The organism is Desulfosarcina sp., assembly GCF_055467485.1.
In genome coordinates this window covers 1-57,671 of sequence record NZ_JBUOIV010000008.1, presented here as the reverse complement: position 1 = coordinate 57,671, position 57,671 = coordinate 1, and the positions used below count along the sequence as shown (strand labels likewise).

Below are 57,671 nucleotides of genomic sequence, written 5' to 3'. Positions count from 1 at the left end.
CATTTCTGACAGCCTGTGCCATGGAAGAGGGAGAGTGTGCCTGATTGACCGGTTTCCAACCCCAGCGACTGGAGTCTGGCTGCGTCCATTTCGATGGGCGCTTTGCAGGCGTTGCATATTTTTCGAACCAGCCGCTGGGAAAGAATGCCCCTGAGTGTCGCCTGGATGAGAAATGCGGGAATCCCCAGATCCATCAACCGGACGATTGATGACGGGGCGTCGTTGGTGTGCAGGGTCGATAAGACCAGATGGCCGGTAAGTGCCGCCTGAATGGCGTTTTCCGCCGTTTCCAGGTCCCGGAGTTCTCCGATCATGATAATGTCGGGGTCCTGCCTGAGTATGTTGCGCATGATCGACCCGAAAGTGATTCCCACCTGGGGCTTGACGGCTATCTGGTTGAAATCTTCATGCACCATTTCAATCGGGTCTTCGACAGTGGTGACATTGACTTTGGTTGTGCTGATCTTCCTGAGCGTGGAGTAGAGCGTGGTGGATTTTCCACTTCCCGTGGGGCCGCAGACCAGAACCAGGCCGTGGGGATGGGAAACGATCCGGTTGTACTTTTGCATATCCACCGATGAAAAGCCCAGGCTCTCGAGATCCTGGAACAATATATCCGGATCCATGACCCGCATGACCACCTTCTCGCCGAAGGCCACGGGCACGGTGGACACACGAATCTCGACCTCGACATCTTTCTTGCCGGTCTTGATGCGACCATCCTGGGGTCGACGCTTCTCGGCCATGTCCAACCCGGACAGATTCTTGATCCGGCTGATGATTGCCGAGTGGACATTTTTGGGCAGCCTGTGGACCGTGTGCAAAACCCCGTCAATGCGCATTCTGACAAGGCTGACGTCCCGTTTGGGTTCAATATGAATGTCACTGGCCTTTTGGTCGAACGCATACACGAACAGGTGGTTGACGGCATTGACAACATGATGGTCATGGGACGGCAACTCGTCTGCGGATTTAAGCTGAGTATACCGCTCAAGATTGCCCAGATCCACAGTGGGTCCGGAAAACTGATGCTCGGCTGCCGCAATGGATCGTTTAAAGCCGAAAAACTCTTCGATGAGCTTGATGATATCCGACCGCGGACTCACCACCGCATTAACCTGCATCTGGCAGGCACGGGTGATGTCCTCGAAAACGTCGAGGCTAAATGGGTTCGGTGTGGCCACGGTGAGTTTTCCCTGGCTGACCTCCACCGGCAACACCAGGTGGTTCTTGGCAAAGGAGATGGGAATGGTGCTGGTGACGACATTCAAGTCCAGCTTCAGGGGGTCGACCTTGACGAAGGGAATTCCCCAGCTTTCCGCCAGGGTCTGAAAAATGGCATCCTCGTCCAGAATTTTTGACGGGTCGTCCCTGCGCTTCAGGTTCAGTGTGACGATGGTATCGATAAAAATAAAGGGGTTTTCCCGTTTTTCGATGAAATCGGTTTTCTCCTGATTGGAGCGACGACGCTCGAACTGCTTGATCAGTTCAAAGCGTTGACCGTAAAGGTCTCGTGCCTGCGAAAATGATATCAAGCCTTTTTTTTCAAGCGCAGCAAGAATGCGTTTTTCCGACAGCTGATCACTCACGTGAATATCTCCATGCACTTATGCTGAATGCCAGTTGGCGGTGGTGATGCTGCGGATAACATTGTCGATCCACTCCATGGTTCGCATGACGGATCGCTGGTTTTCAGGAGTACCATTGAGTTCGGATAAGCGATAGCCATGTTCGCTGATTTGTTTGAGCAGGCCCACATCATCGCGCGTCCCCACCCGTCCAACGCCGCGGACAATGATTTTAAGGTGCTGCAAAAAAACCGGCAGGTAGGTTGTCGCTCTGAGGGTGCGATAGATTCCCGCGTTGGGATCGCCATATTCGTTCAATGCGGAGACCAAGATAAGGTGGGCGGTTTTACCCGATAAAAGGGAAAGAAAAATGAAGATCTCACGTTCAAGAAAAAGCAGGTGGCGCACGGATGGCGTCTGTTTTCCGGGCGTCGTGGCGTTTAAAAGCGCAACCAGTTTCTCATGGATGGTAACCACTTTGCTGGAGAAGCGATACTCCACCGAATCGATTCTAAACTGGGCGTAGTGAACCACGTCCCGTTCCAGCCCGTTGTAGACACTGAGGACCTCTTCAGGGGTCATTTCAATATCGACATCCAGCTCCTTGTTGTATGTTCTGAGCAGGATGTTGGCCAGCATGATCGCATTCCGATCCGAAGGCTCCACCCTTTCGGGGTGCCGACAGAAATCGGCCAGCAAAAAACGCAGGGCGTGTTTGGGGCGCTTGATGCGGCTGATCAGGTGCTGCAGGGCGTTGAGGAAAGACACCCGGTTGGCCCGTCCTTTCATGGATTTGAAATAACACCATAACAATTCGAAGGCGTGGTTCCCGTGCCGCGCCAGTTCATCGATCATCGGTTCGAATGTTTTTCGGATGAAGTTACCCTGCCCATCAAACAGCTTCTCGATTAAGTGGGCAATTTTTTGCGTATCATGCAGTGGGATCTTGAAGGCTTGTGAGACGGCTTGAAGGTTTTTTTCATCTCGGTGTTTGACCAGCCGATCGATCGCCATCAACTGCCGTTCCGTTTCGCGGCTCTCCTTCCCCAAGGACAATATCGTCAGCAGTTCTGCATTCACGGCGCCAATCATGGTCGATTTGCCATTGACATGAATCTGTAAGGCATCCCGTCGCACGGTCACGGCGTCCAGCGCCTCACCGTCAACCTTGTAAACCCCTGCCCGCAACATGTTCGCCAGCAGCGCCGCCATTTCCTGGAAGACAGCCTTGTTCTTGAGGGCATTCAGGATTAAGCTATAGGTGTGCAGCTGTTTTAAAAACGTTTCCGCCCCCATCCCGTCGTAGTCGTTCATGATGGCGACAGCCGCATTGTCGTGCAGGTTCTGATCATCGGCCAACTCCTGATCGATCAGCAGCATCGCCTTTTGCTTCAGGCTGCTCAGATTGGTGGCTTTGGCAGGATCGATATCAGCGGATAAGAATCTGAGGTCCATCCTTCTTTATCTCCATAAGGATTAAATTCGTCTGGGATGAATCATCTCCACACGCATTGGACGCAAGCCTGAAAAACGTGCTCAGCGTTCAAAAGGTAAAACGAACACGCTCAAAACAGCAACTTCTTTTTTGCCGATCGGTCTCGCCGCGGGTCATGCTCCTGCCAGCACGTTGTTATTATACGGGCAAGTATATCATAGCGCATGAACAATTACCATTTCCGGCTTGGGTCGGTTCTGGCAAGTATAACTTTTCTTTTAAGCAGTTACGGCCCCTGTAGTGACATTGCGACACGCAAAAGAACGGAGAAATTATCGCTGCGCGCCACACAATTGCCCACTGGGAAAAGCACTGTTCTACAGCGTCCGATGTCCATTGGCCATCCGGAAAGTGATAGGATTGCCCCCTCAACAAGTTATTACTCCGCTCATATTGCCTAAGGGCTTTGCCGTGCCAACAATACGAATTGGCGGGTGGGCATGTGTTTTTCAATGCCCATCCGGCATTGGAAACCTGTATAATGTTTTTTTTTTCGTAGATGAATCCCATTGGGTGCCCGGGTAAGACCCGGGTGAGTTGAGGAGGCACGATGCCAGATCAAAACTTGAAAAACTTGCTGGACCGAATTGGAGAAAGATACAAGCCGATGATTCTGAAAGGATCTCGCCATTACCTCGAAGTCAGCGTTGGCGAACAGGCACATGAGATGGGATATGCCGATTTGGAGCAAAAATACTGGCACACCTGTGTCATCGTACCGTTGAAAACGCCCCAGAAAGGAATGAAAGTCCGTATCGATGGACGCACGTTTGTCAACTACGCCGAGCATGCATCCGGCATCGCCCTTCCCGGACATTTAGCCAAGGAGGCCGGGAGATCGTTCACTCGCTTTATTCCCAACGACAGCATGATCTGCAATTTTACCTGACCGATCCCCTGGGTCCATGCGATTTCTGCTGACGGATCGGACTGCCAGCATGGTGCGCCCGCACCGAAAGAAGACCGGACAGTGGACGATGGACGGGCAGCCGGCGGAAATTGGTAAAGGATCTTGTCCACGATTTCACCGGTTGCCTCGGTGGCTTCTTGGGGTGTATTGTGGGTTCTCAGCCGAAAAACCCCCACCCCCCGCCACACCAAGGCACCTGTATCCGCTGAATGGAAATCGATGGTCAAACGGCACTCGTCATACTGCCGGATGCTCGTCTCGGTGCCAATGCCCCCATACCACGGTTGATAGTAGCTGCCCGCACCCACTGTCGAGTAGTAGGTGTCGATTTGTGTCTTCTGCTGGATGGTCAGGTGATAGGACAGATAAAGATCCGGCTTTCCCTTAGCCGGACTGATGTTTCGACTCGTCAGATGGTTGTCGACGGCATGACGAATCCGTTTATGCAGCAGCGGGTTGTCGATGCGGATGTCCCCGGTGGCGGTCTGAGCCGGGTCTCGCCACTGCCAGGTGCCGTAGCGTGACATATCCGCATGGGGGTCGTAATCCTGACTGACCTGAACGCTGGTGCAACCGGAAAAAACCAAAACACCGATAAATAAAACAGACAATGTCAGTGTTCTCATCACGTCCTCCGCAGCGCACATAGAAACCACCCTTTATTGCACAATCGCACACCCTCATGACCGGCCATCACGGTTGACTGCAGGCCGGCAAACGAATCCGCTCCGCCTTTAAACCGATGTCAACCTGAGGGACGGCGGTGACCACGACGCCCATGCGGCAACCATGCCCTCCCCCATGGAATAGCCCCTTTTCCTGACGATGGATGAATTGACAGCGTCAGATCGGGCGGGTATTATTTTTCCATCCCCTGCCCAAGAGAACGCGGAGTGGAACCATGAACGCCATCAAGATTACCCGGTTGCCACTGGGGCCTTTTATGGTCATCACCTACATTGTGATGTGCCGTGAAACCGGCCTGTCCATCATCATCGATCCAGCCGGTGAACCACAAACGATCATCGGCGCACTCGAGCGCGAAAACGCCACACCCCTGTCTATCTGCAACACTCACGGCCATCCGGACCATGTGCTGGCCAACGCCTCGCTGAAAGCCGCCCTTGGCATACCCGTCTGCATGCACGCCGACGACAGCGGCGTTTTCGCCGATTCACCGGAAATCCGGGACCTCGAGCGGCAAAGCGGATTAAGGGTGGATACCGTGGCGGACCGACTGCTCAGCGACAATGAGCGAATTGAACTGGGTGCGGTATCGATTCGGGTGCTTCACACGCCGGGTCATACACCGGGATCATGCTGTTTTTTGGTGGACGGGCATCTGTTTACCGGAGACACCCTCTTTGTAGGCGACGTCGGGCGCACCGATATGAAAGGTGGATCACTGAACCGGCTCATATGGAGCATCAAGACTAAACTGCTCGGGCTCGATGACGATACCCGCATCTGGCCAGGCCACGATTACGGCCATCGGCCGAGCAGTACCATGGGCCTTGAAAAAAAGGAAAACCCGTACATCACCGATTTTATCCTTGCCCCCTGATAATCGTTACCCGATCTTAACCGACAAGAGATGAGGTGGTTGCCATGAAATCCCTTCAAGTCAATTTCAACGTAGCGACCCAGGCGATCGAACCCATCGACAATGCATCCCCGGAACCCTGGGAGGAGGTTTGCGACAGGTTCGATAACGATGTAAGGCGAATCAAGACAGTGTCCGACCCAAAGGGATACAACGCCATTTATGCCTGCTATGATGAAAACAACCAGCCGGTTTACTATCTGGTCGAAGAAAGCGACCTGCTGACAAAATTGCGCCAACGAACATTTCTCGATAAACTCGGACGGACGCGGACGGCATGACCACTGGAAAATCAACCGGCCTGAGACGGCGAGGGCGTGCGGTTCGCGGGCAGGCAGGGCCGATGGGTTGATGCTGCCTGTGTGGGTGCTTTTTAGCGCTACACCGTCTCCGGCCCAACGGACAACTATCAGCGAAAAGGTTGCCGGCGCACCCCGCTCTTCGTCGCTATGGATGTGATAAACGGATAGATGCGATCTGGATGATCGTCCGGCGGCCGGCCGCCGGGCAGGGTCAGATGCCCGCTTTGGGGGGTTGTCCGGCGTCCTGATGTGTATGGACGGCTCAATCCGGTGATTGGGATCAGTTATCGTTGATCTTGCTGCGCAGCTTTCCCGAGCATTTAAAGGTGACCACCTTGCGCTCCCGCAAGGTCAGGTCGGAACCGGTGGCCGGGTTTCTGCCCCGCCGCTTCTTCTTTTCCTTCACGCAGAATTTGCCAAAACCGGATACGAGCAGATCGTCTCCATCTTCGAGGGTTCCCTTGACGATCTCGAGCAGAGACTCAACGGTTTCAATGGACTTTTTTTTTGTAAAGCCCAAGTCGTTCACCTTTGCGACGATGTCATTCTTGGTCAATGCCATAGCGCCTCCTGAGAGAAATGGTTGCCGGGTGTTAATGTGCCGGCGGCATCGGATCACCGATCAGGATCCGGTGACTCATAACCGCTGGATTCTTTTTTGTCTTCGGGAATGAACCGCGCCACCTTGTCCATAATCTTATCCACTTTGCTCATTATCTCATCAATTTCAACTTTCAGCGCTTCATCATCGGTTTCGGTCATGTGGAAGATCTCCCTGTTTTGAAAATAGTCAATGTATGGGCATGTTCCTGTTCGGTTCACGAACCACAAGCCGGCTTTTGCCACGCAATGCGTGCCGGGTTCAACGCGGGTAGTTGCCGTGCGCATACAGGTAGTCATAACAGTATGCCTGGTACTCGAGATCGCGCGTGGCACCCGCCTGTTGATCTGGATCGACAACTTTCTCCAGACGTGCCAGCCATCGCGTTTTCGCAAAATCGTAAAGGACGTCCCGGATCAGATCAGGATTGTCGCTGACCTCCGGGTTGGTTTTGACGAAGAGAATCACGGCATCGATTACCGCTTTGACATTACGTATATATTCACTGTCGTCCATGCGATACTCCGTGGAAACATCCAAAAACTTCCCCAGCAGAGCCTTGGCCATGCCTTCTACGGCATCGATACAATTCATCGGTTCTCGATTCTGTGCCCCTGGCACACGTCCGTGCATCTCAAGGAATGAATCAACATTAGATTGCCGCTTTGTTCAATAAAATCATACAGCTATTAAATTTATACACAAGGCCGGAAGATGTCAAGTTCATAAGGTACAATACGCATTGAAATAAGAATCAGCGGACAGGCGGTAAAATTGAACCCTTGCCGAGGCGAGCGGCGGGGAATGCGGTCGTGATCGCGGCTCGACGATCGCCCACCCGGTTCGGCATCCAGCATCGACGGATGGACACAGCTACCGATCAGCCAATACCGTGTCGATCTCCTCTAAAAAACGGCTGCGGGGATTGAACTGGCCTTTGCGAAAATTGGCCGATGTAATAAACAGACCGCGCTCTGCCCGTGTCACCGCCACGTACATGAGCCGACGCTCCTCCTCCAGGTCTTCGGCGCTGTCCATGGATCGCCAGTGGGGGAACAGCTGTTCTTCGCACCCGACCACGAAAACCGTGTGAAACTCCAGACCCTTGGCCCCGTGAACGGTGGAAAGGTTGACGCCGTCTGATTCCTCCTCATCATCCTTGTCCTCGCGGACCAGTGCGGCCTCTTCCAGGTAGTCCACGATGGTCTCTTTCTGGGAGGCGGCATGGATCAACTGATCGATGTTTTCCTGGCGGGCGGTGAAATCCATGGAGTTGGATCGGGTGTAGTTTTCCAGATGGTCCATGTATCCGGTGCGGGCAATCGTCAGGCGGATGGCTTCATCGGGCCGCAGATCCCGGATCTCGTCCAGCAGTGCCAGCAGATCATTCAGGGATTGGTAGAGTTTGGGGGTCAGCACGCGTTCGGATACGGCCATCCGGGCGGCATCCTTCAGGCTCATGTCTCCCCTGCGCATCTGGGAAATCTTTTTGACGGTCCCCGGCCCGATGCCCCGTTTGGGCGTGTTGAGAACCCGTTCGAAGGCGGTGTCATCCTTGTCGAACACGGCGGCCGTGATGTAACAGTTCAGGTCAAGGATCTCCACCCGGTCGAAAAATCCCTTCCCGCCCATCATGTGATAAGGAATGTGCGCCCGGCGAAACGCCTGTTCGAAAGGAAGTGAGCAGAATTTGGTGCGGTAGAGCACTGCCATTTTTTCATAGGGAATGCCCATCCGGACCATACTGCGAATCTTGTCGGCCACCCAGCGGGCCTCCTCCTGGTCGGTATAGAACTCATGGGTCTCGACCACGCCGCCTTCCTTGTCCGAATAGCAGGCCTTTTCCATACGGTTTTCATTATGGCCGATGACCCGGTTGCCCAGTTGTACGATTTCGTCGGCCGAGCGGTAATTCTGCTCCAGCCTGAAGATTCGTGCGCCCTTGTACTTTTTTTTGAAGGATAGGAAATGGCCGACGTTGCTCATCCGAAACGAGTAAATGGACTGCCAGTCGTCACCAACGGCAAAGAGGTTCCCGTCTTTGAGCAGCAAGGCGGTAATCTCCTCGTTCAGGTCGTTGGTGTCCTGGTATTCATCGCAAAGAATGTATTGGAATTGGGTCTGGTATCGCTGCCGAACATCAGCGTGGTCCCGAAGCAGGTTGCGGGTCAACAGCAGGATATTGTCAAAATCGACCGCATTGGCCGCTTTGAGGATCCCTTCGTAGCGCTCGTACACATCGGCCATGCGAATGTTGCCCTGCCGGGGATGGCTGTCAAAATAGGAACCGGGATGTCCGCTGTTCTTGGCGTTGGAAATCTGCCCGAGAACGGACATGGCGTGTTTTTTATCGTAATTGAGGCTTAACAGCACATCCTTGACGGTCTTTTGCTGATGGTAAGACGTAAAAACCTGGAGGGGCGAATGGAAGTCAAGCAGGTGGCTGTACTCCTTCAGAATCTGGAAACAGGCGGAATGGTAGGTGCGCACCCAGGGAAATCGCTGACTACCCATGCCGGTCATGCGAATCAGGCGCCCTTTCATCTCCTCGGCAGCCTTGTTGGTGAACGTGATGGCCAGAATCTGTTCGGGGGGCATACCCGATTCCACCAGGTGGGCAAATTTTGCGGTCAGGGTCCGGGTCTTTCCCGATCCGGCGCCGGCCACGACCAGGGCCGGGGAACCGCTATGTTCGACAGCGGCTTGCTGTTCGGGTGAAAGCTGCATGAAAGATATCTCCTGCCACGCCTGGGTTGTCGGGAAACCGGTTCCGTGGCGATGGTGAAAAAAGGCGAGGATCGCAGACGGCGGTTGCAAAAGCGGTGCAGGTTGGGCTAATAAGGCGCCCATCGGCGGACGCGTGCCCTGCCGGATGCCATCCCGTGCCGGATGTCAAAAAAAACGGGTTCCCGCAAAGCAGACTCGGGAACCCGGAACTGACTGTGGAGCCACCGCGCGGAGTCGAACCGCGGACCTACGCATTACGAGTGCGTTGCTCTACCGACTGAGCTACGGTGGCGTGTAACTGTCCGGCTGAAAAATAGAAGGATCACGTATAGCGTTTATGGATCAAAATCAAGAAAAAATTACATCGGAAATGCTGATCCGAACCATTGCCGAGCGAACAGGCCCCCTCGTGATTACCGGCATGGGCGGCTGCGCCGGCGCTCGACTGGCGGCTGGCGTCAGACAGGCGCTCAAGTCGCCCGTGCTGGTTGTGGCCGCATCAACCAAAGCCGCCGAGCAGCGGCAGGCGGAAATCGATTTCTTTTCCGCGGAAACGGGTTCGGCCACCGTCCTCTTTCCACCTTACAATATTTCCCCGTTCAAATTCATGTCCTACCACAACGAAACCGCTGCGCGCCGCATCCGGGCGTTGTATGGCATGATCGAGGGTCAGCAGGCGCAAATCGTAGCGACTACCGCCACGGCACTGCGCCAGCGTCTGATTCCCAAATCCGTGTTAGCCGAATTTGCGGAGTTGATCATCGCTGAAGAGGAGATCGAACCGGACCGCCTGGTGGCCAAACTCGCAGCCGGCGGATACACGCGCAGCGTGGTCGTGGAGGAACCGGGTGATTTTTGCGTCCGCGGGGGTATCATCGACATCTTTTCTCCCCTGTATGAAAACCCTATTCGCATCGAATTGTTCGGTGATTTTGCCGAAACCATCCGGTTTTTTTCCCCCGCCAGCCAGCGCAGTCTGGAACACGTACAGGAAGCGGTCATTCTACCTGCCAGAGAAGTGACTCTGGAAAGGGCCCGATTGGATGTAATCGTCGGCCGGTTTCGGGCACGCGCGCTGAAACAGGAACTGCCGCGCACCACGGTCCGCGACATCGTTCAGCGCGTCAAGGAGCAGGGGGTATTTCCCGGCATCGAAAACCTTACCCCGATGATTTACGACCGCATGGACACGCTCTTCGATTACCTGCCGGACAACACGGTCATCATCGCCGACAATCCGGCCGAACTGGCCCAGGCCGTTGCCAAAAGCGAAGCGCTTGCCCAGGTCAACTATGACAAAGCCTGCAGTGAAAAGCACCTGTGTGTGGAGCCGGCGGACCTGTTTCTAAACGGGGAAGAGATCACTGCCGAGCTGACCCGTCGCCGGGCCGTATCCCTGGCGCCGCTGGCGGTGACCGGCGACGGCGATCGTCTGACGGCAAGTGTCCATACCGAAGACAACAGCGACCTGTTGCTGGCCATGCAGCAGGCCAGGAAGACCGACCAGCCGGCCGCCCCGCTGTTGCACTGGATTGCGGTGCAGCAGGAGGCGGGACGCACCACGGTGCTGGTGTGTGAGAGCGACCGCCAGGTCGGCCGGCTATCCTCCATTCTAACCCCCCATGGCGTTGAAGCGGTCTGCAGCCAACCGTTTCCGCAAAGGCTCCGGCCAGGGGGGGTGTTCATCTGTCGGGGCAGCCTGTCCGGGGGATTTGTCTGGCCGGCGGATGCCCTTGCCTTAGCCACGGAGGCTGAGGTCTTCGGCCCCCGCACCAAGCGCCCCAGGCGCGGTCCAAAAACTGTGCGGACCGAATTGCTGGCCTTTTCCGACCTGAAGCAGGGGGATCTGGTGGTCCACGACGAGCACGGCATCGGTCGGTACGAAGGACTGGTTAAACTGAGCCTGGAAGGCACCGTCAATGACTTCTTGCTGGTCGTCTATCGGGATGAGGATCGCCTCTACCTGCCCGTGGACCGCATGGGCCTGATTCAGAAATACATGGGGGTGGAGGGCATGATGCCGGCCTTGGACAAAATGGGCGGCCGGTCCTGGGAGCGGGTCAAGGAGAAAGTGCGTCGGTCCGCGGAAAAAATCGCCGGGGAGTTGCTCACCATCTACGCCCAACGAAAGGTCAACCACGGGCACGGCTACGGTGCCGCCGACAGCCACTTTGCCGACTTCGAGGCAGACTTTCCCTACGAGGAAACCCCGGACCAGCTCAAGGCCATCGAAGAGGTTCTCGAAGACATGCGCAGCACCACCCCCATGGACCGGTTGGTTTGCGGGGACGTGGGTTACGGAAAAACCGAAGTAGCCCTGAGAGCCTCCTTCCTGGCCGTCAGTGAAGCCAAGCAGGTGGCGATGCTGGTTCCGACCACGGTGCTGGCCGAACAGCACTACGCCACCTTCGTCCAACGCTTTGACGCCTACCCGGTGAAGGTGGCCTGCCTGAGCCGTTTCCGTTCACGATCCGAGCAGCGCCGGATCGTGGAAGAGATAAAAAAAGGAACGGTTGACATCGTCATCGGCACCCATCGCCTGCTTCAAAAGGATGTCAACTTCGCCGATCTGGGACTGTTCATCCTCGACGAAGAGCAGCGGTTCGGCGTCCGGCACAAGGAAAGGCTCAAACGGCTGCGAACCACCGTAGACGTGCTGGCACTCACCGCCACCCCCATCCCTAGAACACTGCATCTCTCCATGATGGGCATCCGGGACATCAGCGTTATCTCCACACCGCCGGAGCAACGCCATGCGATCATCACCTACGTGTGCGAGTTCGACGACACCGTGGTCAGCGAGGCCATCCGCAGTGAACTGGCCCGGGGCGGACAGATCTTTTTCGTGCACAACAATGTCAAGGCCATCGACCGCATGGCCGCCTATCTCCAGGAAAAGGTACCCGAGGTTCGCCTGGCCGTTGCCCACGGGCAAATGACCGAAGAAGATCTGGAAGCGGTAATGATGCGTTTCATGAGCCGGGAGATCGACATGCTCGTGTGCACGACCATTATCGAGTCCGGCATCGATGTGGCTACGGCCAACACCATCCTGGTCAACCGGGCAGACCGGTTCGGGCTGGCCCAGATCTACCAGTTGCGGGGCCGGGTGGGCCGTTCCGACGAACAGGCTTACGCCTACCTGTTCATCCCCGAAGAGACCCGACTGGGAAAAGATGCCCAAAAGCGTCTCAAAGTACTCATGGAACACAGCGATCTGGGATCCGGGTTCCAGATTGCCATGAACGATCTTAAAATCCGGGGTGGCGGGGCGATTCTGGGCGCATCCCAATCCGGCCACATCGCCGCGGTGGGGTATGACATGTTCCTCAAGCTAATGGAAGAGGCCGTAGCCCAGGTGAAGGGCGAACCCATCACCGAAGGCCTGGAACCGGAGATCAATCTGCCCATGTCCGCCTATGTGGCCGAAGACTATGTGGTCGACATCGACCAACGGCTCTCCATCTACCGGCGCCTGGCCAGGATGAAGGACCTCAAGGAAATCGCCGCCATGAAGGCTGAACTGGTGGATCGATTCGGTGCGCTTCCCGAAGAGACGGAAAACCTGCTGCTGAAAATCATGCTGCGGGTATTGTCGGTGCGCGCCGGGATCAAGCGCCTGGACCTTTACGGCCAGCACCTGTGCCTGGCATTCAGCGAGGCGCATCAACGGCAGCCCCTGGGAATTGTCCAGATGATCACCAGCGGCAACCCACCCTACCAATTCACCCCGGACCACCAGTTCAAAGCCACCCTGGCCAAAGGGACCGCACGGGCCATGCTGGCCCAAACGAAAAACATCTTGATCGAAATAGCGCAACATGTTAATTCCTGAAGGCTTATGAGAACCATATTTAGAAAGTTTGCAATAAGTTATACTCAAGACGAAAAATCGGCTGGAGGGGACGCGTCGCCTACCCTAAGCCATGTGTGTCGCTTGGTCTGTTGTGCAGCGATGGTTGCATGGGCGGGGTGCTCAGGACCCGACCACCCAGCGCAGCAGGATGCCGTACTGATCCGCACTGACCGGCAGACCGTGACCATCGCCCAGTTCGAACGCGCCTTCGAGGCCGCCCGGATTGCTTACAGCGACGACCGGTCGACGGATCCGCAGGTGATAGAGAATGCGCGGCTGCGCCTGCTGAATCAAATGACCGAAGAGGTGATCATCGACCGCCGGGCTCACGAACTGGGCATCGTACTGGACGAATCCGAATTGGAAGCATCGATCCAGGCCATTAAAAAGGATTACCCGGAAGACGAATTTGAGCAGATGCTGCTGGAAAGCGCCATCCCCTATTCCTTGTGGAAGGATCGTCTGCGGGTGCGCCTGCTTATGGAAAAAGTGGTCGACCGGGAACTGGTTCAGCCGGTGGACATCACCGCAGCGGATATCGAAGCTTACTATAAGGCCCACGAAGAAGAATTTGCCGTCAAGGGTGACAGTGCGCCGGAAATGGATTTAAAGCATCACATCGTAGAACAGCTTCGGCTCGAAAAGGTGGAAGCGGCCTATCCGCAGTGGATGGAAGGCCTTCGGGCGCGTTACGATGTCGAGATCAACTGGGAACTGTGGGAACAGTCCCAACGCCCTGGCGGCGGATCCGCCGGCCAGGGAAAGGATTGGAAGCGTTGAAGCGAAAGTTGTCTCTGGGTATGCTGATCGGGATGGGGGTACTGGTTTTCACGGCCACGGCCACGGCTTCGGCGGCATCCGAAGTAGTGGACCGCATCGTTGCGGTGGTCAATGAAGACATCGTCTTGCTGTCTGAACTCCAGGAACGCATGGAGCCCTATGCCCAACGCATTCGTCAGCAGGGATTCGACCTGGACAAGGAGCGGCAGATGCTGTTCAACGTCCGCGAGGAGATGCTCAACCGTTTGGTGGATGAAAAACTCACCGATCAGGAGATCAAACGCAACGATATCCAGGTGGACGAAGCGGAAATCGACAGCACCATCGAACGCATCAAAGCGGCCAATACGTTTACCGATGAGGACCTGCGCCGTTTTCTGGAACAGGATCAAATGACCATGGAGCAGTATAGGGAAAAAATCAGGGAGCAGGTCCTGCGCTCGCGGCTGGTCAATTATCAGGTCAAATCCAAGATCGTCATTACCGAAGAAGAAATCCGGGCTTACTACGACAGTCACCCTGAGCTTTACGGCGGAAAGATTCATTACCATTTGAGAAACATCCTGATGCGGGTTCCGGATTTTGCCACCGATGCCGAAAAACAGGCCGTAAATGAACAGATGCAACAGGTCCGGTCACGGATCGATGCCGGGGAATCATTTGCCGATCTGGCCCGATCCTACAGCCAGAGTCCGGCCGCTGCAGACGGCGGAGATATCGGTGAGTTTACCAAAGAGACCCTTTCTCCAAAAATCCAGGCGGCGCTCGATGGATTGGGCCCGGGCCAGGCAACAGGCGTTCTGGATACGGATCAGGGATTTCAGCTCTTTTTCGTGGAGGCGATCAAGCGGAGCGAAGGAAAACCTCTGGACAGCGTAAGGGAAGATATCCATCAGAAGCTGTTTGCCGAGGTGGTGGATAAAAAATTCCTCTCATGGCTGGAGGATCTGCGCAGCCAGTCACACATCAAAATCATCAATTAGGATTGGAATCTGCTGATTACGGTTCAGGATCCTTGGATATAGCGGTTCTCCTATAGGCTTTAAGATAATTGACTTGGCAAGACTAGAGGAAGGGAGCCGTACGATGACACTACGACGACCGGTAACGCAGTCCCGATTAATTATCTTAAGGCCTAATTATGGATTCGGAAAAGAACCAGGATACATTCGGCGGCTATCTGAAAGGCTTTCGGGTGCAACAGGACCTGGCGATTCAAACGGTCTCCGAAAAAACAAAAATCGCCGCCCACTGTCTCAAGGCCATTGAGGAAAATGCCCATGACCGGCTCCCCCCCAAGGCCTACGTCAAGAGCTTCATTCGGACCTTCGCCGATGCCGTGGGGGCCAACGCGGACGTCGCTGTCGAGCTCTACCTGTCGGATCTGAAAAAACAGGAAAACGCCAAGCAGCATAACCGGAGACGTCGGGAAAAACTGTGGGCCGTCCGTCGGACGATGATGGCCGCGGGTGTAATCGTCGGCATTTTGTTTCTGCTGCGGTACACCGATTTTTTCATGGCCCCGGCGCCGCCGCCAAACACAACGGTGCCGGAACGCACATCCCTGTCCGAGCCATCTGTTTCCAGCGCCGAGACCGCCGGGAACCGACCGTCGCCTGCAAAGACCCAGGGCAAGCTCAAACTCAAGGTCGTTGCCGTGGAGCAAACCTGGTTGAAGGTGATTGTCGACGGTCAGAATGCCCGATCCTATGACCTGAAACCCGGGGACCGCCTGGAGTTGGAAGGAACCCACAGCTTCAACCTGATGATTGGCAACGCCACCGGACTGCAAATCAATTTGAATGAGCGCCCGGTAAAGATCTTCGGGAGCAGCGGTCAGGTGGTAAGCCTGAAGATTCCGTAGTCTATAGTTGTTCAGTTTCAACGCACCGACCATGCTGAATGGTTAGCACTTAAATCTTAGCACCTAAAGCTTAACACGTTAATCAAATGCAGCAGGATAGACAAAAAATCCTGACGATCAGCGTCAAGCGGCTGTTGCGGCGGGGCGCCAGCAGCCGGCTTCACAAGATCGTCAACAAAACCCACGGCGCGGATATTTCCATCCTGTTCAGGAGCCTGTCGCTCCAGGATCAACGGCTGCTTTTCGACATGATCGACGATGTGGAGCAAAAGGGGATTGTCTTCAGCGAGTTAGATGAAGACCTTTTTGTTGAACTCATCGACGGCATGGATCCGGATGAAGTCGTGGCCATTTTGGAGGACATGCCCAACGATGACGTCGCCGACCTGCTGAATCAACTCCCTGATGAAACCGCCAGCACCCTGCTCAAGCGCATGAAGAAAGAGGGGTCCGATGAGGTCGAAGACCTCATGCGATTCGAAGACGATACCGCCGGCGGTATCATGAACCCCGACTTTATCGCCTTGAACCAGGAAATTACCGCCAAAGAGGCCATCGAACGTATCCAGAAAGAGTTTGCCGATGTCGAGATGCCCTTTTATCTCTATGCGGTGGATGAATACGGCAACCTGGTGGGCGTCTGCTCTCTGCGGCAGCTGGTGGTGGTCAAACCCCAGACCCCCTTGAAATCCTTCATGACCACCGATGTCCTTTCCGTGCAGACCCACATGGACCAGGAGGAAGTGGCCAAGCTGGTCGCCCGCTACGACATCCTGGCCGTTCCGGTGGTGGACGAGAGCAACCGACTGGTGGGCATCGTTACCGTGGACGATGTCATCGATATCTTCCGCGAAGAGGCGACCGAAGATATCCTGAAAATGGCCGGTGTGGGTGAGGAGTACGTTGAAACCCAAAGCATCCTCAAAAGTACCCGCATCCGCCTGCCCTGGCTATTTGCCAGCTGTCTGGGCGGTATATTCGCCTTTTACGTCATCGGCCAGTTCGAGGACAGTCTGAACAGGATCGCCTACCTGGCCGCCTTCATTCCGGTTATCATGGGCATGGGTGGCAATATCGGCACCCAGTCCTCCACCATCGTGGTGCGCGGACTGGCTACCGGGCGGCTCAATATCCGGGACATCGGGTCGGTGGTGGGCAAGGAACTGAGCGTAGGTTTGATCCTGGGCCTCGTCTACGGCCTGCTCATCGGGTCGGTTGCCCAATTGCAGTACAGCACCCTCATGCTGGCGCTGGCAGTCTGCCTGGCAGTGGTCTGCTCGATGTCCGTTGCCGCTCTGGTCGGGTCGTGCGTCCCCATGCTGCTGGCCCGGATCAATATCGACCCGGCCGTCGCCACCGGCCCGTTCGTGACCACCTCCGTCGATATTATCAGCGTTTACTTTTACTTTACCATCGCCACCGAATTTCTCGGCGTATGAGATCATGGCCAGCCTGAATACACCTGCCATCCTGCTCCGTCGGATCGAATTCGGCGATTTCGATCTCATCGTCACCCTGTTCACCCCGGCCCAGGGAAAAATCAGCGCCATCGCCAAATCCGCAAAAAAAAGCGTCAAGCGATTTTCCGGGGTGCTGGAACCCTTTTCACGGATCAACGTGGTGTTGGCCCAAGGCAGGGCCAAAGGCATGCCGGTGCTCCAGGAGGCGTCTCTCGAAGATCCCTTTTTCAAGATCCGCGAGGATATCGTTAAAACCGTCTATGCCAGCTACTGGTCGGAATTGATCTATCTATGGATGGCCGAGAAAGAACCTTTAGAGCCCCTTTACCGGCTAATGGCGCATGTGCTGGCCGAACTCAACCGGGGAGAAACGCCCGTTGAGGTGCTCAGCATCCTGTTTCAGATGCGCTTTCTGTCACTGGCTGGATTTCGCCCCAATTTCGATCACTGCCATACCTGCAAAACCTGCCTGGACCAGATCCGGCATGCATCGGTGGTCTCGGATCCCTCCAAGGGGGGAATTGCCTGCCCGACCTGCGGGATCCCCACCAACGGCCGGCTGAAAATCTCCAAGGGCACCTTGAAACAGCTCATGTGGACCGACACCGGCAACCTGGAGCGGGCCGCCAGGGTCCGGTTTGCGCCCACGGCCATCTCCGAAGGACTGAAATTTTTGGAAGCCTTCGTTCCCTTTCACATCGGCAAGCCCCCGAAAAGCCTCAAGGTTCTCAGAAGTATCAGAAACACCATGAATCGCAGGAACAGTGGCAGGACACCGATAAAAATCGATTTGACAGACCATTAAGGATCGGCATAATTTGATGGGCTCGTAAGCGGTCGCATTTGCAACGGGTTCGTTAAAACGCAAACCGGCTATCAGAACAACGGAATGCCATGGAACTTGGAAACATCAGCAACCTGCTGAAAGAAAATCCTATTTTCGCCTCGGCCCCCTGCCGCATCGACTTCGGAGGGACCCTGGACATCAGCAGTTTTCACTACCCGCTGAGCCATCTGAGGCCGACGACGGTCAATCTGGCACTGGATCGGCGCACCACCGTCAGCCTGAAGCCCAACACCGACGATCGCATCCGGATCGCTTCGGCGGGCTTCGACGATGCGGCATTCGATCCGGGAGTGGCCCCCTACGACCACCCGCTGGGGCTCATGTTCGCCATAGCCGACTATTTCGCCGTAAAAGGAGTCCGCATCGACATTCAATCCACGTCACCGCCCCGAAGCGGACTGGGGGGCTCTTCGGTAGCGGCGGTTGCCCTGATCGCCGCCTTTTCCAAGGTCCTCTCCGGCATGGGCCGCGGTCAGATCCCTCGGGAGAAAGCGGCGCTGCTGGCCCATGCCATCGAACAGGGAGTGGCCGGCGTGCCCTGCGGCCGGCAGGATCAATTGGCCGCCGCATTCGGCGGCATCAATGCCTGGGCCTGGACGGCCGACCCGCAACAAACGCCTTTTGTCCGCACGCCTCTTATGGAAGGTCGGTCTCTGGATCGCCTGAACCGCCGCCTGCTGGTGGCCTATCTGGGCGTGATCCACAGCTCCCGGGATGTCAACGGCACCTGGATTCGCCAATTCATTAACGGCCAGCACCGTGGATACTGGAAAGAGATCGTCGAACTCACCCAGGCCTTCGCCACTGCCCTGGGCAGTTTGGATATGCCGGCGGCGGCCGATGCCATGAACCGTGAAACGGCGCTTCGCAAAGACATGACCCCTGAGGTGCTCGACGATATGGGCGACCGCCTGGTAGCCGCGGCCGTCCGGTGCGGGTGTGGTGCCCGCTTCACCGGTGCCGGCGGTGGAGGGTGCATGTGGGCCCTCGGCGAAAAAGACGATATCGCCTCTCTGAAACCCCAATGGGAAGCCCTGCTCGCCAGGCGCCCGACCGCCGGGGTCCTCGAGTGTCGAGTCGACCCCGACGGCGTTCGTTAGATCGGGCTTCCATGAAAAACGACGGCCTTGCCTGTGCAGCGGCCGCCGACGCGACCCAACTCAGGTAACGCAATCGATGGGAGACCGCATGAAAAAAAAAGTGTTTGTACTGATGCTGGCGATACTCGTCGGCGCTTCGTTTACGGCAAGCGCGCTGGCCGACACCCTTTTCTGGGTGCAGTACGAAGTGCCTCCCTACGCAGCCGAACATTTTCCTGCCGGCGGATTCTGGTGTCGGCTGGTCAAGGAGGCGCTTGCCCTCCACGGGCACGATGTCACGATCAAATGGGTTCCCTTGAAGCGCGCATTCGCGATGGTCAGAACAGGCGCTGCGGATTTGTCCCTGGGGTGGCTGAAAACGCCGGAACGCGAAAAAGCGGTCCGTTTCAGTAGCCTGCCGGTTGCCGATTCACCGGTCACCTTATTCCATCGTCGGGACAAGTCCTTTGACTGGGAAACCCTCGACGATCTCAAAGGGCTTCGCATCGGAGACCGGCTGGGCAATGTCAACGGTGGGAAAGCCTACCTCGCGGCTGAAAAAGCGGGTGAAATTACCGTCGAACGCGTTACCGCGGACGAGCAGAACGTGAAAAAGCTGCTTATGGGACGGATCGACGTGATTGTTGGTGCCGAGTCAATGATCAAAGGCGTTCTGCGGGATCGGTTTTCACCACAGGAGCAGGCCAAAATCGCCATGCATCCGAAACCGCTGCATGGGGTGTACGGTTATGCCGTATTCAAACGGCAGCTTGCGCCAGACCTCATCGAGGCATTCAATGACGGCATGCGGCAGCTGCGCGAAACGGGTCGCTTCGAGCAATTGTCCCGTGAAACCATGCAGCCATAGTCACCCCCGCCTTCCCACGCCCAGCGCCTGCGGGCAGTCGTTCGGGCAAACCGATGGGTACCAGGCCAGGATGAAGCTGCCCCGGCGGGAGGCCAACGCGCCTCTTGTTAAACCCCATCGATAATGGTACGTAAGGCGCTTATCGGAAAGGCGTCAGATCTGATAATCCCAGTCGATTATAAACTTTTTCAACCCTTTGACGTTGAATACGAACAGTTGAGGAAACGCGCATGAATTTTCAGGATGTCATTCTCACGTTGGATCGGTTTTGGGGCCGCAAGGGTTGCGTGGTGGTTCAACCCTACGATCTGGAAGTGGGCGCCGGAACCTTTCACCACCACACCACCTTGAAAGCATTGGGACCCGAGCCGTGGAATGTGGCTTACGTCCAGCCATCCCGGCGGCCCACCGACGGACGCTACGGCGACAACCCCAACCGCCTTCAGCATTACTACCAGTATCAGGTGCTGCTCAAACCCTCCCCCACCAACGCCCAGCAGCTCTACCTGCAGAGCATGAAGGCGCTGGGCGTGGACCCGCTGGAACACGATATCCGATTCGTTGAAGACGACTGGGAGTCGCCCACCCTGGGCGCCTCCGGCCTGGGCTGGGAGGTGTGGCTGGATGGCATGGAGTGCACCCAGTTCACCTATTTTCAGCAGGCCTGCAGCATGGAGCTGTCGCCCATTTCAGTGGAGCTGACCTATGGCCTGGAACGTATCGCCATGTACCTGCAGGGCATTGACAACGTCTACGACCTGATGTGGAACGACACGGTTACCTACGGCCAGGTCCATCATCAGCAGGAGGTGGAACAATCCACCTACAACTTCGAAAAGGCCGACGTGAACATGCTGCTGGACCTGTTCAATCGTTATGAAGCCGAAGCCGGGCGCATTATTGAGGAGGGTCTGGTGCTTCCGGCCTATGAATTCACCCTCAAGTGCAGCCACACCTTCAATCTGCTGGACGCCCGCGGCGCCATCAGCGTCACCGAACGGACCGGCTACATCGGCCGGATCCGAAATCTGGCGCGGGCCTGCGGCATGGGCTACCTGAAGCAACGTGAAGCCATGGGATTTCCGCTCTTGAAAAAAACGGCATGATTGCCGGACAGTCAACCGGATGGAACAAACATTGAACGTGAACGCGTGATCGAGGTGACTATGGATACCCTACTACTCGAAATCGGCGCTGAAGAGATTCCGGCGGGATACATCCAGCCGGCATTGGATGCCCTGGCCCATAACCTGCTGAAACGGCTGGACGGGGCCCGCATCGGTCACGGGCAGGCCCTTACCTGCGGCACGCCCAGGCGACTGACGGTGACCGTGGATCAAGTGGCCCCCAAACAGGAAACCATTACCGAAGACCTCATGGGGCCGCCTGAAAAAATCGCTTTTGACGATCATGGCCAACCCAGCGTGGCGGCGGTAAAATTCGCAGAAAAAGCCGGCGTCGCGGTCAAGCGCCTGAAAGTGGTCCAGACGGACAAAGGCCGTTACCTGAGTGCCCGTAAAACCAACCGCGGGCAGCCGACCGTCAAACTTTTAAAAACCATCCTGCCCGAAGTGATCCTTGCCACCCCTTTTCCCAAGAGCATGCGCTGGGCGGATCTGTCGATTCAGTTCGCCCGGCCCATCCAGAGCATCGTGGCGCTTTATGGCCCCAAGGTGGTTTCCTTCACCCTGGGCGGCCGGATCAAAAGCGGCCGCCAGGCACTGGGCCACATCTTCATGAACCCGGGGAAAGTGACAATCCCCTCCCCGGAGGCCTACGTGCAGACGATGGCCTCGGTCAACGTGGTGGTCAATATCGCCGAACGCCGGCAGATGACCTCAGCGGCCGTGATGGCCGCGGCGGCTGACATGGGTGGACGGGTATTGCCGGATGAAGAATTGCTGGACATCGTCACCAACCTGGTGGAAACCCCCATCGCCACGGCCGGTCGGTTTGACGATATCTTCCTCGAGGTCCCCAAGGAGATTCTCATCACGGCCATGCGCGAGCACCAGAAATACTTCGCCGTGATCGACGCGACGAACAGGCTGATGCCCGGCTTCATCGCCGTCAACAATACCCGCACCCGCAATATGGACCTGGTGGCCACCGGCCACGAGCGCGTCCTGCGGGCCCGGCTTTCCGATGCCCGCTATTTCTACGCCGCCGACAGCAAGGTGCCCATGGAAGTCTGGGTCGAGAAATTAAAGGGCGTGCTCTTCCAGGCCAAACTGGGCAGTATGTTCGACAAGGTGATGCGTGTGAAACGCATCGCCGGCTGGCTGGCTGATGCCGTCAACCCGGCCGAAAAAGAGAAGGTGACCCGCGCGGCTTACCTGTGCAAGGCGGACCTGGTCAGTCAGGTGGTCGGGGAATTTGCCAAACTCCAGGGGGTTATGGGGCGGATTTACGCCCAGGCGGCCGGTGAGGAGCCGGACGTGGCCTCCGCCATCGAGGAGCACTATCGCCCCACCCACAGCGGCGGGCAGCTGCCTGAAACCGAAACCGGCGCCCTGCTATCCATCGCCGAAAAGATCGATTCCATCTGCGGGTGCTTCGCCGTCGGCCTGATTCCCACCGGTGCGGCAGATCCCTACGCCCTGCGGCGCCAGGGCATCGGCATCCTGCAGATTATGCGCAGCCGGAAAATCAGCGTGTCGCTTGCCGAACTGGTGGGAAAGGCAGTCTCCCTGTTCACCGACAAGAGCACCGAACCGGCGGATCAAACCGCGCAGGCCGTGTTGACTTTCCTGAAAAACCGTCTGGCCCGTCTGCTGGCCGACGAAGGCCGATCCAAAGACATCATCGCCGCGGTAACCAGCGTCTCGTCGGACCGCATACCCGATGTGGAACGACGGGTGGGTGCCCTGGAAAGGCTCAAGGGGCAACCGGGCTTCGAGCCCCTGGCCGCGGCGTTCAAACGCGTGGAGAACATCCTTAAAAAAGCCACGGAGACCGGTGCCGCAACGGTCGACCCGGACCTGTTCGCACACGCCGCGGAGGGTGACCTGCACACCGCCTGCCAGACGGTAACGGACCAGGTGGCCCGACTCATGGGCCAGGGTGACCTGGACAGCGTCCTGGACGCCATTGCCACCCTGCGTGGTCCGGTGGACACCTTTTTCGACAAGGTCATGGTCATGGCCGATGAAGATGCCGTTCGCCGCAATCGACTGGCCCTGCTGGCATCCATATCGGCCGTTTTCGGACAGATTGCCGATTTCTCACAGATATCTACCTGACCCGGCAAAGCCGCGTCAATTGAGGAATTTCGAATAGGGGATTGAGGAATTAAAAACAGGGTCCCATCGATTTAACGCCTCAATCCCGGCATTCCCCTATTTCTCAATCCCTAAATTATTTATGCAGGAGGAACCGATGCCCTTTGATCCAAACAAAGACAAGGTGCTGAAAAAATGGAAATGCCCGGAAACCGGGCTGCTGGTCACCATCAACCGCTACGACCAGGGGGAGGCCAAGGTGCAGATCGGCCCACGGATCCTCAAGAAACAGGACGGCAGTGACCGGGCTCCGGTGAAGGCCGGCCGTTTGACCACCGAAGACATCCTCTGGCTGTATGACATCATGGATGAAATCAAGGATGAACTGACCGACCTGCAGCGACCGACCTGATCCGCTGCCCCGCCATGACAACCGCCATCGGGCGGCCCGAGAGGGTCCTGGAGGCCGCCGCCCGATCCACCGCCTGCATTGAAATGCCGATGCCTGACCGCCGCGCCATTGTCAATCCCGTGAAAGGGAAGAAGCCGCCCGACACCGGCCCCGTGGCCATCATTGCGGCCACAGAGACCGACCTGCGTCTGTTGGCGCGGCTGGCAGACACCCCGGTGGCGGAACAACGCAAGCTCTATATGAGCAACCTGCAGGTTTATGCGGACGAGCGGCGGCGATTCACCGTGGCCGGGCCGATGGTCGGAGCCCCCTATGCCGCCATGATCGTTGAAGCGTTGGGTGTCTGGGGGGTTGAATCGATCCTGTTTGTCGGTTGGTGTGGTGCGGTATCCCCCCGCGTAAAAGCCGGCGACATCATCGTGCCGGACAGCGCCATGGTCGATGAAGGCACGTCCGGCCACTACTGCGATCCCTCATGCCGGGTGGCCTTGCCCGCCCGCCTCCTGGTACAGCAGGTCCGCTTGGCCCTGCAGCACCATGGGGCCAGGTTTCACGACGGTGCCGTCTGGACCACCGATGCCATCTTTCGCGAAACCGTCGAGAAGGTGAAACACTATCAGGCCAAAGGCGCCCTGGCCGTCGAAATGGAGCAGTCCGCCATTTTCACGGTGGCCGGGTTTCGCGAAATGGAGGCCGCAGGGATCCTGGTGGTTTCCGATGAACTCTCCGACTATCAGTGGCGTCCGGGCTTCAACACCCCGGCATTCAAGATTGCCCGTGAGACGGCCTGCCGGGCGGCGCTGAGCCTGGCCCATGCATTAGGCGCCGTTGGTCAAACTGCACCGTAGGCCTCACCCAATATCGGGTGTGGGTTGCCGTGGATCAACGGTTTCCGGGATTGAAACACCCGCTCGTCCATGCCGTTTATCGCCGCTTGAAGCCGCTGCTGCAGCAATGGCTATCATTATAAACGCAAAAACGCGGACTCCTTAGCGCCGGACCGAAGAATATGAGCCAAGATACCGTAAACGAACTGCTCGATCTGCTGAAGGTATACAATACGGCCTATCGTCAAGGCACCCCCATGGTCAGCGATGCCGAATATGACACGCTGGTAGAGAGGCTGCGCGAACTCGCACCGGAGCATCCCTTTTTGCAGGCCGTGGAACCGGAACAGTTCACCGGCCGCCGGGAAGTCCGCCATCCCACCCCCATGCTCTCCATCGAAAAAGCCTACACCACGGAGCAACTGGAGCGCTTCGTGGCCCGGGTGCAGAAAGAGGCCGAAGGCCTTGGCATCGATTCGGTGACATTCAGGCTGACGCCCAAATTGGACGGGTTGGCCGGCAGGGACGACGGCAGCGTGTTTGCCACCCGGGGAAATGGAGAAGTCGGTTACGAAATCTCCAGCGCCCTGGCCAAAGGGGTAATTCCCATCGGCGGCCGCGGCCGGGGGGTGGGAGAAATTGTAGTGGTGAAAAGCTATTTCGACGAGCACATGGCCGATTTTTTCGAACACCCGCGCAATATGGTAGTGGGTATCGTCTCTTCGGACAATCTCAACGAAAACGCCACGACGGCGCTAAACGACGGCATGGTCCACTTTGTTCCCTACAGTCAGACCACATCGACCATCGTCGATGGACAGCGGTTGGTGGAAGGCACCCGCCAACTGGTCCAGGACCTGCTGCAGGATGTGGACTATCCAACCGACGGCGTGGTGGCCGAGGTGACGGACGACCGGCTAAAGGAACGCATGGGCGCCACGGCCCACCACTACCGCTGGCAGATCGCCATCAAAACCAAGGGAGAGACGGCCCGGACGACGGTGACCGGCATCCAGTGGCAGGTGGGCCGCACCGGCAAGGTGACGCCGGTGCTGGAGGTGGACCCGGTGTCGCTGTCAGGGGCCACCATCCGCCGCGTGAGCGCCCACCACGCCGGCAACATCCGCAACTCCGGTATCGGCATCGGCACCCGCATCGAGGTCATACGCAGCGGCGAGGTCATCCCCAAACTGGAAGCCGTTCTGGAAGTCAAGGGAGAGGTCGAAAGACCCAACACGTGTCCGGCCTGCAGCGGTCCGCTGGTGTGGCAAAACGATTTTCTCATGTGCACCAACAACGCCTGTCGAGCCCAGATCGAGCAGCGCATCAGCCACTGGTTCCGGATTCTGGGCAATGCCGACTGGTTGGGCATCAAGACCATCCGCAAGCTTGTCGAAAACGGCCATGACAGCCTGGAGGCGGTCTACCGGCTTTCGGAGGCAGATTTCACATCTATGGGGTTCGGACCGGTGCAGTCAAAAAATCTGGCCGACGCCATCACCATCAGCCGTACCAAACCGGTTGAGGACTGGCGCTTCCTGGCCGCTTTCGGCATCGCGGACCTGGGCACCGGGGACAGCCGTAAACTGCTGGCCCATGTGCCGCTGGAAAATGTCGTCACCTTGGATCCCCAGGCCATCGCCCAGATCAAGGGATTCGGCGACAAGACCAGTCAAAGTATCGTGATCAGCATCGGTACCATGGAAGGCACCATCCGCCACATGCTCGACCTGGGCTTCAATCTTATGCGCACGCCCCTTGCAACGGAGCAGGAGTCCATCGACAGCCCTGTTGCTGGTAAAGGCATTGTATTTACTGGTAAAATGATCCACGGCACCCGGGAAGCGATGCAGGCACAGGCCCGGTCCCTGGGCGCCACGGTGCAGACAGCTGTCAGCGGCAAGACCGATTATCTGGTTTGCGGTGAGAACGTCGGTGCCGCGAAGGTCAACAAGGCCAATCGCCTGGGTGTGACGGTCCTCACCGAAATCCAGTACCAGGCCTTGATCACAGGCAAGTGAACCGTACCAGGAGAAGACGGTCGCCATGACCCGTCATCGCCAGCGATCCGCCATCATCCTTGCCGCCGGCTACGCCCGGCGTATGCGGCGATTCAAGCCCGTGTTGACCTTGGGCGGGCGAACGATGCTGGAACGCGTCGTATCCCTTTACCGCCGTGTTGACGTAACAGACATCCGGGTGGTGACCGGCTTTCGTCCGGAAACCATTCGGTCAGCCCTGGACGCCCTGCCGGTGGCCGTGGTCCACAACCCGTCACATGATGAAGGCATGTTCTCTTCCGTGCAGGCCGGCATAGACTCACTTCCTTCAGACGTTTCATCCTTTTTCGTTCATCCGGCGGATATTCCCCTGGTTCGCCCCCACACCCTAACCGTGCTGATGGATGCGTTCGATCGGCGCCCGTCACCCGTAGCTTATCCGGTATTCGGTGACCGACGGGGGCACCCGCCGCTGATCGACGGGGCGATGAAAGATACCATTTTGTCCCATGGCGGCGACGGCGGGCTCAGCGCCCTGCTTCGCCGCTTCGACGCAGCGGCCCTGGACGTCCAGGTGGCCGATGAAGGTGTGCTGCTGGATGCGGATACACCGGAAGATTTCCGGCGGCTTGAAACCCGCCAAGCGACGTGCGGCAGGCTCACCGAAGACGAATGCCGTATGCTCATGGAAAAGGTTTGCCGGCTGCCCGCACCGCTGATCCGCCACTGCCAGCGCGTGGCGGACGTGGCCGCGGCACTGGCCAGGGCCGTCAATGACAGCGGCGGGACCCTTGACGTTTGCCTGGTTCAATCAGCCGCACGCGTCCATGATGTGGCACGGGGAGAGAAAAACCATGCCGCTGCCGGGGCCCGCCTGCTGAATGAAATGGGGTTTCCCGCCATGGCCGCCCTCGTCGCCACGCACATGCAAATCGACCTAACCGAGAATTCCTCACTTGACGAGGCGCAAATCGTTCATCTGGCAGACAAACTGGTGGCCGGTGCCACGGTAGTGAGCCTGAAACGGCGGTTCGACGCGAAGATTGAAAAATATGGCCACGATCCGGCGGTCGCAGTGAAAATTCTCCAACGCCGGCGGGCTGCGCTCTCGATCCAGAACAAAGTGGAGCAGATGTCGGGCAGGACGGTTGGTCAGCTGTTGACCACGGCCGGACTCACCCATGGGCGGCAACCATGAAAAATTTCCTCGACACCGGGTTGATCTCAAGTCTTGATAAAATGATTCTGCTGCTTCGCCACGGTGAACCCCTTGGCGAAGCCGATGAAAAGCGCTTCATCGGCCAGACGGACCTTCCGCTGAATCACATGGGGCGGCGCCAGGCACAATACTGGCGTAAATGCCTGTCCGACATGTCGATCGAGCGAATCATTTCCAGCGATCTGTCCCGCTGCATGGAAACCGCACGCATCCTTTGCACCGATCGTTCCATAATCGCCGAGCCGATGGCCGGCCTAAGAGAAATCAACCTGGGTGACTGGGAAGGGATGACATTCCGACAGGTCAGGGAGAACTGGCCCGGTGCCTTTCGGCAGCGCGGGATGGACATCGCCCGGTTCCGGCCGCCGGGGGACGGCGAAAGCTTCCTGGACCTGCAACAGCGCGTGATCCCGGTATTTGAAAAGGCGGCCGATCAAGCCGGCGGCAACCTGTTGGTAGTGGCCCATGCCGGCGTCAACCGGATGATTCTCTGCCACCTGTTGGGTATGCCGCCGCAAAACCTCTTTCGCATCGCCCAGGACTACGGAGCCATGAATCTGATTGGCCGGCGGGCAGGCGGATATCGCATTCAAACCCTGAATCTGCGTCCGGCCTGATGCAAGGTCGGGGAAAAGCCACCTGACGGATGGCGGCCGTTGTCCGGCCCGCTCGCCCGATCGACGCCGGTCTCGACTATCCGGCTTCAGATGTCCGCCGACCGTTTGACCGCTCCCCGTTGCTGCCTTACATTGAATCGCACACGCTTTTAGGCAGTGACCACCGTCTTGACCCGTCAGGTGGCCTGCTGGCGGCACCTTCACTCCGGACACTGAGGACCGATGAAATCCTTCAATCTGATCCAGCCCTACTTGATCGCCAACCGAAGCAGCATCCTGTTCGGCCTGCTGTGCCTGATCGTGGTGGACCTGCTCCAGCTTTTCATTCCCCGCGTCATCAAACGGGTAATCGACGACCTGACCCTCTTGCAGGTGGATCCCCGCGGCCTGCTGAATCATGCCTTGACCATTCTGGCCCTGGGACTTTTCATCGGCTTTTTCCGATTCTTCTGGCGACGCTGCCTCCTGGGAACCGCCCGCAAGACCGAAGAAGCGCTGCGCAACCGGCTTTTCGCCCATATTCAGACCCTGTCGCCGGCCTATTTCGACCGGACGCGCACCGGCGACCTCATGGCCCACGCCACCAACGACATCCAGCAGGTGCGCATGGCATCCGGTATGGGATTGGTGGCCTTGAATGATGCCCTGTTCCTGGGATCGGCTGCCATCGGCTTCATGATCTATATCAACCTGGAATTGACCCTGTACGTGCTGATCCCCATGCCCCTGATCGTTATTGGCACCCGTTTTTTCAGCCGGCGCATGCATCGACGCTACAAGCGGGTGCAGGGCGCTTTCAGTGAACTCACCGAGGCGGTCCGGGAACGCTTTGCCGGTATCCGCGTGATCATGGCCTATAACGCCCAAGCCGTCGAAACCAGACAGATCACCCGGATCTCCGACGCTTATGTGCGCGAGAATATCGACCTGGTAAAAGTCACCGGTGCGTTTTTCCCGCTGATGATGCTGCTCACCAACCTGAGCCTGGCCATCGTCCTGTTTCAGGGCGGACGCCAGACCATATTCGCCAGGATCACCCCCGGTGAGTTTGTGGCTTTCATCAGTTACCTGGGTTTGCTCACCTGGCCCATGATGGCCCTTGGCTGGGTAACCAACCTCATCCAGCGCGGCCGGGCCTCCCTGGACCGGTTGGACGGTATATTCAGCACCCGGTCCGAACTGGCCGAAGCGCAGGATGCCGTTGCCGTCTCCACGTTTGAGCGGAACCTGACATTCGAAAAGGTCTGCTTTGCCTACGACCCGGAGCGCGGCAACGTTCTCGACCGGATCGACATACACATTGAAAAGGGCCAGACATTGGGTGTCGTGGGACCGCCGGGCGCCGGGAAAACCACGATGATACTTTTATTGATGCGCCTTTACGATGCGGGTGCGGGCAGCATTCGCATCGATGGAACCGACATCCGCCAGATGAAGATCGAATCGCTGCGTTCGCTGGTGTCCATTTCTCCCCAGGAACCCTTTCTGTTCGCGGGCACGGTCCGGGAGAACATCACCTTCGGCGGCAGGGAGGTAACGGACGCGGCCCTGCAACGGGCAACGCACCTGGCGGCGCTGGACGACACTATCGACGAATTACCCCATGGATTCGACACGGTAGTCGGGGAAAAGGGGGTGATTCTATCCGGCGGACAGAAACAGCGTGTGGCCCTGGCCCGGGCCCTACTCAAGGACGCGCCCATCCTGGTTCTCGACGACCCGGTAAGCCAGGTGGATACACGCACGGCGGCCCGCATCGTGGATACGCTGCAGGCCATGTCGGGTGAGAAAACCCTGATCATCATCTCCCACCGACTGTCGGCGGTGCGCCACGCGGACCAAATCGTGGTGATGGAAAAGGGTCGGGTCGTCACGACCGGCAGCCACGCGCAATTGATGGCCGCCGGCGGATACTATGCCCGGGCCCATGGACTCCAGGAGCTCGAAGATGCGATTTGACTACGGCTACGACGAAGAGCAGCGGCTGGGCAAACCCTATGATTTAAAGCTGCTTCGCCGTGTGCTTCCCTATGCGGCCCCTCACCGGGCCAAGCTGGCGCTCTCCGTAGTCTTGGTGGTGGCCATTACCCTGTTGGAGTTGTCTGTTCCCTACATCACCAAGGAAATCATCGACCGCCATATTGTCCCCCGCGACCGGATTGCAGGCGATACGGGAGGACCGCAAAATGGCGATGGACGCTGGCTGTCCGTTGACCTCAACGATCCGATCGTTGCCCAGGTGGTTGACCGGCAAAAAAACCTTTTTGAGATCCGCGGCGATCAGGCGATCATCCTGCTGACGGATATGAACCGCCTCGACCGTTCCAGCTTGAGCCGGTTGCGCCATGCCGACCTCTCCGGTCTGCTGCGTATCGCCGCCCTGTTCATCGGGGTCGTGATGGCCATATTCGTCTTTACCTTTGCCCAGAACCTGATCATGGAAATGGCCGGCCACCGGATCATGCACGACCTGCGCGTTGGACTCTATCGTCATATCCAGGATATGCCCCTGCGCTTTTTCACCCGCAATCCCATAGCCCGATTAGTGACCCGGGTAACCAACGACGTCCAGAACATGCACGACATGTTCACCTCCTTTATCTCGATGGTGTTCAAGGATATGTTTTTGCTGGCGGGCATCGCCATCGTCCTTCTGGCCATGGACTGGGGACTGGCGCTGATGACCTTCGCCGTCCTGCCGCTGGTTGCGGCAACGGCCTTCGGATTCTCCCGGAGGGTACGCGACGTGTTCAGGGATCTGCGCATCAAGGTGGCCCAGATCAACACCCGCTTCTCCGAAACCATCGCCGGCATCAAGGTGATTCAGACGTTTCGACGGGAGCGGGAGAACTTCGACACCTTTGCCCGGTTAAATCACGATAACTACCTGGCAGGCATGCGCCAGATCAATATCTTCGCCGTGTTCATGCCCATCATCGAAATGCTGGGTGTCACCGCCATCGCCATCGTAGTCTACTTCGGGGGTGCCCATGTACTGGATCAGACCGTGAGCATCGGCGTACTGGCTGCCTTTATCGCCTACATGAAGATGTTCTTCCGCCCCATCCGGGACCTGGCGGAAAAGTACAATCTCCTGCAAAATGCCATGGCTTCCGCCGAACGGATTTTTCTGCTCATGGACACACGGGCCGACAGCGTGTCCGGGCAAGGCGGCGTTCATATCCCGGGAGCGCTGGAGCAGATCCGTTTCTCGTCCGTATCCCTGGCCTACAACACAGGCGAACCCGTGCTTAAAAACATCGATCTGACCATCGATGCCGGGGAAACCATTGCCATCGTCGGCGCCACCGGTTCAGGCAAAACGTCGTTGGTGAATCTGCTGGTCCGCTTTTACGAGCCTTCCGCCGGATCGGTGAGCTTCAACGGTATCGACAGTAAACGGATACCTCCGTCGGTGCTCAGGAAACGGATCGCACTGGTCATGCAGGACCCCTTCCTGTTCACCGGCACATTGAAAGCGAATATTTTCTTTGCCGCCAACGGCCTTTCCCCTCAGCAGCAGGAGAATATCCTTGACGCCTCCCGTTGCCGGGACCTGGTCGACCGATTTCCGGACGGTCTGGAGACCCGCATCTCGGAAGGAGGCGCTTCCCTGTCCAGCGGCGAGCGACAGTTGATCTCGGTCGCCCGTGCCTTCTCGGCGGATCCGGAGATGATCATCCTGGATGAAGCCACCTCCTATGTGGACTCCCAGACGGAAGTTCGCCTGCAGGATGCCATCGCCAACCTGATGCGGGGCCGCACCTGCGTGGTGGTGGCCCACCGCCTCACCACCGCCCGAACGGCCGACCGGATTGTAGCGCTCAACAACGGCGTGATGGTGGAAACCGGCAGCCACGAATCCCTGATGGCCGCGAAAGGCTTTTATTACCGGCTCTATCATCTGCAAGGCAACGGCGCCTGAAGGACGGCCAACGCTTGTTGCAGCCGGTTTCGACATTACGTATTCGTTATATTATTCAGCGCCTTACAATTCTATCCGGCACGCTTTCCATCAACCATATAAGTCTTGCCAAAATCGGACAGCCGTGTTAGATTAGGCGCGTTTTTCTGGTTCCCGGAAAAACTTCGATCATTCTAATCTTACATCAATTCGATCGCGTTTTATTCATGTGACCTAACGGTGCAGCGGCACCTGGTGCTGGGCCATCAGGGCCCCCCATTGTTAATCATTAACTAAAGGAGGATTGGATAGATGGCATACGATGCGGTTAATATGGCGGACTGGCAGATTTCGGAAGCAGCGGAAGAAAATATGCCCACGCCGGAACAATGGCAGGAGAAGCTGGGGCTCCAGAAAGATGAAATGCTTCCCATGGGGCGTCTGGCCAAAATTGATTTCCTCAAAGTGATCGACCGACTCAAAGACAACCCCGACGGCAAATACATCGAAGTCACCGCCATCACCCCGACCCCGTTGGGTGAAGGCAAAAGCACCACCTCATGCGGCCTGATGGAAGGTCTGGGTAAACGGGGTGTCAACGTGGGCGGCGCCCTGCGCCAACCCTCGGGCGGCCCCACCATGAACGTTAAAGGCACGGCGGCCGGCGGCGGCAACTCCCTGCTGATCCCCATGACCGAATTCTCCCTGGGGCTCACCGGCGACATCAACGACATCATGAACGCCCACAACCTGGCCATGGTGGCGCTGACCGCCCGCATGCAGCATGAACGCAACTACAACGACGAGCAGCTGGCCCGCCTCACCGGCATGCGCCGCCTGGACATCGACCCCACCCGCGTGGAAATGGGCTGGATCATCGACTTCTGCGCCCAGGCCCTGCGCAACATCATCATCGGCATCGGTGGCCGCACCGACGGATTCACCATGCAGAGCAAATTCGGCATCGCCGTGGGCTCCGAACTGATGGCCATCCTGGCCGTGGCCACCGATCTGGCCGACCTGAAAGAACGCATCAACAACATCACCGTGGCTTTCGACAAGAGTGGCAAACCGGTCACCTGCCGCGACCTGGAAGTGGGCAACGCCATGGCGGCCTTCATGCGCAACACCGTCAACCCGACCTTGATGTGCACCGCCGAGTACAACCCCTGCTTTGTGCACGCCGGCCCCTTCGCCAACATCGCCGTTGGCCAGAGCTCCATCATCGCCGACCGCGTCGGATTGAAGCTGTTCGACTACCACGTCACCGAGTCCGGTTTTGCCGCCGACATCGGTTTCGAAAAGTTCTGGAACGTGAAGTGCCGTTTCTCAGGGTTGAAACCCCACGTCTCAGTGCTGACCTCCACCATCCGTGCACTGAAGATGCATGGCGGAGGACCCAAAGTGGTCGCAGGAAAAGCCATGGACGAAGCCTACACCAAGGAAAACCTCGAACTTGTCGAGAAGGGCTGCGAGAACATGGTCCACATGATCGGCGTGATCCGCAAGGCCGGCATCAACCCGGTGGTGTGCATCAACCGCTTCTACACCGATACCGACGCCGAGTGCGCCATCGTTCGCAAGGCTGCCGAAGCCGCCGGCGCCCGCTGCGCCGAGTCCAAGCACTGGGAAAAGGGCGGCGACGGCGCCCTGGAATTCGCCGATGCAGTCATCGAGGCCTGCAATGACACGAATGACTTCAAATTCCTCTACCCGTTGGAGATGAAACTGCGTGATCGCGTGTCAACGATCGCCAAGGAAGTCTACGGAGCCGACGGGGTGGATTGGTCCCCTGAAGCAAACGCCAAGGCGGAGATGCTGGAAAGCGATCCCAAGTACGCAGACTTTGCCACCATGATGGTCAAGTCCCATCTCTCCCTGAGCCACGACCCGGTCAAAAAGGGCGTGCCCAAGAACTGGCGGCTGCCCATTCGCGACGTGCTCATCTACTCCGGCGCCAAGTTCCTGTGCCCCTGCGCAGGCACCATCAGCCTGATGCCGGGAACCAGTTCCAACCCGGCTTTCCGTCGCATCGACGTGGATCCGGCAACAGGAAAGGTTACCGGTCTGTTCTAGATCGATCCTACCCGAATAATACACATCGGCCCGGGCGTTTCGCCCGGGCCTTTTTATTGTAAATCATTGACAAAAATCGGAAATCGCCCCTACAATGTGGACGAATAAAAAAACCGCTGCTCCCACGGGGAACCGATGGAAAAAATCACCGAAGACACCATACGCCAGACGATCACGTCCACGCTCATCGAAACCTTCGACACCATGATGTCCATGACCCTGGAAACGGTCGAGGACAACGCGGCCACCGGTCTCGACGACAGCCGGATGGTGGGGACGATCCATTTCGGCGGAGAAGTGGTTGGCGTGATGAGTTTCAATCTATCCGAGGCGTTTGCCCGATCGGTGACTTGCGCCATGATGGGCATCGAGGCCGATGAAATAAAAAGTAATGAGGAGATCAACGATGTGATCGGCGAATTGGCCAACATCGTGGCCGGAAACCTGAAAACGGAATTCCTCGATGCCGGACTCACCTGCGTCATATCAACACCCTCCATCACATCCGGAAGTGATTTCGTAATCGACCCGGTAGATATCGCCCCACCGATAAGTTTCACCTTCCGGGAAAAAGATGAGTATGTGCGGGTAGATCTATGCGCCAAGGAGGATATCGGCGCCAAAGAAGATATTATGAGCGATCTGTCCAGTGAAGTCGTCATGGAGCGGATCGCCGGTGTGGACATCAAATCGGCCATCGTCAACTCAGTCATCGACGTCTTTTACACGATGCTCGATATGGAGGTGGAGGCCATTCAGCAGGTTCCCGAGTCTTTCTCCGAAGAGATGCGAACCGTAGGATCGGTCACCTTCGCAGGAGAAGTGGACGGTGTTTTCAATATCCAGGTCAATGACGATTTCGGCAAGGAGATGACAGCGGCCATGCTGGGCATGGACGTCGAGGAAGTCGAAAGCCAGGAAGAGGTCTACGATGTCATCCGCGAGGTGAGCAACATTATCGGTGGCAACCTCAAATCCAATTTTGTGGATGCCGGTCTTTCCTGCGTATTATCCACCCCCTCGATCACCAATGGCCGGGACTTCAAAGTGAGCCCCACCCACGTTATCCAGCCGGCTAGATTTCTCTTTTCTCACAAAGACAGCATCATCATCGTTGAAGCCGGCGTCAAGCAGGAAAAAGCAGCTGCTGTTGAAAATGCGGATGAGGCCGAAGAAGCTGGCGGACACGCGGAAGGCGCCCTATCGGTGATGACGGCTGCCACGGAAAGCGAAGTCGATCAGTTCAAAAACATAGGGCTTGTAATGGACATTCCCCTGCAGGTCACCGTGGAACTGGGACGCTCGCGAAAACGGATCAATGACGTCCTTAAAATGGGGCCGGGTTCGGTTGTCGAACTGGAACAGATGGAAGGAGAGCCTGTTGATATTTTGATTAACCAGACACTGATCGCCAAAGGTTTCGTGGTGGTCGAAAAAGAGAAATACGGAATTCGTATCAGCGAAATCGTTAGTCGAAAGGAGCGAATGAAAAGTATGCGCTGAACCGCAACATAGAATGCTTCGCCGCTTCCTGCAATGATTCGTATCCCGCTTTGGCGTTGAACGGGTAGGAGGCTAATTCATCTTATTGTGGGACATCGCCTCTTCGTACATCACCAGATCCATCAGCCCCATTTCCTCAGCAGGTATCCTCTCTGCCAGGTGTTCCAGCGTGCGGCCCCGTCTGATTTCGAAATCGGGCAATAACGCCACCCCATCAGGCGACAGATCAACGGGGGAATAGGTATCCTCAGGGTTTTCCCCTCGTCTGAGCATATTGATGGCCGCATCCCAATTTTTGAGTTGAAATGCCGTCTTGACGATCTTCTGGAGTTCTTTCACGTTGCCCGGCCACTGGTGTTTTTCCAAAATGGACAGGTGCAGATCCGAAAGATGGGGAAAACCATCCTGGCCTTCATTCAGGGCGCATCGTTTCATGAAATAGTCAACCAACGGTGCAATGCGCTCCCGGCAGTGGCGAAGCGGCGGGATGTGAATAGACAGGCCGCTGAGCAGTTCATAAAGGGCCGGGTTGAATGTTCCGGCCGCTGCGCAGGCTTCCAGCGGTTGGATGGAGGTGGAAAAAGTCAGCAATCCGCCTTTGGGTCCATCCGACGAAAAAGGGGAAGACCGAAGCTTGCGATTGATCAGGGTCAACAGACGTCCCTGCAATTCCAAATCCATCCCATCAACGGTATGCAGATACAGCAAGCCGCGATGAAACAGCCGGAACAGATTGAAACCGCTGGCGTTCTGGCGGGAGGTGGCCTGACTGAGGCAGGGCGATCCATCGGATTCGTGAGGCACGGAAAGCATCGGACAGTTTACTTTGATGAAGGGGGATCCGCGGTGGGGGGAGCGGGCATACAGCAACCTGACGATGGCCTCTTTACCCACCCCTCTTTCGCCGGATAAATGCAGCCCAGAGCTGGCGTTACCGATGATTTCGATAATCTTTTGAAAAACGCCTGCATTATCGGTATTCAAAAAAGGAGGTGTCACCGTTGGATCTCTTTCAGGCCATGAATGGCGGGCTCGAATGGTAAAACAATGGATTTTCCCAGCCAGCGGGCCGTTATTGTCGCCTGCCAGGCACCCGAATGGACAGGTCTTGTGATCAGTTGCGATTGACTCTTCGATGGTGCCACCGCGAACGTATATGACGGGATTCCGATCATAAATCAACACTCGTTTTATGTGTATAAAATACGTTCCTATTTACGTACTTTAAATGAGCTTCAATGGCACCGGCGGACCGCCAGCACTTTACCGTGCCTGCAAAACGTTCCCCTGGTAAAAAGTCACCAAGAGAAAGGACCAGCGGGTAGCAAGCCTTCGAACCGATGACCCCGACAAGGTTCCATGTGGAACACGAAACGACTGTTTTCTTGACAGATGGTCTTAAACGTGTTTTTGACAGTGTCCTAAGAACAGGCGGTTTCGTGGGCACCGGCAACTGAATGACGCCAATAGGACCGACCGGGACCGAGTAAAAATGGCTGGAAATTGAGACGGATAATGGCTACGATACAACATGCGCAATGGTTGCCCGCAGAGGACATCGGATGATTGGCCTGTAAAGCGGCACTGGCCCAATACTCACGCTTGATCGTTCATATTTATTTCGCTGCTCCACACACAACTCACGTTCCGGCACGATGCCCTGTCGTGCATCGTGCCAACGCAAAAGAAAAGGAGAGATGAATGAAAATCCTGGTCGGTTACGACGGGTCCAATTCTGCCAAGGATGCCTTGGCGCTGGCAAAAAAACACGCCGTTGCATTTGATGCGAAAGTGGTCGTCGTATCGTCCTTGACCGGCGGAAGCGTCACTCATGCCGTAGAAGTTGAACATGCCACCGAAGACCTGGAATTGGCCAAAAAAATGTTTGACGAGGACGGAATCCAGTGCGAAACCAAGCTTCTCGTGCGGGGAATGACCCCGGGAGAAGATATTGTAGACTACGCCAAGGAAAAGGCAATTGATGAAATCATCATCGGAATCAAACGACGCTCCAAGGTAGGCAAGCTGCTCTTCGGGTCCAACGCACAATATATCATCATTAAAGCCCCCTGCCCCGTCGTCACCGTAAAATAAACGGGAACGGGGCGGAGTTTATCCTTCCGCCCCGTTCCAATGGTCAGCACCCATCTGTTTTATCGAGGACACCCCGTGATCATCGCCGGTCTCACCGGAGGCATTGCCAGCGGCAAATCGACGGTTGCCAAATTTCTTTCCGATGCCGGTGCCAAGATTATCGACGCCGATGCCATCGCCAGAGAAGTCGTCGAACCGGGCACACCGGGCTGCGAAGCGATTGCGGCCTCATTCGGCAGGTCGGTTCTTCTGCCGGACGGAAACATTGACCGCAAGCGGCTGGGTGAGATTATCTTCAATGATCCGGAAAAAAGAACACGCCTGGACGCTATCGTTCATCCACTGGTGGTTCAACGGTCAGCGGAAATGATCGCCCAAATCGCCGCCGAGGCCCCCGACGCGGTGGTGATCATGGACATACCGCTGCTTATGGAGACGGGCATGGGTAAGGACCTTGCAGAAGTGATCGTCGTTTATGTGCCCGAAAGCGTTCAGTTGGAGCGGCTGATGAATCGGGACGGTATCGATGAGCAGGCAGCCATGGCCCGGATCCGCTCCCAGATGCCCATCGAGGAAAAACGCAAGCGGGCCACGCTGGTTATCGACAACAGCAATTGCATGTCCGACAGCCGCAGACAGGCACTGGCGATTTTTAACCGCCTTGAGCAACAGTCAAAAAACGTTACGGATTGAAGTCGCATAGCCGACGCAGCCTTGTCTTGAATCGTTCTGGCCAATGGCTTGTCGCCGTGCCCGATAGGGTCCGGTTTATAACCGTCCGTTTTCGTTTGACACATTTTCTGTGCTGCCTTATATTAGACATCGTTTGAAGGCTTGGCTCAGATTGACACCTGAACACGACCCCGCCTGAGGCGAAACGACGCGTTTGAAACCGCCCGATGGTCGTTCCATCTTGCCATATTGATGAATCGTCGTTTCGGCAAATTGGAAACCATGCTTTAAACATGGAAAATATATTGGTCCTATCGACTGGTACGCGGGCTAACCCGGAGACTGTCTGGCATCTATGCGACGACAATTAAAGAGCCGGAAACGGCTTTGTGAGCAGCAGCTGCACACATTGAGTGAAATTTGCCGTGCCCTTGGGGAAAAGGACCGCTACACGCAGACCCACGGCTACCGGGTTTCCCTGTATGCCATGCGGCTTGCCCGGCGATTGGGGTTTTCTCCGGAAGAAATACGGAACGTGGGTATCGGCGGTCTGTTTCATGACGCGGGCAAGCTGGCCCTGAGCGATCGCATCTTCACCAATCGTGAAACCCACCTACCCTTCGAGCTTCGACAGGAGGTGCGTTGCCACCCGTTGATCGGTGCCGCCCTGCTCAAGGATATCGACTTTTTGAAGCCGGCAGTGGATTTCGTTCTGTTTCACCACGAGCAGGAGGACGGGAACGGCTATCCCTTCGGCCTCAGGGCCGGGGAAATTCCGCCAGGCGCCAAAATTGTCAGTATTGCCGACTGCTTTGATGCGGTAACCACGGACCGTCCCTATCAGAAGGGGCAATCGGTGGCTTCGGCCTACGAAATCCTTCGTGAAGGATGCCGTCGCTTTTTCTGTGAAGAGTATGTAGAGACATTCATCGAGGAGATCGAGGAGAACGGAATCATTCAGGACACCCACCTCGATCCGCTGCTTGCCGATCGACTGGTTCGGTCGGTGGCCGGATGCAACGCCAGATAATCCAAAACCCAAAACATCACTATACTTAGCCAATCGTCAACGGGCCGGATTCGGCCTGTTTTTTTTGGCAAACTGAATAAAGACGAACCGCAATGGATCGACATTTCTTAGAAGAACTCAGAAAGCGACGAACGTTCGGCATCATCAGCCACCCGGACGCCGGCAAGACCACACTGACGGAAAAACTGCTCATGTTCGGCGGTGCAATCCAGATGGCTGGTGCAGTGAAGGCCAAGCGGGCGGGACGGTATGCCACCAGCGACTGGATGGCTATCGAAAAAGAGCGCGGTATTTCAGTGACGACCTCGGTCATGAAATTCAATTACAGTGGCTTTGAAGTCAATCTTCTGGACACACCCGGCCACCAGGATTTTTCCGAAGACACCTACCGGGTGCTCACCGCCGTGGACAGCGCGCTCATGGTGATCGACAGCGCCAAAGGTGTGGAAACGCAGACCGAAAAGCTCATGGAGGTGTGCCGTATGCGCAACACCCCCATTATGACATTCATCAACAAACTGGATCGTGACGGGTTGTCTCCCCTGGACATCCTTTCGGATATTGAAGAAAAACTCCAGATCGAATGTGCACCCCTGTCTTGGCCCATTGGAATGGGAAAGCGGTTTCGAGGGGTCTACAACTTGTATCACCGGCAGCTTCACCTGTTCAGCCCCGGCGGTCAGACCCGTCACCAAGAAGGGATCCTGATTACGGACCTGGACGATCCCCGGCTGGATGAGATGCTGGACAGCCAGGCTGAAGAATTGCGCGCGGATGTGGAACTGCTGGAGGGTGCCGCCAACCCCTTCGAACTTGACCAGTACCTCAAGGGCAGCCAGACGCCGGTTTTCTTCGGCAGCGCCATCAACAACTTCGGGGTGCGGGAACTATTAGATGCCTTTGTGGAGATGGCGCCTTCCCCCAGGGCTCGGGCGACTACGACCCGCCAGGTCCTGCCCGAAGAGAACGCTTTTTCCGGCTTCGCATTTAAAATCCAGGCCAACATGGACCCTGCCCATCGTGACCGTATCGCTTTTGTGCGCATCTGTTCAGGCAAGTTCACCCGCGGCATGAAGGTGTTCCAGAGCCGTATCGGCAAGCAGGTCACCTTGTCCAACGCCACCATCTTCATGGCCCAGGATCGCGCCCATGTTGACGAAGCCTATCCCGGTGACATCATTGGCATCCACAACCACGGCACCATCAGCATCGGGGACACCTTTTACGAAAAGGAACCGCTCTGTTTCACCGGCATTCCCAATTTCGCACCGGACCACTTCCGCCGGGTCCGGCTAAAAAACCCCCTGAAGGCCAAACAACTCCTCAAGGGGCTCACGCAGCTGGCCGAAGAGGGAGCGGTCCAGTTCTTCCGTCCGTTGATGGGAAACAACTATATCCTTGGCGCCGTGGGCATTCTTCAATTCGACGTGACCATGGCACGCTTAAAAGCCGAGTACACGGTCGATGCCGACTATGAACCGGTGACCTTTGCCGCCGCCCGGTGGGTAACCAGCGAGGACAAAAAGAAACTGGACGCCTTCGAAAAGGAAAAGTATGCGAGCCTGGCCCTTGATTCCCAAGGTAAGCTGACATACCTCGCCGCCAGCTTGTGGCGCCTGGAAAATGCCATGGAGGAGTGGCCGACGATCCGTTTTCATAAAACCCGCGAACTGGCCATTTGACATCAGCGCCCAACTGACCGGGCAGGACAACCTCACGGTCTCGATGATAAACAGCTGCCCAAGACTAACGGGTCCCGCCGCTGCCGGGAATCGTGTCGGATCCATCGATGGCGAGCAGGTATGACCTCAGGTTGGAGCGCTTCTTCTTGATGCCCAGTTTCCGGCGAATAGTATAGCGGACGGCCTCGATGGTTCGCGTGGACAGCCCCAGGATTCGTGCAACATCCTTGGTGGTCTTTCCCTGTTTAACCAGGTTGGCCACCTGGATCTCAGCGGGGGTGAAATTCAGGTAGTGCCTGGACATGCGCCGGGACAGGGGCGAGATGATTTCGTTGAGATTGGACTCCACCAGGTTGAGATAGACCCGCTGATGATCGTCCATCCGGCTGGCCTTGAGCTTTTCCAGGTATGGTAGAATCAGGCTCTTGGCATTGTTCAGCATCTTCTCTTCCACTTCCGTGCGATCTGCTTCCCGCTTTTGCAGGAGCACCTCCAGCGCCGTATTGACTTCGGACAGGCTTTCGGTTCTCTCCTTCAGCTCCTTTTCTCGGTTTTTCAGCGCCGCAGTGGCTTTCATCTCCTTGGTGATGTCCAGAACGATCCCGTTGAAAAACAAATGATTGTCAGTTTCGTCGGGTACCGCGACGGAAATGATGTGCAACCATCGCCACCCGCTGCCCGAAAGGTCACGGATCCGAACCGTTTCGTCCAGCCTGTGGGTATCGAGCATTTTCACACCGGCGGCCAGCAGGCGTTCCCGGTCATCCGGGCGCAGCATCTCGAGCCAGGATTGAAAATCGGTCACCTGGCTCAGGTCAACGATCTCTGCAATGGACGGGCTTACAAAAATACGCCAGGGCCGGTATGGGGTTTCCGGTCGGTGTCGCAGGCGGAAAAGGACGAAGTTGGAGGCGCTTTCCATGAAGGAACGCAGATGGCGCTCGTTTTCTCTAAGCGCCGCTTCCGCCTTGACCTGCGCGTCGATATCCCGCAGCACGGTAACCCGAACTTCCCGGCCGCGGATGTGGATCATCTTCCCCTGGATCATCACGTGAAACCGGGTGCCATCCTTTTTGACGGCCACGGCATGGTATGGCTTTTCGTAACCGGAAAGCATGTTCTCTCTGACCCGCAATCGATATTCCGGTGCGATGACGTCGGTACCGAAAATGCCGATCAACTCCTCGCGGGGGGTATCGAACATGACGGTTGCGGTGCGATTGGTGTCAATGCAGACCCCTTTGCTGGAAATGAACACTGCTTCAAAAGTGGCATCGGACAGCGCCCGGTATCGCTGCCGGCTCTCTTCCAATTCGCTTTCCGTGTGGATCAGACTGCTGATGTCCTGGATCTGGACAATAAAATATCGGGCAGCGCCAGCCTTGTCGGCGACCACGGCGAGATTCAGTAGTCCCCGGAGCGCTTTTCCAGTCTGCTGTCGGCATTTGATGATAAGCTGGGTGGGGCCTGGTTTGCCGGCCACCAAATCCCGGGATAATTCCGACAACCGGCGCCAATGATCCGGCGCCATGATGTTTTCAAGGCCTTGGTCCAGAAGCATCTCTTCCGGGCAGCCAAGCATGGTGCACAATGCTGAATTGACCTTGAGGAACCGGCCATCGAGTTGAGTGACCGCCATTGCCGCTCCCGCCTGGTTAAAAAGGGCACGAATCAGCGCATCTTTGTCCTCAAAAGGATCGTCCGGAAAAGGTTCCGGCGGCCCATGCCGGGAAGGTTTTTTCATTGCCCCCTTAATCCGCGGGTCTGTATTAGAAATAGTCGTCGTGGGTGAACGTGAAGGATTCGCGGCGTCTGGGAGCCGGCCCGAGCGTTGCGGGATACCCCAACGGTATCAGGGTGACCCGTTCATATTCGTCCGGCACACCGATCACCTCCCGGGCGCGATCATGGTCGAACAAGCCGACGATAACCGCTGCCAACCCCAGACGGTGGGCCATGAGGCAAAGGTTTTGCGTGGCCAGGCCCAGGTCGTACATCATCCAGTCACCAAACGGTGGCCTCAACATCCTTGTAAAAGCCCGAGGTTCGATTCCTGGCGTACAGTGCCAGCAGCACCGGCGCCTGAACAATGGCCTTGAACGCCGGGTTGCCTTTCGACGGCAGGGTGGCCTGGATCTTCGCCTTGGAAACAGATAGTCGCCCGGGGCGGTGCTACGCAGCACCGTAAGGATAAGATCGATTATCAATTCGCTCGCTCACTCCGCCCGGGAATGCGCTTGTTATCGCGGTTCCACCGATCTTTCACCTGCTCCGGCAATCCGATCAACCGATATTGAATTGGCCCGACTCGATATAGGGCACGTCCTCGACATCGATGGCCCGGACAATGGCTTGATTCAGCCGCTTTTTCATCTCGGCCACCACCGGACGTCTTTTATTGATGGTCATGGCGAAGGTCATGGTTTCCTCCATGAGGGTCTCGATGGGACACGCCTTGCGAACAATATGATGGTCCACACATTGATCGGCGGTCAGCCGGATACCGGTGTACTCCATGTACTCAACCATGTACATGGGCATGGCCTTTTTCAACAGTTCGTTCATGCCCGGCAGGAAAGGAATGCCCAGGTCCACTTCGGGAAAGCAGAAAAAACCACGGTCCGATCGCATGAAACGGAAATCAAAGGCGCAACACATAATGGCGCCGCCGGCAAAGGCGTGACCGGAGATGCCGGCCACGGTCACCAGGGGATACGTGACGATGCGTTTGAACATGCGGTTGAGCAGGTAAAAGTAGTCTTTGGCCAGGGCAATGTCGTTTTTTTGAATAACCGGCACCAGCCACTCCAGATCGATCCCGTTGGAGAAAATCTTCTCATGGGCGGAAGTCACCACCAGGGTGGTGGCATCGGTGGCTCGCTCGATCTCGTCGAGAACGCCCAAATAGGCATGGACAAAATCCGGATTAAACCGGTTCTCCCCAGCGTTGAGGGTAATAGTGGCCACATGTTCATTTACATCGTACTTCACCAGTGTCATGGTCAGCTCCTGAAAGTCGTCGATCCTTGGTCGTGGATGGGGTCGAATACTGGCAATCGCACTTCCCGCCTGGCGGCGCTTAGGACTACATCCTGCGATCGGGTTTCACCGCCTTATAGCAAGACAGCGGTGGGGCTGCAAGTAAAAGAATGCAGCTGGTGAACACGCTGAAAAACGATTGCCTGTTGGCTCGCCGACGCGGTTCGCCGGTTGCCCGGAAAGCCGATGCGCAGCACCCCCGGCCACAGATTGGCCGGGGGCACCAACAAAAAAGGCGACCTGAAGCAGGTCGCCTTTCAATACTATTATGGTTCGGGTCGATCAGGAGCAGCAGGAGCCTTTGGTACCGCAACTGGTGCAACCGGCGCCGAAGTCTATCCCGCAGTCCAGTTTGAAACCGTACTGATGGAAATCGACCTTGATGGGCTGGGCTTTTTCAAGAAATTCCGTGTTGACGATGAATTGAAAACCGTCGATGTCAAACGCCTTGTCCGTGTCGGCAAGCTCATCCAGAGCCATGGCCAGTCCTGGGCCTCCTCAGCCGCCTTCGTTGAGGAAAATCCGGATCGGTTTGACATCCTTTCCTTTGAAATACTCGGCAATCTGCTCAACTGCCGGTTGTGTGACCTCAAGCATGATACCCTCCTTGTAAATAAAAAAAATCGGCCCGAATCGCGCATGGACCGGAAACCCTCAATTGGTTTCAGGGACGGAACTTAACCATGTCCATCAAGTTTGTCAATCCTAATTCCAACCGGGATCGACAAGGGATATAATCACTCCGGCGCCATCGCTTTCCGGCGGGGTGCGATTCCCATCAAACCCCGATGCCATTGAGCCCTCCCCAAGGTAAGCCGCGGGGGATGTTCCGCCTGTAACGGCGGTGCTGCGCAACACCGTAAGGATAAAAAGCCGATTTTCAGCACACTCGCTATCGCGGTTCATCGCAGGCCCAAGGCCGCCTGTCCCACCCGCTGTGACAGGTAACGGGTGTATATGTCAAGGTCGCTGGCCGAGAAAAGCGCGAAGATCACCTTTTCCGGCACGTCATGGGCCTCCATGAAGGTTGCGCAGACATCCACGGCAATTTTACCGGCATCGGCAACCGGGTACCCATAAACACCGCAGCTGATGGCCGGAAATGCCAGGGTTCGTATCCCGTGGGCCATGGCCAGCGCCAGGCTGTTGCTGTAACAGGCGGCCAGCAGGCGGCTGTCTTCAGGCCGGCCCCGGTACACCGGCCCCACGGTATGAATCACAAATCGGGACGGCAGCCGGTAGCCCTTGGTTAAACGAGCTTCGCCGGTGGGGCACCCGCCGATGGCTCGGCATTCTTCTAAAAGTTCGGGCCCGGCGGCCCGATGGATGGCCCCGTCCACGCCGCCGCCGCCCAGCAGCGACGCGTTGGCGGCATTGACGATGGCGTCAACGGCCAATTGAGTGATGTCCCCCTGCCGGGCTTCCAGCCGTTCTTTCAGAATCATGAGGCGGCCTCGCTTAAAGATCGTAAAGGGTTTCATCCCGCATGGGGGTTTGTCTGGCGGCTGCGGTTCCCTTGCCTTTCTTTTCCGGCAACACGAACGGATCTTCCCCTTCCAACAGGTCCCCCATCTCGGCCTCGACCTGCTCCGGATCCTCTCCTCGCTCCATGCGCCGCAAGGCTTCTTCCATCCCTGCACCCATTTGCATGCCGGTCATGTCGGTGAGCTTTCGCATGAGATCGGCTGCCTGGCGCGGGTCGTCTTCGTTGATCCGTTCGGCTTCGCCGGCCAGCATCTGCATCGCCTTTTCCATCTTGCCCTCGTCAAAGGGCAGATCTTCAGCGTCACCGGTCTCCTTCGCCTTCCCGGTAAAGGCGAAGGCAGACATCTGCCGATCCAGGGTGCGGGTTTTACATCGAGGACATTTGGGTTTCTTGGAGGTGTTGATGGTTCTGGAAAAAAAATTGAAGAGCGTGTTGCAATCCGGACAAAAAAACTCATAGATCGGCATATTTTCTCCACATTACAGTTGTTGTCTGATGGCAACGGCTTGTTTATGCAATGAAAGAATCAAATTCTAGCGGTCAAAATAATAAACCGCCCACCCCATGATGTCAACGGGTACAATGGCTGTGGCAAACGGTCGAGGCTCAGAATTAATATCAGGATATCAGTTTGTTGAAACTTAACAGCAGACAGGGCCCACCGGTTGAACCGGTTGACTTGGTATCAGCCTTCTGTTATGGCAGCGTCGAACCGAAACCCGATGAAAGGAAACCCAGTATGGAAAGAACATTGTCAATCGTCAAGCCCGACGGCGTGGCCCGGGGCGTGATCGGCGAAGTAGTCAAACGGTTGGAGGCCAATCGTCTGAAAATCATAGCCATGAAGATGATCCACATGACCAAGGCCCAGGCCGAGGGCTTTTACGCCGTGCACCGCGAGCGGCCCTTTTTCGACAGCCTCACGGCCTTCATGTCTTCCGGTCCGGCAGTGGTCATGGTTCTTGAAGGGGAGAATGCCATTGCCCGCTATCGAGAACTCATGGGAGCCACGAATTACAAGGAGGCGGCAGAAGGCACCATCCGGCGCGATTTTGCCACCGATATCGAAAAGAACGTGGTCCACGGTTCGGACGCCCCGGAAACCGCTGCGTTCGAGATCGGCTACTTTTTCAATGCCTTTGAAATCAATGCCCGATGACCGTCGGCGTCACCCGCGACAACATCACCATCGTCCTGCAGCGGCCCCGCTATCCGGAGAATATAGGGGCCGCTGCACGGGCCATGTGCAACATGGGGTTGACCCGCCTGATCGTGGTAGATGCCGAGGCCTGGGACGACGCACGCATCCGGCGGTTGGCCACCCATGAGGCCGGAACCGTGGTTGACAGGGTCCGCCGTTTCGATTCGCTCGATGAAGCCCTGGCGCCATTCGGTCATGTGGTCGGCACCACCGCCCGGCTGGGAGGCCAGCGCCCGGTGATCAAATCCCCCGACGTTCTGGCCCGAAGCCTGATCCCCATTTCCCGGAACAATCCGGTGGCCATCCTCTTCGGCCCCGAAGATCGCGGGCTGACCAACGACGACCTGAAACACTGCCAGCAGCTGGTCAACATCCCCACGGCGGGTTTCACTTCCCTGAACCTGGCCCAGGCCGTGATGGTGGTCTGCTACTGCATTTCTACCGCCGCCCATACCGTTCCTGCCGAATTCACACCCCGCCTTGCCAAACGCATCGAACTGGACCAGATGTACGAGAAACTGACCGCGTCGTTGATTCAAATCGGGTACATGAACCCGGAAAACCCGGACTACTGGATGATGCGCATCCGCCGGTTTTTCTCCCGGCTGCAACTGCGTTCCGGTGAGACCAGTATCATTCGCGGTATCTGCCGACAGATTCACCGGTACGGAGAGAAGCGCTACAACGACGGCTTGAAAGACGGCGGCAAGGGCGGAGCCTGACCACAAACGCTCCCGCTGTGCTGCACGACTCCCTGATCCAAAAACAAGCGATGGGTAATACAGGCGGGGATGTCGTCCTCATGATGGGAGACAACGATCAGCCCGGTGGCACCGCTGCGGCCGATCCGATCCACAAGTCTAATGACAGTATGGCGGTTTTCAGGATCCAGACCGGCGCAGGGTTCATCAAGAATCAGCAGCTTCGGATTTTTTACCATCGCCCGGGCGATAAGGACCATCTGCCGCTGACCTTGGGAAAGCTGGTTGAACGGGGTCTCGGAGAGCGCTGAGATGTCCATCTGCGCCAGCCAGCGCCTGGCGGTTGATCGTTGCACGGTATCGCAGTGGCGATACAGTCCCACCGAGTCGAAAAACCCGGAGCAGACCACATCCAGCGCGGACATTTGCTTCTGATACCCACTGGACAGGTCGTAGCTCACGACCCCCAGTCTTTGCCGGGTCTCCCACAAGGTTTGTCCGACGCCGCGATCCTTGCCGAACAGGCGGATTCGGTTGGCGTATACCTGCAGGCAGTCACCGGTGATCAATTTCAGGATCGTGGATTTTCCCGCGCCGTTGGGGCCGGTGATGGCCCAATGCTCGCCCTCCCCCACCGCCCAGGTCAACCGGTCCAGTACGATCGTATCGCCATAGCGAACCGTTACCGCTTTCATGTCGATCAGCGGTTCTGAGCACATGCGCCGGCCGTCGTCACGATGCGCCGGAAGAGGGTTGGGACGGGATCGTTTGCTTTTCCTTGTCGAGACGGCCGAGGGGATATCAAGCATCCGGGAAGCATCGTCAACGGTGCCGGCACCTGTGATCCGACCGCCTTCGACGGTAAGGACATGGGTGGTGGCAGAAAGCATCTCCTCACGGCGGTGGGTGACCAATATGATGGGCAGACCGTCGGCCACCAGCCGGTCGAGCATCTCCATCAATTCCCGCCGACCGGGACGATCGAGGCCGTCGAAGGGTTCATCGAGGATCAGCATCTTGGGGCGGCGGATCAGTTCACGGGCAACCAGTACCCGGCTCATCTCTCCGGTGGAGACGGCCAGGGCCGGTTTGTCCAGCAGGGCGTCAAGATTGAAGCGAACAGCAACATCGGCCAGGCGGGGTTCCATGTCGGATGGCACCGGGAGGTCGGCGCGTTGACGGCGCATCAGCCTGCGGACGGTGGTCGGTTCATGGAACCGGCCGGCAAAGTCCCGTGCGTGGTCCAGGTCCCTTTCCCGGCGCCATAGATCACGCCGGGCATCGCTGGCCACGTATGCGATCGCATCCATGGGCGACATGCCGCCAAAGGCATGGTAATGAATTTTTCCCCGAACGACAGGTAACAGGCCGGCGACGGCTTTTGCCAGCGTGGTCTTGCCCGCCCCGTTGGGGCCGATCACCGTCCACTGCTCGCCGGACTGGATCTGCCACGACGAGCCGTTGAGCAGCCACCGGCTGCGTTGCCTGACGGCGATATCATCCACGGTGATCAACGGCGTGGTCATAATCGGAGGGCCATTGAAGATCGACGACGGTCTAGCGGCCGTTGCGAAGGTGAAGGGCGACGGCGTCACCCATTTCGCGGGTGCTTACCGAACGGGCACCGGCGGCGATATCGGGGGTTCGAACGCCCGCTTCAAGCACACGCGCCACAGCGGCTTCCACGGCATCGGCGGCATCAGCCAGGTCCAGGCTGTAGCGCAGCATCATGGCCGCTGACAGGATCTGAGCGATGGGATTGGCGATTCCCCGGCCGGCAATGTCCGGAGCGCTGCCGCCTGCCGGCTCGTAGAGGCCGAATCCGCTTTCACTGATGCTGGCCGAGGGCAAAAGGCCCATGGAACCGGTGATCATGGCGCACTCGTCGGATATGATATCTCCGAACATATTGCCGCACAACAGCACGTCAAATTGATGGGGATCTTTCACCAGCTGCATGGTGGCGTTGTCCACATAGATGTGGCTCAGGGTCACATCCGGGTATGCCCGGGCCGTCTCGCTGACCACCTCCCGCCACAGCACCATGGTGGTCAGCACATTGGCCTTGTCCACCGACGCTACCCGCCGGCTTCTCAATCGGGCTGCGTCAAACGCGGCTTTGGCGATGCGCTCGATTTCCCTGCGGGTGTAGACCATGGTATCGAAGGCGCGTTCGTCGGGCCCGCTGCCATCCCTGCCTTTGGGCTGGCCGAAATAGATGTCGCCGGTCAGTTCCCGGACGCACAGGATATCGAACCCGTTCCTGACGATTGCCGGATGAAGGGGACTGGCCCCGGCCAAGGCGGGAAAAACCTTTGCCGGACGAAGGTTGCAAAAAAGGTTGAAGTGCTTGCGCAGGGGCAGCAGCGCTCCCCGCTCGGGCTGCTGCGCCGGGGGCAGGGTTTCCCACTTGGGCCCACCCACAGATCCGAAAAGGATGGCATCGCTCGCCTCGCAGAGCTGCAGGGTGTCATCGGGCAAGGCCTGACCGTGCCGGTCGATGGCAATACCGCCCACATCGGCGGAGGTGTAAGCCAGCTGAAAACCGAAGGTTTCCTGGGCTGCGTCGAGCACCTTCAGGGCTTCTTCCATCACTTCGGGACCAATACCATCTCCAGGCAGAACAGCGATCTTGAACATTTGCAACCATCCAGATTCATTTATAATGTTATTTGTCGGCGGCGATCATAAAGGGTTGACCCGGGTTTGTCAACCGGTGGGGGGCCAGGTGGTCCATCTGAAGGCGATCGGGACGGGCGGTACTGGGTTTCGCCTTGTTGCTCCGGTCGGACCTTCCCCGTTCGACCCATCAAACGAGGAAAACCGAGCCGATCATGTCATCAACGCATTGCTTATTGGCTGAGTTCCTGCTTGCGTTTATTCAAAAGCCAGTCGATGGCATCGGCCGGATCGGGCAGTTCCGCCGCAGAAGACTTCACGGCGGCGACTGGCGGCTCTGAACTGGCAGCGCTTGGTGCAGCTGTCGCTGCCGGTCGGGGGCGAGCGTCGGCAGTATCCGGCAAATCGAGGTCCGGGGGCTGATTGGGCATGCGTAACGCCGGTGCATCGGCAAGGGGAGGCGTCACCACCAGAGGCGGCGAGTGGGGGGCGGCCGTTGCATCGCCGGGATTAGCTGACGGGGAAGCGCTATCAACCGTCGGCACCATTGCAGAGGGGTTGCCGGAACCAGGGAAATAGGTCCGATAGGTTTCACGGACCCACTGTCCGGCGCTGTCTTTCAGAGGATCCGGTAAAAAATAGACGCCGCTGCCTATCAACAGCAATACCGCTGCGGCTCCCAGCACACGCGCGGCGGAAAGCCACCGCCGGCGATTTCGTTGGGCAGGCTGGTAATGGTTTGTCGGCGCAGGCGCCCGGTGATTGGTTCGGGTTTCCGACGGCAATTCATCCACGCTAAACGATATTCGCTCACGGCATTGATCGACGATCTTGCGGCTGATGGTCCGCCGGGACACCTGTGAGGAAAAAAACATGGCCAGGTCGCAGATGATATTGATTTGCCGGGGATACCCTCTGGAAAAATCGAACACCGCCTCCATGGCCGCACTGGAGAAGATGTCGTATCCGGCGCCGGCGGTTTTCAGGCGGTGGCGGATGTACGCGCAGGTTTCTGCCTGGTCCAGCGGATCGATGTTGTAGGTGATGGTGATCCGGCGCATCAGGGCCCGGTTTTCCGGCTGGAGCAGGATGCTGTTGAATTCGCTCTGACCCACGAAAAAGATATTGAGCAGTTTGGCATCCTGCCGTTCAAGGTTCGACAGCAGGCGGATCTCCTCCATCAGGTCGTGCTTGAGTCGCTGGGCTTCGTCGATGAGCAGCAGGACCGACTTCTTTTCTTCGTGGGCGTCGTTGAGAAAACGGCTGAAGGGCTCGATGAAGTCGCTCTTGGTTCGCACTTCGATGGGAAGCCCGAAATATCGGGAAACCATGCGGTAAAAATCGTACTTGCTCAGCCCCGGATCGGGAATCTTGGCCGTGTAGGCCTTGCCATGGATATCCTCCACCAGTCGGTTGATCAAGGTCGTCTTGCCAGTACCCACCTCGCCGGTCAACAGCAAAAATCCCTTGTTGTCCATCACCCCGTACTTGAGCGTGGAGAGGGCCTCGCGGTGTTTTTTGCCCATCCACAGGAAACTGGGATCCGTGGTGATCTGGAAGGGTTTTTTGGTCAGGCCATAAAAAGATTCGTACATCGTTGTTTCCGTTTCGGCGTGTCAGGGGCGAAACACCGCCTCGATGGCATCGGCCACCGGGTTTGGCTTGCGAGCCGGCGATGATCCGGTTTCCGCTTCAACGCTGGTTGAAGTGAAATCGGTCACGCACGGGTATTGCTCCCACCCGCTTACCGGTTCGCTCAAATCCACCGTTTTCCATTTGGGATGGCCGTTGAATCGAAGCCAGTCAAGGTTCTCCTTGATCAGCCAGGCCACATTCCCGATGGTGTGGCAGTAGTGATTGCGAAAATCATAGGCCACCAGCACGACCATGACCGACACGGTATCCACATCGGTCGTCTGCCAGGGATAAGTGCCCGCGGGAATCCGGGATGCCGGGTAGAAGGAGCGGACACCCTCGTGGGTAACCGGGATCAGGTGCAATCCGTCTGCCGGGGCAACCTCGAGCGCCAGGCGCTCAACCGGAAACCCGTCTACCGTTACCATGGCATCGATGCTGCCGGCTTTAAGCGCTGCCAGCGCCAGGGAATCACCGATGGCCGCCATCTGACGGGGCCGAACGCCCGAGATCTCGAAAATCAGCCGGCTGGTCAGGTAGGCGCCGCTCTCCACGTGGCCGATGGCCACCCGCTTGTCGGCGAGGTCGCTGAAGCTGCGGATCTCCTCTTTGCCGAGGATGTGGATCTCCTGGTTGTACAACGGGTGGACCCATTTGATTTTATCGGCGATCAGCCTGAGCCGATGATCGTTGTCGACCTTGGCCACAAAGGCAAGCACGTCCGACTGCACCAGGCCCATATGATTGCCGGGGCGCTGGTATACGGCGTAGATGTTCTCTACAGACCCGCGCGAATCGAATACCGCCAGGTGAATGTTGCTGCGCCTGACCAGCGCTTTTAAATCCATCCCGATCTGGTGAGCGGTGCTTTTCACGTCACCGGTAATGATGCCCAGAACATCCTGCCCGTTGTCTGCAGCCATAGCGGGCAGGAAGGCTGAATGCACCATCATGGTCACCCACACGATTACGATTACGCATTTTCCCATGGGCCAGGCCTCTTTGCCGCAATGGTTTCGCCGGCGTCAAGGATCTCACCTCGTTACCGATTCTACTGATATGGTGCATCCACCGGCGGGATGTCGCACTGCTGGAGATTGAGCCGTAGATGATAGAAGAGTCAAAATCCGGAGTCAATATTAAAACCGGCTCATTGGCGGCATTGGACGGCAAACCGGCGGCCGAAGCGCTACCGACCCTCCTTGGCCACAGTGGCGTCACCCGTGTTGCCGGTCGTCGGCTGGCTGCATGAATCCGCGATGCTGCAGCAGGTGCAGCCGCAGGCACAGCCGTCCTTTTGCTTGAAGCCTTTGTAGAAAACCCGTCCCACATAGACGGCGGCGGCAGCGACGATCAATATGACAATCAGTGTTTCCATGGTTCAAAACCTTAATATCGGAATGCGTTTCCGCGGCCGGTCAACGATTGGCGCCCGGATATCAGTATCCGAGGGCAGCACCGGCCTGGTAGACCGTCGCGGCCAGGAAAAAGGCCAGGGCGGTGTTGAAAAGCATGGAAAATGCACCCCATTTCCAAGAGGATTCCCTGGCGATACAGACCACCGTGACAAAACAGGGGGCGTAGAACATGACAAATATCAGCAGACTCCAGGCGGTGAGGGGGCGCCATCCCGGTTCGGCAGCCAGCTTGACGGCCAGGCTGTCAGCGGCTTCGGCGTCCACCGCACCCAATGAATACGCCGTCCCCAGAGTGGAGACGATCACCTCCTTGGCGGCAAACCCGCCCAGCAGGGCGATGTTCGTGCGCCAGTCAAAGCCGGCATAGCGGGTGACGGATTCTATGCGGGTGCCGACACGGCCAGCAAGCGAGTGGCGCAGGGCAGCACCGGCCTGTCGGGCATCCACGGCCAGCAGCTCGGCCTTCAATTCAGCGGCGGCAGCCGAGAGAGGCTCAGATTCCGTTGCGGTTTCGAGTTCTTCAACTACCTGGGGTGCCGCCGTCGACACGATCCCGCTGCGCTGGCCGGCATAGGTGTCAACCTGCGAGGCGGGCAGGCGGGGAAAGGTCATGGACGCCCACAGCAGCACGGAAATGCCCAGAATCACGGTTCCGGCCTTTTTCGCATACTGCCAGGTCCGTTCCCAGGTATGGATCATCAATCCCCGGAACGTCGGCAGGCGATAGGGAGGCAGTTCCATGACAAAAGGGGTGGACGCACCGGTGACCACGGTCATCCGCAGGAACTTGGCCGCCAGCAGGGCCCCGGCCCAGGAGATCAGGGTGAGGATGAACATCATCCGGGCCTGGCTGTAAGGAAAAAAGGCGGCAATGAGCAGGGCGAATACGGGCAGTTTGGCGCCACAGTTCATGAACGGCGCCGTCAGCAGCGTGGCGATGCGTTCTTTGGGCGATCGCAGGGTCCGGGTGGCCATCACGCCGGGCACCGCGCAACCGCCGGCAATCCCGCCGGAGACGATGTAGGCCATCACCGAACTGCCGTGCAGCCCGAATACCTGGAAGACCCGATCGAGCATGAAGGCCACCCGCGCCAGGTATCCAGAATCTTCCAGCAAGGCGATGCCGAAGAACATGAACATAATCAGCGGCACGAAACCGAGTACACCGCCCACACCGTCGATGATACCGGAGACGACAAGGGACTTGAGCAGCCCGTCCGACAGGGTGGCGGAAGCCATGTCCGAAAGCCATTCAAAAGCTCTTTCGAACCAGGCGACAGGCACTTCGCTGTAGGTGAAAACAAATTGGTACAAGCCCATGAGCACCAGCAGCATGATGATGGGACCGGCAAAGCGGTTAACCAGGACCTTGTCGATGCGGTCGGACAAAAAAAGCCGGTTCCTGTCTTGGTGCTCCCTGACCACCCCCTGTTTGAGAATGGAACTGATGAATCCGTAACGGTGATCGGCGATCATTGCTTCCGGATACGTCTCCAGGGTTTCTTCGATGTGGGCACCCACGTCGCGGGTGATGACCTCCAGCGCAGCGGCGATCTGCGGGTCCGTTTCCCTTCCCTTTTCAAGGATCTGCTCGTCGTTTTCCAGATACTTGATGGCAATCCAGCGCAGCGGATAAAGGTCCGTGAGAAAATGGCTCCCGCTGATAATCTTTTCCATCTTCTGAATCGCGGTTTCCAGGTCAGGGCCGTAAGAAACCCGCAGGGGTTGGAGTTGGGGTGTGTCGGCTACCGCTTCCACAGCTTCCATCAAGGCCTTTTTCCCAAACCCGCTGCGGGCCACGATGGGTACGACCGGCACACCGAGCAGGCGGGAAAGCTTTTTATCGTCGATCTCGATACCCCGGCCCCTGGCCACATCGATCATGTTCAAGGCCACGCAGGTGGGAATCCCCAACTCAAGGAACTGGATCGTCAGGTAAAGGTTGCGTTCCAGATTGGACGCGTCGACGATATTGATCGTCACCCGGGGGCGTTCGTTGACCAGGAAATCCCTGGCCACCACTTCTTCGACACTGTAGGCGGTGAGCGAATAGGTGCCTGGAAGATCCACGATGCGCATATCATGGCCGTTTTGCAGGTAGCGGCCCTCCTTACGGTCCACCGTCACCCCGGGATAATTGCCCACGTGCTGCCTTGATCCGGTCAGCGCATTAAAAAGGGTGGTCTTCCCGGCGTTGGGATTACCACCCAGTGCGACACAAAAATTCATTGTTATCCGTTAACCTCGACGTCGATGAGATCGGCTTCGTTATTGCGGAGGGTCAAGGTAAAGCCTTTAACCCGCAAGGCCACCGGATCGAAAAGCGGTGCCCGCCCTTGTATCTTGATTGTCGTTCCCGGGACCAGCCCCATATCCCGGAGCCGGCGCCCCAGTTCACCGCCAACCTTGACGCTGGCGATGGTACCCTCTTGGTTGACTTGCATCTTGCGAATGTTGATCGTTGCCATTGGAACTCCGTGAAGCAATGAAAATTTTACGTCTCGTAAAAATTTAGGTATTCCAAACTTTAAAAGGTGTCAATAGAAAAATACGGACGTCTGATATCGGATGTCTGAAGTCAAGAATGACGATCGCCCCCCGATTCCGTCATCCACTAGCCGACGCCAGTCCGCTGTCCTCCGTCCTCCGTCCTCAGTTATCTGGCCCCACGGGTCAGTGCGCAACCCCAATTTTAGGGGCTTCGCGCAGGTTTTGTTCCGTTTTTGTTCCGTTTTGGATATTTTCGACCAACCGCATTACCGCAGATGGATCAAGGTGCACATACTTTCGGTAGGCATCCAAGGATTTATGTCCAGACGCCATCCGAATTATTTCATCGGAGTAACCAGCCCTCACCCATTCAGTTATCCGGGCATGTCTGAGGCTATGAAATACTATCCCGATACGTTCACCGCTGGCGTTCATGGCCTTGTCACCATAAGGAATACCGCTTTTTTTGCATACCGCCCGCAATCTGGCTGTTACTGAAAATCGGTGGTATTTATTGCTTTTTGTATTGGTGAAAACATAATCATTATCATCCAAGCCCGCTACCCTGCGCTCTAAAACTTCTTTCAACCTTGGGCTTATCGGGATGTTTCGCTGTGTTTTATTTTTGGTGTCGAAAACTCCAAGGCTGATATAATCTAAAATCTGTCCGGAAATATGCTTTATATTTAGTTTCACCTTACCGGCTGTGAGTTCGCATATTTCAGATACCCGCATTGCCGATTCGTACCCACAGATCAATACATCCTGAAAGGTAGGATTGGAATTACCCAGCAGGGTTCGCAACTCTTTAGGTGTTATCGGTCGTCGTGGTGCGCTGTCTTTTAGAATTACAAATTCGCCCGGCATCACTTCATGGGGTATCTTTTTCCACTTGAGGGCTAAATTGTAGACCCTTGACAAGAGCTTTAATTCAATGTCCACCGTTGCAGATACAACCCCCTGCCCTTCACGGAAAGATCGATATTTTTGTTGCTGGATCGGGTCAATGCCGTTGATTGGTTTCCGCCCAAAGTATCCAAGGATATGTTGGGCGCTCACAAGATCCCTTTCGTAGCATTTTTTTTTCTGACTGGCCGGCAGGGTCATATACCAGTTACAAATATCTTTGACCGTCTTGAATTTTGCTCGCTTGACCTTCAACCCGGCATTGACTTCTTTGTTTTCATATGAGCGGGCGACATCCTTCGACTTAGCCGCATACGCAAGTTCACGGCCTTTAGCATCCTTTCCACAATACTTTTTTTGACCACCCACCCTGGCATACCAATATTCAACACCATTGCGTGTGCTGCTTGTGACGCCCTTCATCTTGCTTTTAGCCATGAAAGTCCCTCGCTCTCTCCCTAAGTTTCGCCAGTGAAGCCGGACAGTAAATCCGGTTTGCGGCTCCGGTTGCCTATCACGGGTTATAATAAATATACGTTTATTATGTTATATAACCTTATAGTTTTATTTATGTACATGTCAATATATATGTTGATTTTTTTCGATCTGTCGATTTAAATAGGAATATGCCAACCAGAAAGCCACAAATCCTTTTAACCCTCGATGATGATCTGTTGGAACGGATTGACGATTACCGTTACACCAACCGCATCCCCGCCAGGTCTGAAGCTGTTCGACGCCTTATCGATGAATCCCTGAGGCGGTGGGAAAAGAAAGCCGACAGGTAAGAATCCTTTACTGGAATGAATCTATGGGGTGGGGGGCAAAAAAAGCACCTCGTTGCCTCTGCCTATGTTTGCCGGTTTCTATACGAAATTTACAAAAAGCGGAGGCCTTACTACCTTGACGGCACTTCACCTGATCAACCTTGGCAGCATTGCCAGATCATATGGTTTTAT

49 protein-coding genes and 1 tRNA gene (1 of these 50 running past the window's edge) are annotated in these 57,671 nt (G+C 56.9%); 27 read left to right on the top strand and 23 right to left on the bottom strand.

Going from position 1 to position 57,671, the window contains the following annotated elements; all coding sequences use genetic code 11:
• From ACZCED_RS06005 to ACZCED_RS05995, 3 genes are all read right to left on the bottom strand, one after another.
• Nucleotides 1–1,589 carry the 5' portion of a GspE/PulE family protein gene (locus tag ACZCED_RS06005; protein ID WP_462969969.1) on the bottom strand. Its footprint begins 226 nt before the window's first position, so the window shows 1,589 of its 1,815 coding nt (coding positions 1–1,589); it begins with the start codon at nt 1,587–1,589; the stop codon falls past the left edge of the window.
• An 18-nt stretch (nt 1,590–1,607) separates the two neighbouring features.
• Complete coding sequence (locus ACZCED_RS06000) at nt 1,608–3,023, bottom strand: hypothetical protein (RefSeq protein WP_462969970.1); 1,416 nt, start codon at nt 3,021–3,023, stop codon at nt 1,608–1,610.
• Nucleotides 3,024–3,840: 817 nt separating this feature from the next.
• Nucleotides 3,841–4,599 (bottom strand): DUF4136 domain-containing protein, encoded by a 759-nt coding sequence (locus tag ACZCED_RS05995; RefSeq protein WP_462969971.1) that lies wholly within the window; start codon nt 4,597–4,599, stop codon nt 3,841–3,843.
• Nucleotides 4,600–4,874: 275 nt separating this feature from the next.
• Between ACZCED_RS05995 and ACZCED_RS05990 the strand changes: the two genes are divergently transcribed.
• Complete coding sequence (locus tag ACZCED_RS05990; protein WP_462969972.1) at nt 4,875–5,537, top strand: MBL fold metallo-hydrolase; 663 nt, start codon at nt 4,875–4,877, stop codon at nt 5,535–5,537.
• Nucleotides 5,538–5,581: 44 nt separating this feature from the next.
• On the top strand, nt 5,582–5,857 hold the full coding sequence (locus tag ACZCED_RS05985) for a hypothetical protein (RefSeq protein WP_462969973.1): 276 nt from the start codon (nt 5,582–5,584) through the stop codon (nt 5,855–5,857).
• Between the two features lie 301 nt (nt 5,858–6,158).
• Here ACZCED_RS05985 and ACZCED_RS05980 read toward each other — a convergent pair whose 3' ends face one another.
• The 5 genes from ACZCED_RS05980 to ACZCED_RS05960 form a co-directional block, all read right to left on the bottom strand.
• Nucleotides 6,159–6,440 carry an integration host factor subunit alpha gene (locus ACZCED_RS05980; protein ID WP_462969974.1) on the bottom strand — a complete coding sequence of 94 codons (282 nt, stop codon included), beginning with the start codon at nt 6,438–6,440 and terminating at the stop codon, nt 6,159–6,161.
• 53 nt (nt 6,441–6,493) lie between these two features.
• Nucleotides 6,494–6,640: a hypothetical protein gene (locus ACZCED_RS05975; protein ID WP_462969975.1), complete on the bottom strand. Its 147-nt coding sequence runs from the start codon at nt 6,638–6,640 to the stop codon at nt 6,494–6,496.
• Between the two features lie 100 nt (nt 6,641–6,740).
• Nucleotides 6,741–7,073, bottom strand: coding sequence for a thioredoxin domain-containing protein (locus ACZCED_RS05970; protein ID WP_462969976.1), 333 nt, complete (start codon nt 7,071–7,073; stop codon nt 6,741–6,743).
• A gap of 279 nt (nt 7,074–7,352) precedes the next feature.
• Nucleotides 7,353–9,206: an ATP-dependent helicase gene (locus tag ACZCED_RS05965; protein WP_462969977.1), complete on the bottom strand. Its 1,854-nt coding sequence runs from the start codon at nt 9,204–9,206 to the stop codon at nt 7,353–7,355.
• 216 nt (nt 9,207–9,422) lie between these two features.
• Nucleotides 9,423–9,498 (bottom strand) — tRNA-Thr (locus ACZCED_RS05960).
• Nucleotides 9,499–9,543: 45 nt separating this feature from the next.
• Here ACZCED_RS05960 and mfd point away from each other — a divergent pair.
• From mfd to fliN, 19 genes are all read left to right on the top strand, one after another.
• The gene (mfd, locus tag ACZCED_RS05955; protein ID WP_462969978.1) at nt 9,544–13,041 is read left to right on the top strand and encodes a transcription-repair coupling factor; all 3,498 of its coding nucleotides are present in this window, start codon (nt 9,544–9,546) and stop codon (nt 13,039–13,041) included.
• 120 nt (nt 13,042–13,161) lie between these two features.
• On the top strand, nt 13,162–13,842 hold the full coding sequence (locus ACZCED_RS05950; RefSeq protein WP_462969979.1) for a SurA N-terminal domain-containing protein: 681 nt from the start codon (nt 13,162–13,164) through the stop codon (nt 13,840–13,842).
• Nucleotides 13,839–14,825, top strand: a complete 987-nt coding sequence (locus ACZCED_RS05945) for a peptidylprolyl isomerase (RefSeq protein ID WP_462969980.1) — start codon at nt 13,839–13,841, stop codon at nt 14,823–14,825. Before ACZCED_RS05950 ends, ACZCED_RS05945 begins: the two co-directional genes overlap by 4 nt.
• 158 nt (nt 14,826–14,983) lie before the next feature.
• Nucleotides 14,984–15,706 (top strand): helix-turn-helix domain-containing protein, encoded by a 723-nt coding sequence (locus tag ACZCED_RS05940; RefSeq protein ID WP_462969981.1) that lies wholly within the window; start codon nt 14,984–14,986, stop codon nt 15,704–15,706.
• A gap of 86 nt (nt 15,707–15,792) precedes the next feature.
• Nucleotides 15,793–17,145 (top strand): magnesium transporter, encoded by a 1,353-nt coding sequence (gene mgtE / locus ACZCED_RS05935; RefSeq protein WP_464860432.1) that lies wholly within the window; start codon nt 15,793–15,795, stop codon nt 17,143–17,145.
• A gap of 4 nt (nt 17,146–17,149) precedes the next feature.
• The gene (recO, locus tag ACZCED_RS05930) at nt 17,150–17,971 is read left to right on the top strand and encodes a DNA repair protein RecO (protein WP_464860431.1); all 822 of its coding nucleotides are present in this window, start codon (nt 17,150–17,152) and stop codon (nt 17,969–17,971) included.
• A gap of 89 nt (nt 17,972–18,060) precedes the next feature.
• Nucleotides 18,061–19,113 (top strand): GHMP family kinase ATP-binding protein, encoded by a 1,053-nt coding sequence (locus tag ACZCED_RS05925; protein WP_464860430.1) that lies wholly within the window; start codon nt 18,061–18,063, stop codon nt 19,111–19,113.
• 88 nt (nt 19,114–19,201) lie between these two features.
• The gene (locus ACZCED_RS05920) at nt 19,202–19,960 is read left to right on the top strand and encodes a substrate-binding periplasmic protein (RefSeq protein WP_462969985.1); all 759 of its coding nucleotides are present in this window, start codon (nt 19,202–19,204) and stop codon (nt 19,958–19,960) included.
• 230 nt (nt 19,961–20,190) lie between these two features.
• A complete protein-coding gene (gene glyQ / locus ACZCED_RS05915) occupies nt 20,191–21,066 on the top strand; it encodes a glycine--tRNA ligase subunit alpha (RefSeq protein WP_462969986.1) in 876 nt (291 codons plus the stop codon).
• A 60-nt stretch (nt 21,067–21,126) separates the two neighbouring features.
• Entirely contained in the window at nt 21,127–23,202 is a 2,076-nt protein-coding gene (gene glyS, locus ACZCED_RS05910) for a glycine--tRNA ligase subunit beta (protein ID WP_462969987.1), read from the top strand.
• A gap of 136 nt (nt 23,203–23,338) precedes the next feature.
• A complete protein-coding gene (locus tag ACZCED_RS05905) occupies nt 23,339–23,593 on the top strand; it encodes a hypothetical protein (protein ID WP_372680634.1) in 255 nt (84 codons plus the stop codon).
• Nucleotides 23,594–23,607: 14 nt separating this feature from the next.
• Nucleotides 23,608–24,441, top strand: coding sequence for a nucleoside phosphorylase (locus tag ACZCED_RS05900; protein WP_462969988.1), 834 nt, complete (start codon nt 23,608–23,610; stop codon nt 24,439–24,441).
• Nucleotides 24,442–24,602: 161 nt separating this feature from the next.
• A complete protein-coding gene (locus ACZCED_RS05895) occupies nt 24,603–26,441 on the top strand; it encodes a helix-hairpin-helix domain-containing protein (protein ID WP_462969989.1) in 1,839 nt (612 codons plus the stop codon).
• Nucleotides 26,442–26,466: 25 nt separating this feature from the next.
• Nucleotides 26,467–27,618 (top strand): DVU_1551 family NTP transferase, encoded by a 1,152-nt coding sequence (locus ACZCED_RS05890; protein ID WP_464860429.1) that lies wholly within the window; start codon nt 26,467–26,469, stop codon nt 27,616–27,618.
• Nucleotides 27,615–28,256 carry an alpha-ribazole phosphatase gene (gene cobC, locus ACZCED_RS05885; RefSeq protein ID WP_464860428.1) on the top strand — a complete coding sequence of 214 codons (642 nt, stop codon included), beginning with the start codon at nt 27,615–27,617 and terminating at the stop codon, nt 28,254–28,256. The genes ACZCED_RS05890 and cobC overlap by 4 nt, the downstream gene beginning before the upstream one ends.
• 222 nt (nt 28,257–28,478) lie before the next feature.
• Nucleotides 28,479–30,215 carry an ABC transporter ATP-binding protein gene (locus ACZCED_RS05880; RefSeq protein ID WP_464860427.1) on the top strand — a complete coding sequence of 579 codons (1,737 nt, stop codon included), beginning with the start codon at nt 28,479–28,481 and terminating at the stop codon, nt 30,213–30,215.
• Nucleotides 30,205–32,181 carry an ABC transporter ATP-binding protein gene (locus ACZCED_RS05875; RefSeq protein WP_464860426.1) on the top strand — a complete coding sequence of 659 codons (1,977 nt, stop codon included), beginning with the start codon at nt 30,205–30,207 and terminating at the stop codon, nt 32,179–32,181. The genes ACZCED_RS05880 and ACZCED_RS05875 overlap by 11 nt, the downstream gene beginning before the upstream one ends.
• Nucleotides 32,182–32,472: 291 nt before the next feature.
• Complete coding sequence (locus tag ACZCED_RS05870) at nt 32,473–34,236, top strand: formate--tetrahydrofolate ligase (RefSeq protein WP_462969994.1); 1,764 nt, start codon at nt 32,473–32,475, stop codon at nt 34,234–34,236.
• A 135-nt stretch (nt 34,237–34,371) separates the two neighbouring features.
• Nucleotides 34,372–35,739, top strand: a complete 1,368-nt coding sequence (gene fliN, locus ACZCED_RS05865; RefSeq protein ID WP_464860425.1) for a flagellar motor switch protein FliN — start codon at nt 34,372–34,374, stop codon at nt 35,737–35,739.
• A 72-nt stretch (nt 35,740–35,811) separates the two neighbouring features.
• Here fliN and ACZCED_RS05860 read toward each other — a convergent pair whose 3' ends face one another.
• Nucleotides 35,812–36,738, bottom strand: coding sequence for a sigma 54-interacting transcriptional regulator (locus tag ACZCED_RS05860; protein WP_464860424.1), 927 nt, complete (start codon nt 36,736–36,738; stop codon nt 35,812–35,814).
• A gap of 702 nt (nt 36,739–37,440) precedes the next feature.
• On the opposite strand from ACZCED_RS05860, the gene ACZCED_RS05855 reads away from it, so the two are divergent.
• The 4 genes from ACZCED_RS05855 (at nt 37,441) to ACZCED_RS05840 (ending at nt 41,217) form a co-directional block, all read left to right on the top strand.
• Complete coding sequence (locus ACZCED_RS05855; protein WP_462969997.1) at nt 37,441–37,833, top strand: universal stress protein; 393 nt, start codon at nt 37,441–37,443, stop codon at nt 37,831–37,833.
• A 75-nt stretch (nt 37,834–37,908) separates the two neighbouring features.
• Nucleotides 37,909–38,526: a dephospho-CoA kinase gene (coaE, locus tag ACZCED_RS05850; protein ID WP_462969998.1), complete on the top strand. Its 618-nt coding sequence runs from the start codon at nt 37,909–37,911 to the stop codon at nt 38,524–38,526.
• A gap of 334 nt (nt 38,527–38,860) precedes the next feature.
• Nucleotides 38,861–39,535: an HD-GYP domain-containing protein gene (locus ACZCED_RS05845; protein ID WP_462969999.1), complete on the top strand. Its 675-nt coding sequence runs from the start codon at nt 38,861–38,863 to the stop codon at nt 39,533–39,535.
• A 92-nt stretch (nt 39,536–39,627) separates the two neighbouring features.
• A complete protein-coding gene (locus ACZCED_RS05840) occupies nt 39,628–41,217 on the top strand; it encodes a peptide chain release factor 3 (protein WP_462970000.1) in 1,590 nt (529 codons plus the stop codon).
• 64 nt (nt 41,218–41,281) lie between these two features.
• On the opposite strand, the gene ACZCED_RS05835 is transcribed toward ACZCED_RS05840, so the two are convergent.
• The 6 genes from ACZCED_RS05835 to ACZCED_RS05810 form a co-directional block, all read right to left on the bottom strand.
• Complete coding sequence (locus tag ACZCED_RS05835; RefSeq protein ID WP_462970001.1) at nt 41,282–42,961, bottom strand: PAS domain S-box protein; 1,680 nt, start codon at nt 42,959–42,961, stop codon at nt 41,282–41,284.
• Nucleotides 42,962–42,986: 25 nt separating this feature from the next.
• Nucleotides 42,987–43,217: a nitroreductase family protein gene (locus ACZCED_RS05830; protein ID WP_462970002.1), complete on the bottom strand. Its 231-nt coding sequence runs from the start codon at nt 43,215–43,217 to the stop codon at nt 42,987–42,989.
• A 283-nt stretch (nt 43,218–43,500) separates the two neighbouring features.
• On the bottom strand, nt 43,501–44,217 hold the full coding sequence (locus ACZCED_RS05825; RefSeq protein WP_462970003.1) for an enoyl-CoA hydratase/isomerase family protein: 717 nt from the start codon (nt 44,215–44,217) through the stop codon (nt 43,501–43,503).
• Between the two features lie 321 nt (nt 44,218–44,538).
• A complete protein-coding gene (locus ACZCED_RS05820; RefSeq protein WP_372677259.1) occupies nt 44,539–44,736 on the bottom strand; it encodes a hypothetical protein in 198 nt (65 codons plus the stop codon).
• Between the two features lie 422 nt (nt 44,737–45,158).
• Nucleotides 45,159–45,701, bottom strand: a complete 543-nt coding sequence (locus ACZCED_RS05815; protein WP_462970004.1) for an O-acetyl-ADP-ribose deacetylase — start codon at nt 45,699–45,701, stop codon at nt 45,159–45,161.
• A gap of 13 nt (nt 45,702–45,714) precedes the next feature.
• Complete coding sequence (locus ACZCED_RS05810; protein WP_462970005.1) at nt 45,715–46,209, bottom strand: FmdB family zinc ribbon protein; 495 nt, start codon at nt 46,207–46,209, stop codon at nt 45,715–45,717.
• Between the two features lie 272 nt (nt 46,210–46,481).
• Between ACZCED_RS05810 and ndk the strand changes: the two genes are divergently transcribed.
• A complete protein-coding gene (gene ndk, locus ACZCED_RS05805; RefSeq protein ID WP_462970006.1) occupies nt 46,482–46,901 on the top strand; it encodes a nucleoside-diphosphate kinase in 420 nt (139 codons plus the stop codon).
• Nucleotides 46,898–47,665 (top strand): RNA methyltransferase, encoded by a 768-nt coding sequence (locus ACZCED_RS05800; RefSeq protein WP_462970007.1) that lies wholly within the window; start codon nt 46,898–46,900, stop codon nt 47,663–47,665. The genes ndk and ACZCED_RS05800 overlap by 4 nt, the downstream gene beginning before the upstream one ends.
• Here ACZCED_RS05800 and ACZCED_RS05795 read toward each other — a convergent pair.
• From ACZCED_RS05795 to ACZCED_RS05760, 8 genes are all read right to left on the bottom strand, one after another.
• Nucleotides 47,623–49,170: an ATP-binding cassette domain-containing protein gene (locus ACZCED_RS05795; RefSeq protein ID WP_464860423.1), complete on the bottom strand. Its 1,548-nt coding sequence runs from the start codon at nt 49,168–49,170 to the stop codon at nt 47,623–47,625. The two genes, ACZCED_RS05800 and ACZCED_RS05795, sit on opposite strands and share 43 nt — an antisense overlap.
• A 31-nt stretch (nt 49,171–49,201) precedes the next feature.
• Nucleotides 49,202–50,284 (bottom strand): 3-isopropylmalate dehydrogenase, encoded by a 1,083-nt coding sequence (gene leuB, locus ACZCED_RS05790; protein ID WP_462970009.1) that lies wholly within the window; start codon nt 50,282–50,284, stop codon nt 49,202–49,204.
• A 212-nt stretch (nt 50,285–50,496) separates the two neighbouring features.
• On the bottom strand, nt 50,497–51,858 hold the full coding sequence (locus ACZCED_RS05785) for an ExeA family protein (protein WP_462970010.1): 1,362 nt from the start codon (nt 51,856–51,858) through the stop codon (nt 50,497–50,499).
• A gap of 21 nt (nt 51,859–51,879) precedes the next feature.
• Entirely contained in the window at nt 51,880–52,887 is a 1,008-nt protein-coding gene (locus ACZCED_RS05780) for a TAXI family TRAP transporter solute-binding subunit (protein WP_462970011.1), read from the bottom strand.
• A gap of 200 nt (nt 52,888–53,087) precedes the next feature.
• A complete protein-coding gene (locus ACZCED_RS05775; protein ID WP_462970012.1) occupies nt 53,088–53,276 on the bottom strand; it encodes a FeoB-associated Cys-rich membrane protein in 189 nt (62 codons plus the stop codon).
• Nucleotides 53,277–53,337: 61 nt separating this feature from the next.
• Nucleotides 53,338–55,545, bottom strand: coding sequence for a ferrous iron transport protein B (gene feoB, locus ACZCED_RS05770; protein WP_462970013.1), 2,208 nt, complete (start codon nt 55,543–55,545; stop codon nt 53,338–53,340).
• 2 nt (nt 55,546–55,547) lie between these two features.
• Nucleotides 55,548–55,784, bottom strand: coding sequence for a FeoA family protein (locus ACZCED_RS05765; RefSeq protein WP_462970014.1), 237 nt, complete (start codon nt 55,782–55,784; stop codon nt 55,548–55,550).
• A gap of 205 nt (nt 55,785–55,989) precedes the next feature.
• Nucleotides 55,990–57,150, bottom strand: coding sequence for a tyrosine-type recombinase/integrase (locus ACZCED_RS05760; RefSeq protein WP_464860422.1), 1,161 nt, complete (start codon nt 57,148–57,150; stop codon nt 55,990–55,992).
• Nucleotides 57,151–57,671: the final 521 nt, after the last annotated feature.

Coding starts and splice junctions, on each gene's coding strand:
- ACZCED_RS05760 (WP_464860422.1), bottom strand. CDS start 57,150: ATGGCTAAAAGCAAGATGAAGGGCGTCACAAGCAGCACACGCAATGGT.
- ACZCED_RS05840 (WP_462970000.1), top strand. CDS start 39,628: ATGGATCGACATTTCTTAGAAGAACTCAGAAAGCGACGAACGTTCGGC.
- ACZCED_RS05895 (WP_462969989.1), top strand. CDS start 24,603: ATGAGCCAAGATACCGTAAACGAACTGCTCGATCTGCTGAAGGTATAC.
- leuB (WP_462970009.1), bottom strand. CDS start 50,284: ATGTTCAAGATCGCTGTTCTGCCTGGAGATGGTATTGGTCCCGAAGTG.
- ACZCED_RS05905 (WP_372680634.1), top strand. CDS start 23,339: ATGCCCTTTGATCCAAACAAAGACAAGGTGCTGAAAAAATGGAAATGC.
- ACZCED_RS05925 (WP_464860430.1), top strand. CDS start 18,061: ATGGAACTTGGAAACATCAGCAACCTGCTGAAAGAAAATCCTATTTTC.
- ACZCED_RS06000 (WP_462969970.1), bottom strand. CDS start 3,023: ATGGACCTCAGATTCTTATCCGCTGATATCGATCCTGCCAAAGCCACC.
- ACZCED_RS05830 (WP_462970002.1), bottom strand. CDS start 43,217: ATGATGTACGACCTGGGCCTGGCCACGCAAAACCTTTGCCTCATGGCC.
- ACZCED_RS05995 (WP_462969971.1), bottom strand. CDS start 4,599: ATGAGAACACTGACATTGTCTGTTTTATTTATCGGTGTTTTGGTTTTT.
- ACZCED_RS05875 (WP_464860426.1), top strand. CDS start 30,205: ATGCGATTTGACTACGGCTACGACGAAGAGCAGCGGCTGGGCAAACCC.
- glyS (WP_462969987.1), top strand. CDS start 21,127: ATGGATACCCTACTACTCGAAATCGGCGCTGAAGAGATTCCGGCGGGA.
- ACZCED_RS05795 (WP_464860423.1), bottom strand. CDS start 49,170: ATGACCACGCCGTTGATCACCGTGGATGATATCGCCGTCAGGCAACGC.
- ACZCED_RS05835 (WP_462970001.1), bottom strand. CDS start 42,961: ATGAAAAAACCTTCCCGGCATGGGCCGCCGGAACCTTTTCCGGACGAT.
- cobC (WP_464860428.1), top strand. CDS start 27,615: ATGAAAAATTTCCTCGACACCGGGTTGATCTCAAGTCTTGATAAAATG.
- ACZCED_RS05990 (WP_462969972.1), top strand. CDS start 4,875: ATGAACGCCATCAAGATTACCCGGTTGCCACTGGGGCCTTTTATGGTC.
- ACZCED_RS05825 (WP_462970003.1), bottom strand. CDS start 44,217: ATGACACTGGTGAAGTACGATGTAAATGAACATGTGGCCACTATTACC.
- ACZCED_RS05970 (WP_462969976.1), bottom strand. CDS start 7,073: ATGAATTGTATCGATGCCGTAGAAGGCATGGCCAAGGCTCTGCTGGGG.
- ACZCED_RS05870 (WP_462969994.1), top strand. CDS start 32,473: ATGGCATACGATGCGGTTAATATGGCGGACTGGCAGATTTCGGAAGCA.
- ACZCED_RS05780 (WP_462970011.1), bottom strand. CDS start 52,887: ATGGGAAAATGCGTAATCGTAATCGTGTGGGTGACCATGATGGTGCAT.
- ACZCED_RS05765 (WP_462970014.1), bottom strand. CDS start 55,784: ATGGCAACGATCAACATTCGCAAGATGCAAGTCAACCAAGAGGGTACC.
- mfd (WP_462969978.1), top strand. CDS start 9,544: ATGGATCAAAATCAAGAAAAAATTACATCGGAAATGCTGATCCGAACC.
- ACZCED_RS05810 (WP_462970005.1), bottom strand. CDS start 46,209: ATGCCGATCTATGAGTTTTTTTGTCCGGATTGCAACACGCTCTTCAAT.
- ACZCED_RS05975 (WP_462969975.1), bottom strand. CDS start 6,640: ATGACCGAAACCGATGATGAAGCGCTGAAAGTTGAAATTGATGAGATA.
- glyQ (WP_462969986.1), top strand. CDS start 20,191: ATGAATTTTCAGGATGTCATTCTCACGTTGGATCGGTTTTGGGGCCGC.
- ACZCED_RS05900 (WP_462969988.1), top strand. CDS start 23,608: ATGACAACCGCCATCGGGCGGCCCGAGAGGGTCCTGGAGGCCGCCGCC.
- ACZCED_RS05800 (WP_462970007.1), top strand. CDS start 46,898: ATGACCGTCGGCGTCACCCGCGACAACATCACCATCGTCCTGCAGCGG.
- ACZCED_RS05890 (WP_464860429.1), top strand. CDS start 26,467: ATGACCCGTCATCGCCAGCGATCCGCCATCATCCTTGCCGCCGGCTAC.
- ACZCED_RS05965 (WP_462969977.1), bottom strand. CDS start 9,206: ATGCAGCTTTCACCCGAACAGCAAGCCGCTGTCGAACATAGCGGTTCC.
- ACZCED_RS05845 (WP_462969999.1), top strand. CDS start 38,861: ATGCGACGACAATTAAAGAGCCGGAAACGGCTTTGTGAGCAGCAGCTG.
- ACZCED_RS05985 (WP_462969973.1), top strand. CDS start 5,582: ATGAAATCCCTTCAAGTCAATTTCAACGTAGCGACCCAGGCGATCGAA.
- recO (WP_464860431.1), top strand. CDS start 17,150: ATGGCCAGCCTGAATACACCTGCCATCCTGCTCCGTCGGATCGAATTC.
- ndk (WP_462970006.1), top strand. CDS start 46,482: ATGGAAAGAACATTGTCAATCGTCAAGCCCGACGGCGTGGCCCGGGGC.
- ACZCED_RS05920 (WP_462969985.1), top strand. CDS start 19,202: ATGAAAAAAAAAGTGTTTGTACTGATGCTGGCGATACTCGTCGGCGCT.
- ACZCED_RS05940 (WP_462969981.1), top strand. CDS start 14,984: ATGGATTCGGAAAAGAACCAGGATACATTCGGCGGCTATCTGAAAGGC.
- ACZCED_RS05855 (WP_462969997.1), top strand. CDS start 37,441: ATGAAAATCCTGGTCGGTTACGACGGGTCCAATTCTGCCAAGGATGCC.
- ACZCED_RS05950 (WP_462969979.1), top strand. CDS start 13,162: ATGGTTGCATGGGCGGGGTGCTCAGGACCCGACCACCCAGCGCAGCAG.
- mgtE (WP_464860432.1), top strand. CDS start 15,793: ATGCAGCAGGATAGACAAAAAATCCTGACGATCAGCGTCAAGCGGCTG.
- ACZCED_RS05775 (WP_462970012.1), bottom strand. CDS start 53,276: ATGGAAACACTGATTGTCATATTGATCGTCGCTGCCGCCGCCGTCTAT.
- ACZCED_RS05880 (WP_464860427.1), top strand. CDS start 28,479: ATGAAATCCTTCAATCTGATCCAGCCCTACTTGATCGCCAACCGAAGC.
- feoB (WP_462970013.1), bottom strand. CDS start 55,545: ATGAATTTTTGTGTCGCACTGGGTGGTAATCCCAACGCCGGGAAGACC.
- ACZCED_RS05820 (WP_372677259.1), bottom strand. CDS start 44,736: ATGGCTCTGGATGAGCTTGCCGACACGGACAAGGCGTTTGACATCGAC.
- ACZCED_RS05980 (WP_462969974.1), bottom strand. CDS start 6,440: ATGGCATTGACCAAGAATGACATCGTCGCAAAGGTGAACGACTTGGGC.
- ACZCED_RS05785 (WP_462970010.1), bottom strand. CDS start 51,858: ATGTACGAATCTTTTTATGGCCTGACCAAAAAACCCTTCCAGATCACC.
- fliN (WP_464860425.1), top strand. CDS start 34,372: ATGGAAAAAATCACCGAAGACACCATACGCCAGACGATCACGTCCACG.
- ACZCED_RS05815 (WP_462970004.1), bottom strand. CDS start 45,701: ATGATTCTGAAAGAACGGCTGGAAGCCCGGCAGGGGGACATCACTCAA.